At 60.5% G+C, this 56,352-nt stretch carries 54 protein-coding genes and 4 tRNA genes (1 of these 58 only partly in view); 22 read left to right on the top strand and 36 right to left on the bottom strand.

The genetic code is table 11. The features are described from left to right. On the bottom strand, positions 1 to 766 hold the 5' portion of the coding sequence (locus HU770_RS24460) for a DUF2971 domain-containing protein (RefSeq protein WP_186666023.1). It extends 104 nt beyond the left edge of the window; the window shows 766 of its 870 coding nt (coding positions 1–766); the start codon lies at positions 764 to 766; its stop codon lies off the left edge, out of view. Between the two features lie 275 nt (positions 767 to 1,041). Further along, positions 1,042 to 2,025 carry an ATPase gene (locus HU770_RS24455; RefSeq protein WP_186666021.1) on the bottom strand — a complete coding sequence of 328 codons (984 nt, stop codon included), beginning with the start codon at positions 2,023 to 2,025 and terminating at the stop codon, positions 1,042 to 1,044. 1,045 nt (positions 2,026 to 3,070) lie between these two features. On the opposite strand from HU770_RS24455, the gene HU770_RS24450 reads away from it, so the two are divergent. Further along, positions 3,071 to 4,801: an ATP-binding protein gene (locus HU770_RS24450; protein ID WP_186666019.1), complete on the top strand. Its 1,731-nt coding sequence runs from the start codon at positions 3,071 to 3,073 to the stop codon at positions 4,799 to 4,801. After that, entirely contained in the window at positions 4,794 to 6,215 is a 1,422-nt protein-coding gene (locus HU770_RS24445) for a UvrD-helicase domain-containing protein (RefSeq protein WP_186666017.1), read from the top strand. Before HU770_RS24450 ends, HU770_RS24445 begins: the two co-directional genes overlap by 8 nt. A 217-nt stretch (positions 6,216 to 6,432) precedes the next feature. On the opposite strand, the gene HU770_RS24440 is transcribed toward HU770_RS24445, so the two are convergent. From HU770_RS24440 to HU770_RS24385, 12 genes are all read right to left on the bottom strand, one after another. Then, entirely contained in the window at positions 6,433 to 7,713 is a 1,281-nt protein-coding gene (locus tag HU770_RS24440; RefSeq protein WP_186666015.1) for a hypothetical protein, read from the bottom strand. Positions 7,714 to 7,719: 6 nt separating this feature from the next. After that, complete coding sequence (locus HU770_RS24435) at positions 7,720 to 8,838, bottom strand: nucleoid-associated protein (protein WP_186666007.1); 1,119 nt, start codon at positions 8,836 to 8,838, stop codon at positions 7,720 to 7,722. Between the two features lie 465 nt (positions 8,839 to 9,303). Beyond that, the gene (locus HU770_RS24430) at positions 9,304 to 10,161 is read right to left on the bottom strand and encodes a hypothetical protein (RefSeq protein WP_186666005.1); all 858 of its coding nucleotides are present in this window, start codon (positions 10,159 to 10,161) and stop codon (positions 9,304 to 9,306) included. Between the two features lie 90 nt (positions 10,162 to 10,251). Next, the gene (locus HU770_RS24425; RefSeq protein ID WP_186666003.1) at positions 10,252 to 13,140 is read right to left on the bottom strand and encodes a DUF927 domain-containing protein; all 2,889 of its coding nucleotides are present in this window, start codon (positions 13,138 to 13,140) and stop codon (positions 10,252 to 10,254) included. Beyond that, the gene (locus HU770_RS24420; RefSeq protein WP_186665995.1) at positions 13,137 to 13,421 is read right to left on the bottom strand and encodes a DUF3077 domain-containing protein; all 285 of its coding nucleotides are present in this window, start codon (positions 13,419 to 13,421) and stop codon (positions 13,137 to 13,139) included. Before HU770_RS24420 ends, HU770_RS24425 begins: the two co-directional genes overlap by 4 nt. After that, entirely contained in the window at positions 13,418 to 13,705 is a 288-nt protein-coding gene (locus tag HU770_RS24415) for a hypothetical protein (RefSeq protein ID WP_186665993.1), read from the bottom strand. The genes HU770_RS24420 and HU770_RS24415 overlap by 4 nt, the downstream gene beginning before the upstream one ends. A 541-nt stretch (positions 13,706 to 14,246) precedes the next feature. Further along, a complete protein-coding gene (locus tag HU770_RS24410; RefSeq protein ID WP_186665991.1) occupies positions 14,247 to 14,579 on the bottom strand; it encodes a hypothetical protein in 333 nt (110 codons plus the stop codon). Further along, positions 14,576 to 14,836 (bottom strand): AlpA family phage regulatory protein, encoded by a 261-nt coding sequence (locus HU770_RS24405; protein WP_186665989.1) that lies wholly within the window; start codon positions 14,834 to 14,836, stop codon positions 14,576 to 14,578. Before HU770_RS24405 ends, HU770_RS24410 begins: the two co-directional genes overlap by 4 nt. A 69-nt stretch (positions 14,837 to 14,905) precedes the next feature. After that, complete coding sequence (locus tag HU770_RS24400) at positions 14,906 to 15,685, bottom strand: hypothetical protein (RefSeq protein WP_186665987.1); 780 nt, start codon at positions 15,683 to 15,685, stop codon at positions 14,906 to 14,908. Between the two features lie 277 nt (positions 15,686 to 15,962). Further along, positions 15,963 to 17,252, bottom strand: a complete 1,290-nt coding sequence (locus tag HU770_RS24395) for an integrase arm-type DNA-binding domain-containing protein (protein WP_186665985.1) — start codon at positions 17,250 to 17,252, stop codon at positions 15,963 to 15,965. Between the two features lie 161 nt (positions 17,253 to 17,413). Next, positions 17,414 to 17,489 (bottom strand) — tRNA-Thr (locus tag HU770_RS24390). Positions 17,490 to 17,559: 70 nt separating this feature from the next. Further along, positions 17,560 to 17,970 carry a pilin gene (locus HU770_RS24385; RefSeq protein ID WP_033701422.1) on the bottom strand — a complete coding sequence of 137 codons (411 nt, stop codon included), beginning with the start codon at positions 17,968 to 17,970 and terminating at the stop codon, positions 17,560 to 17,562. Between the two features lie 217 nt (positions 17,971 to 18,187). Between HU770_RS24385 and HU770_RS24380 the strand changes: the two genes are divergently transcribed. From HU770_RS24380 to yacG, 4 genes are read left to right on the top strand one after another with little or no spacing between them, the layout of a single operon-like run. Then, positions 18,188 to 19,396: a type II secretion system F family protein gene (locus HU770_RS24380; protein ID WP_186665983.1), complete on the top strand. Its 1,209-nt coding sequence runs from the start codon at positions 18,188 to 18,190 to the stop codon at positions 19,394 to 19,396. Positions 19,397 to 19,398: 2 nt separating this feature from the next. Beyond that, on the top strand, positions 19,399 to 20,265 hold the full coding sequence (locus HU770_RS24375; RefSeq protein ID WP_186660597.1) for an A24 family peptidase: 867 nt from the start codon (positions 19,399 to 19,401) through the stop codon (positions 20,263 to 20,265). Then, positions 20,265 to 20,888 carry a dephospho-CoA kinase gene (coaE, locus tag HU770_RS24370; RefSeq protein WP_047582819.1) on the top strand — a complete coding sequence of 208 codons (624 nt, stop codon included), beginning with the start codon at positions 20,265 to 20,267 and terminating at the stop codon, positions 20,886 to 20,888. The genes HU770_RS24375 and coaE overlap by 1 nt, the downstream gene beginning before the upstream one ends. Then, the gene (gene yacG, locus HU770_RS24365) at positions 20,885 to 21,085 is read left to right on the top strand and encodes a DNA gyrase inhibitor YacG (protein WP_047582821.1); all 201 of its coding nucleotides are present in this window, start codon (positions 20,885 to 20,887) and stop codon (positions 21,083 to 21,085) included. Before coaE ends, yacG begins: the two co-directional genes overlap by 4 nt. Before the next feature lie 172 nt (positions 21,086 to 21,257). On the opposite strand, the gene HU770_RS24360 is transcribed toward yacG, so the two are convergent. Continuing rightward, positions 21,258 to 21,941 carry an energy-coupling factor ABC transporter permease gene (locus HU770_RS24360; protein WP_033701431.1) on the bottom strand — a complete coding sequence of 228 codons (684 nt, stop codon included), beginning with the start codon at positions 21,939 to 21,941 and terminating at the stop codon, positions 21,258 to 21,260. Between the two features lie 109 nt (positions 21,942 to 22,050). On the opposite strand from HU770_RS24360, the gene HU770_RS24355 reads away from it, so the two are divergent. The 4 genes from HU770_RS24355 to HU770_RS24340 all read left to right on the top strand — a co-directional run bounded on the left by HU770_RS24355 (position 22,051) and on the right by HU770_RS24340 (position 24,583). After that, a complete protein-coding gene (locus HU770_RS24355; protein ID WP_167334466.1) occupies positions 22,051 to 22,212 on the top strand; it encodes a hypothetical protein in 162 nt (53 codons plus the stop codon). Between the two features lie 55 nt (positions 22,213 to 22,267). Further along, entirely contained in the window at positions 22,268 to 22,897 is a 630-nt protein-coding gene (locus tag HU770_RS24350; RefSeq protein ID WP_013970766.1) for a DUF1780 domain-containing protein, read from the top strand. A gap of 132 nt (positions 22,898 to 23,029) precedes the next feature. Next, positions 23,030 to 23,203 carry a DUF3094 family protein gene (locus HU770_RS24345; protein ID WP_013970765.1) on the top strand — a complete coding sequence of 58 codons (174 nt, stop codon included), beginning with the start codon at positions 23,030 to 23,032 and terminating at the stop codon, positions 23,201 to 23,203. Positions 23,204 to 23,287: 84 nt separating this feature from the next. Next, on the top strand, positions 23,288 to 24,583 hold the full coding sequence (locus tag HU770_RS24340) for an NAD(P)/FAD-dependent oxidoreductase (RefSeq protein ID WP_033701435.1): 1,296 nt from the start codon (positions 23,288 to 23,290) through the stop codon (positions 24,581 to 24,583). A 318-nt stretch (positions 24,584 to 24,901) separates the two neighbouring features. Here the strand turns inward: HU770_RS24340 and HU770_RS24335 are convergent, their stop codons facing one another. From HU770_RS24335 to rluD, 7 genes are all read right to left on the bottom strand, one after another. After that, entirely contained in the window at positions 24,902 to 25,960 is a 1,059-nt protein-coding gene (locus HU770_RS24335) for an IS110 family transposase (protein ID WP_186666031.1), read from the bottom strand. 203 nt (positions 25,961 to 26,163) lie between these two features. Next, a tRNA-Lys gene (locus HU770_RS24330) sits at positions 26,164 to 26,239 on the bottom strand. Positions 26,240 to 26,245: 6 nt separating this feature from the next. After that, positions 26,246 to 26,322, bottom strand: a tRNA-Pro gene (locus HU770_RS24325). Positions 26,323 to 26,326: 4 nt separating this feature from the next. Next, positions 26,327 to 26,402: transfer RNA gene (locus HU770_RS24320), tRNA-Asn, on the bottom strand. A 422-nt stretch (positions 26,403 to 26,824) separates the two neighbouring features. Further along, positions 26,825 to 29,389 carry an ATP-dependent chaperone ClpB gene (gene clpB, locus HU770_RS24315; RefSeq protein ID WP_186665980.1) on the bottom strand — a complete coding sequence of 855 codons (2,565 nt, stop codon included), beginning with the start codon at positions 29,387 to 29,389 and terminating at the stop codon, positions 26,825 to 26,827. Between the two features lie 160 nt (positions 29,390 to 29,549). After that, positions 29,550 to 30,290: a peptidoglycan editing factor PgeF gene (gene pgeF / locus HU770_RS24310; RefSeq protein WP_186660604.1), complete on the bottom strand. Its 741-nt coding sequence runs from the start codon at positions 30,288 to 30,290 to the stop codon at positions 29,550 to 29,552. Then, complete coding sequence (gene rluD / locus HU770_RS24305) at positions 30,287 to 31,249, bottom strand: 23S rRNA pseudouridine(1911/1915/1917) synthase RluD (protein WP_033701534.1); 963 nt, start codon at positions 31,247 to 31,249, stop codon at positions 30,287 to 30,289. The genes pgeF and rluD overlap by 4 nt, the downstream gene beginning before the upstream one ends. Positions 31,250 to 31,396: 147 nt before the next feature. Between rluD and HU770_RS24300 the strand changes: the two genes are divergently transcribed. The 10 genes from HU770_RS24300 (at position 31,397) to HU770_RS24255 (ending at position 41,071) form a co-directional block, all read left to right on the top strand. Beyond that, positions 31,397 to 32,416, top strand: coding sequence for an outer membrane protein assembly factor BamD (locus HU770_RS24300; protein ID WP_033701439.1), 1,020 nt, complete (start codon positions 31,397 to 31,399; stop codon positions 32,414 to 32,416). A 94-nt stretch (positions 32,417 to 32,510) separates the two neighbouring features. Next, positions 32,511 to 32,741 carry a PP0621 family protein gene (locus tag HU770_RS24295; protein WP_186660607.1) on the top strand — a complete coding sequence of 77 codons (231 nt, stop codon included), beginning with the start codon at positions 32,511 to 32,513 and terminating at the stop codon, positions 32,739 to 32,741. Between the two features lie 175 nt (positions 32,742 to 32,916). Further along, the gene (locus HU770_RS24290) at positions 32,917 to 33,681 is read left to right on the top strand and encodes an FCD domain-containing protein (RefSeq protein WP_186665978.1); all 765 of its coding nucleotides are present in this window, start codon (positions 32,917 to 32,919) and stop codon (positions 33,679 to 33,681) included. A gap of 90 nt (positions 33,682 to 33,771) precedes the next feature. Then, positions 33,772 to 34,974 carry an ABC transporter substrate-binding protein gene (locus tag HU770_RS24285; protein WP_186660611.1) on the top strand — a complete coding sequence of 401 codons (1,203 nt, stop codon included), beginning with the start codon at positions 33,772 to 33,774 and terminating at the stop codon, positions 34,972 to 34,974. A gap of 65 nt (positions 34,975 to 35,039) precedes the next feature. Further along, complete coding sequence (locus HU770_RS24280; protein WP_033701444.1) at positions 35,040 to 35,900, top strand: branched-chain amino acid ABC transporter permease; 861 nt, start codon at positions 35,040 to 35,042, stop codon at positions 35,898 to 35,900. A gap of 2 nt (positions 35,901 to 35,902) precedes the next feature. Further along, complete coding sequence (locus HU770_RS24275; protein ID WP_186660613.1) at positions 35,903 to 36,922, top strand: branched-chain amino acid ABC transporter permease; 1,020 nt, start codon at positions 35,903 to 35,905, stop codon at positions 36,920 to 36,922. Beyond that, positions 36,922 to 37,674: an ABC transporter ATP-binding protein gene (locus HU770_RS24270; protein WP_186665976.1), complete on the top strand. Its 753-nt coding sequence runs from the start codon at positions 36,922 to 36,924 to the stop codon at positions 37,672 to 37,674. The genes HU770_RS24275 and HU770_RS24270 overlap by 1 nt, the downstream gene beginning before the upstream one ends. Further along, positions 37,674 to 38,369 carry an ABC transporter ATP-binding protein gene (locus HU770_RS24265; RefSeq protein WP_186660615.1) on the top strand — a complete coding sequence of 232 codons (696 nt, stop codon included), beginning with the start codon at positions 37,674 to 37,676 and terminating at the stop codon, positions 38,367 to 38,369. The genes HU770_RS24270 and HU770_RS24265 overlap by 1 nt, the downstream gene beginning before the upstream one ends. A gap of 25 nt (positions 38,370 to 38,394) precedes the next feature. Further along, a complete protein-coding gene (locus HU770_RS24260; protein WP_162525087.1) occupies positions 38,395 to 39,660 on the top strand; it encodes a Zn-dependent hydrolase in 1,266 nt (421 codons plus the stop codon). Between the two features lies 1 nt (position 39,661). Continuing rightward, positions 39,662 to 41,071, top strand: coding sequence for an amidase (locus tag HU770_RS24255; RefSeq protein ID WP_186665974.1), 1,410 nt, complete (start codon positions 39,662 to 39,664; stop codon positions 41,069 to 41,071). Between the two features lie 71 nt (positions 41,072 to 41,142). Here HU770_RS24255 and thiO read toward each other — a convergent pair whose 3' ends face one another. Genes thiO through HU770_RS24230 form a run of 5 tightly spaced genes read right to left on the bottom strand, consistent with a single transcriptional unit; the run spans position 41,143 to position 43,998 of the window. Continuing rightward, entirely contained in the window at positions 41,143 to 42,240 is a 1,098-nt protein-coding gene (gene thiO / locus HU770_RS24250) for a glycine oxidase ThiO (protein ID WP_033701452.1), read from the bottom strand. Between the two features lie 55 nt (positions 42,241 to 42,295). Next, the gene (locus HU770_RS24245) at positions 42,296 to 42,685 is read right to left on the bottom strand and encodes a type IV pilin protein (RefSeq protein ID WP_033701454.1); all 390 of its coding nucleotides are present in this window, start codon (positions 42,683 to 42,685) and stop codon (positions 42,296 to 42,298) included. A gap of 1 nt (position 42,686) precedes the next feature. Beyond that, on the bottom strand, positions 42,687 to 43,151 hold the full coding sequence (locus HU770_RS24240; protein WP_186660621.1) for a hypothetical protein: 465 nt from the start codon (positions 43,149 to 43,151) through the stop codon (positions 42,687 to 42,689). Continuing rightward, positions 43,148 to 43,795 (bottom strand): pilus assembly protein PilW, encoded by a 648-nt coding sequence (locus tag HU770_RS24235; RefSeq protein ID WP_186660623.1) that lies wholly within the window; start codon positions 43,793 to 43,795, stop codon positions 43,148 to 43,150. Before HU770_RS24235 ends, HU770_RS24240 begins: the two co-directional genes overlap by 4 nt. Beyond that, the gene (locus tag HU770_RS24230; RefSeq protein WP_186660625.1) at positions 43,792 to 43,998 is read right to left on the bottom strand and encodes a prepilin-type N-terminal cleavage/methylation domain-containing protein; all 207 of its coding nucleotides are present in this window, start codon (positions 43,996 to 43,998) and stop codon (positions 43,792 to 43,794) included. Before HU770_RS24230 ends, HU770_RS24235 begins: the two co-directional genes overlap by 4 nt. Positions 43,999 to 44,107: 109 nt before the next feature. Here HU770_RS24230 and HU770_RS24225 point away from each other — a divergent pair, with 109 nt between their 5' ends. Next, positions 44,108 to 44,599: a GspH/FimT family pseudopilin gene (locus HU770_RS24225; RefSeq protein ID WP_186660627.1), complete on the top strand. Its 492-nt coding sequence runs from the start codon at positions 44,108 to 44,110 to the stop codon at positions 44,597 to 44,599. Here the strand turns inward: HU770_RS24225 and ispH are convergent, their stop codons facing one another. The 6 genes from ispH to murJ all read right to left on the bottom strand — a co-directional run bounded on the left by ispH (position 44,600) and on the right by murJ (position 51,935). Continuing rightward, positions 44,600 to 45,547, bottom strand: a complete 948-nt coding sequence (ispH, locus tag HU770_RS24220) for a 4-hydroxy-3-methylbut-2-enyl diphosphate reductase (RefSeq protein WP_186660629.1) — start codon at positions 45,545 to 45,547, stop codon at positions 44,600 to 44,602. A gap of 14 nt (positions 45,548 to 45,561) precedes the next feature. Continuing rightward, entirely contained in the window at positions 45,562 to 45,999 is a 438-nt protein-coding gene (gene fkpB, locus HU770_RS24215; protein WP_033701461.1) for an FKBP-type peptidyl-prolyl cis-trans isomerase, read from the bottom strand. Continuing rightward, a complete protein-coding gene (gene lspA, locus HU770_RS24210; protein ID WP_033701462.1) occupies positions 45,992 to 46,507 on the bottom strand; it encodes a signal peptidase II in 516 nt (171 codons plus the stop codon). Before lspA ends, fkpB begins: the two co-directional genes overlap by 8 nt. Continuing rightward, positions 46,500 to 49,331 (bottom strand): isoleucine--tRNA ligase, encoded by a 2,832-nt coding sequence (gene ileS / locus HU770_RS24205; RefSeq protein ID WP_186665972.1) that lies wholly within the window; start codon positions 49,329 to 49,331, stop codon positions 46,500 to 46,502. The genes lspA and ileS overlap by 8 nt, the downstream gene beginning before the upstream one ends. Then, entirely contained in the window at positions 49,328 to 50,278 is a 951-nt protein-coding gene (gene ribF / locus HU770_RS24200) for a bifunctional riboflavin kinase/FAD synthetase (protein ID WP_186660639.1), read from the bottom strand. Before ribF ends, ileS begins: the two co-directional genes overlap by 4 nt. A gap of 118 nt (positions 50,279 to 50,396) precedes the next feature. Then, positions 50,397 to 51,935, bottom strand: coding sequence for a murein biosynthesis integral membrane protein MurJ (gene murJ, locus HU770_RS24195; RefSeq protein ID WP_047582844.1), 1,539 nt, complete (start codon positions 51,933 to 51,935; stop codon positions 50,397 to 50,399). A gap of 248 nt (positions 51,936 to 52,183) precedes the next feature. On the opposite strand from murJ, the gene rpsT reads away from it, so the two are divergent. Further along, on the top strand, positions 52,184 to 52,462 hold the full coding sequence (rpsT, locus tag HU770_RS24190; RefSeq protein WP_003247625.1) for a 30S ribosomal protein S20: 279 nt from the start codon (positions 52,184 to 52,186) through the stop codon (positions 52,460 to 52,462). Positions 52,463 to 52,578: 116 nt separating this feature from the next. Here rpsT and HU770_RS24185 read toward each other — a convergent pair whose 3' ends face one another. The 3 genes from HU770_RS24185 to HU770_RS24175 are packed head-to-tail and all read right to left on the bottom strand — an operon-like array spanning position 52,579 to position 56,141. Beyond that, entirely contained in the window at positions 52,579 to 54,879 is a 2,301-nt protein-coding gene (locus HU770_RS24185) for an MlaD family protein (RefSeq protein WP_186665963.1), read from the bottom strand. After that, entirely contained in the window at positions 54,872 to 55,495 is a 624-nt protein-coding gene (locus HU770_RS24180; RefSeq protein ID WP_033701470.1) for a paraquat-inducible protein A, read from the bottom strand. Before HU770_RS24180 ends, HU770_RS24185 begins: the two co-directional genes overlap by 8 nt. Then, complete coding sequence (locus HU770_RS24175; protein ID WP_033701471.1) at positions 55,482 to 56,141, bottom strand: paraquat-inducible protein A; 660 nt, start codon at positions 56,139 to 56,141, stop codon at positions 55,482 to 55,484. The genes HU770_RS24180 and HU770_RS24175 overlap by 14 nt, the downstream gene beginning before the upstream one ends. Between the last annotated feature and the right edge of the window lie 211 nt (positions 56,142 to 56,352).

Raw genomic sequence — 56,352 nt, 5'->3', positions numbered from 1 at the left:
GATTTGGGCCAACGATCACCTTTTTGAGCGCACCTGGTTTCTCTTTCAGCAAATCCAGGCACACATAAGGGATGATGTAGGAGGGCCCCGGTCGGAAACGCACCTGTTCAACAGGGTGGTTGGTAATGATCCGCCATTCGGCCTCTTCGTGAAAACCCTCATGCTTGAACAGCGGAGCGATCTCTAGGAGCGACTCGCCAATCACATCCAGCGCCAGATCAGCTTTCATTTTCAGATCACCACTGAGTCGCTCGTTGAACTCGACCATGCATTCAACCTTCGCCCTGGTGTCGAGCGCATGAAACTGCTCCAGACTCATGGGAATGGTGGGGAACAAGGCCATACAGGATGTGATGATCTCGGTGACCTTGAGCTGCTGTTCATCATGACCGTACAGACATGGCTCAAGCTGCAGCTCGCGTTCTTCGCAGTACTCAGCCATTGCGGCCCGGTCGATCCCAATGCAGTAGCCGCTACCTCCAGGACAGTAGCCACGCCACTGGCTGAGCAGATCCGGCTTTTCGCTGAAGGAAGAGACGTAAAGGTCATTTCCCCTAATGCTTTTTAGGTGGCGGTGAAGAGCCGAGCCAAACGACTCCCAGTAGTCGTTATCAAAAAAATAATTGGCTAGCGAAGCGGCGAATGAAAGGGCGTGGACGAACTCTGTCGGATCGTTCAGGAAGTGGGTATTGGTGGCCCAAACGGATTTGCTTTCTAGGATACCCAGCAATCCGTGCTGACTGGTGTAATGGTAGAGAACGCTCAAGAGCACCAATCCTGTCGCCAAAAAAAGCGGATTTTTGCTGTCATGCTGCTGTCAGGAGAAAGAGACCGGACGGACTGGAATCGCTGAAAGCCTTGATTTTAATGGTGCGGAGACAGGAATCGAATACCTGGCATAGATCATCGTGAATACTGGTATTTTAGCTCGGACCCGCACAAACGTATCCCTAAACGTATCCCTAAATCACGAGCTTCCTAGATTGCGCACCTGCGGCGCACCCCGCCATCAGGTGGCACGGCCGCTAACTCCTGATTGGCTCAAGCTGGTTCCACAGCGTCCTTCGGTGGGCCGAGTACAAAAGCCAACTGCCTAAGATCCTCGACTTTCAGATCAAGCCCTTTGCCTTTGGGGCTTTCCTCGAGTATCCCAAGCGTAAACAAGGTGACGTATCTCACCTCTTCGCTCTGAACGATTAGCTCCTTCAGGTATCGTCGATAGCGGTAGGAGCTCATTTGCGCTGGTGGCACGTAAAGGGAAACCCGCTGATCCGAAAGGGTGTCGTAAAAGGTGAAGCTGAACCCTTCTCCGTACCGTTTTACGGTGCCTCCACCGAACAAGACGCAACCGTTGTCACCCAGGCTCTGTGCTGCGCTAATGTGGCGAAAGTACGAACGGAGAGGTACTACTCCGTATCCCGATACATGGAGGGAAAGGAGGTTAAATTCTTCCTTCGACAGTTCCGCTTTGGCGTTCCTGTAACTCTCCACCAGCCTCTCGAGATCAGTCGTTTTCGTGGGGCCTCGACGCCTGTCATTTGAATCGGTGCCAGTCCTACGGCGACCCTCGCGTTGGCCATCACCGTCTGCTTCCTCATCGCCGCTAACGGGGCGTTCGCCGCCACGTGTTTTCTCTTTCAGAGTTGGGTCGAAGATATCGATGTAGTCGTCTAGCTTCCGTTTGGCCCTGCGGACTTTCGCCTGATCCTCCGTCTCGCCAGGGCGACTTTTGCCACCGTCTCCATCGGCGCCGTGCTCGATCCACTCACAGTTAGAACTATGCTCATCTTTCGGGTTAGCACGAAAATGCGCGGCCTGGAGCTGTGTGGACTCCTGCGGGTTAACGTAATAGTTCACCCCAGTAATCTTGGCTTTGAGCTCCCTGCACTCCTCATTCGTGCATAGAAATGTAAAACGATTACGTGGTGGCTCAAGAGATAAGTACTCCCGCCGGGCAGCAGCAATCGAGACTTCCTTGTTCAGCTCCACGCAGAAAGCGCGCGTAATTCGTTTGTTCGTTTTCATCCGATCCACATCCTTGGACAGCCTTATCGCTATGTCGGCCGTTAGCCATGATCGAGGCTAACGCAGGCCGTCTCGAAGAGCCAGTGCCTGGAACACTTCAAGTAGACGGGATTTTGCGACCCCATGCCCCCTATTCAATCGTGCCTTCAGCGGCAGAAGCATTACCCGTCCACCCGATTCTGGAGGCCGCCGGGGACCCTGAGAGATGCGGCTAGATACGGGGCTGGAAACCCGCGCCATCGTGTTAGCGGACTGGCCGCCAGGTTACTGAAATTTCAATCATTGAAGTCAACTGAACAGCTGCGTGAAAAGTTGATTTTTGCGGGTACGGTAACGATAAGGCTTGGTGTTCAAGAAGCTGCACAATTCACCCCGGTTCACCTGATTCACCAGTTCACTAAGCTGGGCGCCCTGCCGCTAACAAAGAGCCGCGGGTTTCCTGCCCCGTATCTTGCCCAGCCTCTCAGGGTCCCCTAGGCATCCAGAAGACATGTAGGAAAGAGGCACTTGCTCCGCTGATGGCAGGATTCGATAGGGGGCGTGGGGTCGCTAATCCTCTACAAGCCAAAGTGGTGTAACAGGTGTAAACCGTGTAACTAAAACCTGTAACTAACTGATTTACAAGACCTTTATGTTGGTTACATAGTATCCAGAGCGCGATGCTGTGGTTGTGTAACATATGGGTCGGTGTAACGTCTCCAAAGCCCACAGCTCACTCAACGCTGGCGACTCCTGCCATAAGCACGAAACTTCTCGTGCTACGACATCCATCTAGCTAGGAACAAACGTTGCTCAAGTCACGCAGCATGCCGACCGCTGAGGAGGCTTGAACGCAGTATTCATCGGCGCCTCGCATTCACCCGAATGCTGACGATAGCCCTTCGCACTTATCAATCTCCGGCAGTGGCAGGCTTGCGCATTCGGTAGAGACGATCAGGCCTCCTCGCAATGGCAATTTGACTATAGTAACTAGCCATCGTGCTTCCATTCGGTTCGCATAGCGCTGGATCTTTGCAGGGATCGTTTGAATAGAAGGAGGAAGACCTTGGTACGAATTCGCAAGATCGAGATCCAGAATTTTAGATCCATTCGCACACTGAGCTGGCAGCCTTCCCCTGGTCTAAATTGTCTGATAGGTCCGGGAGACAGCGGCAAAAGTACGATTTTGGACGCCATCGACATCTGCCTTGGAGCTCGGAGAAACGTATCCTTTGGGGACACTGATTTCTATCGACTGGATGTCACTCAACCAATTCAAATCACCATGACGCTTGGGTCGCTCCCCGACGCATTGAAGGACCTGGATGCTTATGGACATTATTTGCGTGCGTACGATCCAGTGACAGGCTTATTAGAGGAAGAACCACGACAAGGAGCGGAGACTGTCCTGGTCCTTCGACTCACTGTTCAAAGTGATCTTGAGCCTGCTTGGACACTGATCTCAGCTCGAGCCAAGGTACTTGGCCTTGAGCGAAATATCGCCTGGAAGGACAGGGTAGCTATCGCACCAGCCAAGCTAGGAACGTATGCCAGCTCCAATCTATCGTGGAATCGCAATTCGGTCCTAAATCGTCTATCAGAAGAACGTCCGGAACTGACGGCTGAACTCGCCCGCGCCGCGCGCGAAGCAAGGCTCAGCTTTGGCGACCAAGCCGGAGCGCAGTTGCGTAGCACATTACAGACAGTAACCCGAACGGCGACAAATTTAGGTGTTCCGGTCGGCGGTGCAGTCCAGGCGCTGCTCGATGCCCAGGCGGTTTCAATCGGCGACGGCGCAATAACGGCGCATGACGCTGCTGGAGTACCTTTGCGTGCCCTTGGTACCGGTTCATCCCGGCTGCTGGTAGCCGGTCTGCAACGCGAAGCCGCACAGCGTTCGTCTATCGTGCTGGTTGATGAGGTGGAGTACGGACTGGAACCTCACCGGCTCACTCGGCTACTAAATTCGCTTGGCGCAAAGGACAATCCTGCGTCGCTACAGGTCTTCATGACCACTCATTCCCCAGTTGCAATACGAGAGCTCAGCGGCAATCAGATTTTCGTCGTCCGAAAGAGTAACGACGAAGCTACCCATGTGCTGCAGGTGGGCATACACGACGACGTGCAAAGCACGGTCCGCGCCGACCCGGAGGCATTTCTAGCCCGCAACGTCATAGTTTGCGAAGGGGCGAGCGAGGTTGGTTTTATACGCGGACTGGACCACTTCTGGACCTCTATAAACGGCGCTTCGATGCTTGCGGCCGGCACAGCCTATGTGAATGTTGGCGGTGGTGAACCCGACCGGTGCTTCGTTCGGGGGCTGGCCCTGCGACGCCTAGGGTATCGAGTGCTAGTCCTCGTCGACGCAGACAAGCCACCAACTGATACGGTCGTCCAGGCTTATGCCGCAGCCGGAGGGGAAACCATGACTTGGCGAGCGGGACGCGCCTTGGAAGACGAACTTTTCCTCAGCTTGCCAGATTCCGCTATCGATGCATTGCTCGAGAGGGCAGTTGAACTGGTCGAAGAAGATTTAGTGGCCGCCCACATCCAATCGCATTCTCAAGGAGCCATCACGCTTGCAAACATTCGCGCGCAACGCCTCACCGGCACTCCGTACACAATGGAAGTGCGCCAAGCACTCGGCTTAACCTCGCGCCTTCGCAAAAACGGCTGGTTCAAGTCCGTCACCAGATTTGAAGACGTGGCCAAGGATATTGTCGGTCCACATTTGTACGGGGTAGAAGCAGGATTTGCTACGTTGGTCAATCAGTTGTACGGGTGGGCCCATGCCTGAGTTCGATTTGTTGGCCAACCGTTTGGGCGCCATTACGGCACCTGCAGGCTGTGGCAAAACACAGATTATCGCCGACACTCTGGCTCACCATGTGGGCCCCAAGCCCATACTCATCCTCACGCATACTAATGCAGGGATAACCACACTGCGTCTACGGATGCAGCGCAAAAATGTACCTTCATCGGCGTACCGCATCGCCACGCTGGACGGCTTTGCCATGCGCCTGGTGAGCTTCTTTCCTGCGCGCAGCGGCTTACCACCTACTGTTCTGGAATTGAGAAACCCAGGTGGCGACTATCCCGCGATCCGCCTTGCAGCGCTCAATCTGTTACAAGGTGGGCATCTCAGTGACACGCTAGCTGCCACGTACTCCCATCTTATTGTTGACGAATACCAGGACTGCAACCTGGTACAGCACTCTCTGGTCACTGCGCTGGCAACAGTGTTACCAACCTGCATCCTTGGCGATCCGATGCAGGCGATCTTTGGCTTTGGCGGTAACCAGTTAGTCGACTGGAATGCGGATGTGCTACAGCAGTTTCCTCTGATCGGCGAACTCAACCGACCTTGGCGATGGATTAACGCCGGGACACCTCATTTCGGCCAATGGCTGCTGGACTGCCGAGGCGTCCTATATGCTGGCGGCAGCATCGATCTGCGCCAAACCCCTGCCGAGGTGACATGGGTTCAACTGCAACCAGCCACCGCAGAACGCCAGCGACTGGCTGCAGCGTTGACGCGCTCGGTGACCCCGGACGGTCAAGTTTTGGTTATCGGCGATAGTCGTAATTCCCGAGGGCGTCGGCAAATGGCGAGCCAAACCCCAGGGGCCGTCGCTGTTGAGCCCGTAGATCTTGCGGATCTCACCAATTTCGGCCTCACGTTCACCCTGGAAGCTACCGATGCCGTCACGCGGCTCGTTCACTTCGCTGCTGAGACAATGACACAGGTCGGCGTCTCTGCCCTTTTGCCGAGATTAGATTGCCTACGCAGAGGCACCGCGCGAACACCAGCGACGCTCCCCGAAACAGCGCTTCTGGCCTTCGCGGCCACGCCTACTTATGCATTGGCTGCAGACGCCCTCCGTACCTTAATGCGTCAGGACAATGCACGTGTTTATAGACCCGACGTTCTGTATGGATGCCTGCGAGCTTTACAGATGGCTGCCAGTGGGAACTGCACGTTCTCGACTGCCACGGTTCGCGAGCGGGAGCGTAATCGCCACGAGAGTCGACAGTTGTCTCGCCGCGCAATTGGCAGCACCCTCTTACTCAAAGGCTTGGAAGCCGAGGTGGCCGTCATTCCTTCACCTGAAAACATGGATGCCCGGCATCTCTACGTCGCGCTGACGCGCGGTTCGAGTAAGCTTGTAGTGTGCTCAGCAACGCCAGAGTTGGTACCGCTGCGGAGTTGAACGAAGCTTCAGACCACTTTCTTCAAACGGCCAAGCGAATGACGACCTCGATCACCTACACTTTTTCATAAAATAATCCATCCACTTGTGCCCAAAGGTTACACACAGCGTCTGGTAAATTTCAAAACCAGATGACAGTAAAAAATGCAAAAACAAAAAGCTGCGGCTAGTCGAATGGTCAGTTGCGAACAGCTTAACCATAGTGAATTTTCTGCTCCTAACACACCGCAAGCAACAGAGATTTCAGTATTTTTTTTGCCCCCTGAATTAGAGCATCTTGGTAGATAAATGAATGCAGCGCTGTTGCTGCGACAGCCGGAACCCAACAGACAACCCTCAAGGTGAGCAACGATCGCTTAAGCTTTCTCTCGTTATCGTTAAGAGCAGATACTGCATCATCAAGACATTTCCTTAAGTCTGCGGGGTATTGGCGAGAAACACTAAAATGATCGGAAAACATCATGCCTCGCGAATGACTGATCCGATCATACTGAAGCCGCTGCGCGGAAAGAGTTTCGGCCAACAATGCCGATGTTATAGTGAGCCCTGCGACTAGTATCGTGCTTTCCAGAGCACTCTCAGCTTTAACTATAGCAATAACAGCCACAAGCGAAATTGGCACACTAAGAATCTTACCACTTATATCACCAACGACCTTAGACATCTGATCGGCGATAGTTATCTGCGTGGTGGCGATTTCTTGCTTTACCTTATGAAAAGAAAAACCACTTAGATAGGTCGAAAGATTATTCTCATATAGCTCTATAAACGCGCGCCAATTAGCCACCAAGAACTTGAAGCGTTCTTTTCCATCGTGACACCCAACAAGATGTTCAATTAGACTAGCGCGAAAGATTGCCCTCTCCTTTACCAAGTGAGGATTCACATCCATATTACTACTCTGCAAGCTATCAATGAGAGTGACGCCTAGCTCGCATGAAAGTAGGCTAGCATCGAGGTAAGGGTAGAGAGTTACAGCGCGCTCCCCTTTACCAAGATCATCAGCTACAAAAACCAGCTTGTACTCATCGCTTGAGTCTTTTTCATCATGAAAATGCGCCAAATCGGCTAAACATACAATTAATCGACAGATATCCTGCAGAGATTTAACCTGAGGATGAGTAGGTGTATCTGAGGATAGGATATCGTCCTCTAAGAGATAAAAATGTGGTGGCAACGACTGACGCACATAGCTTTTCGATCGTGCCATCAGTTGTTCAATATTCTTAAAAACTGGCACCGCGCCCGAAGCATCGATCACATAAGATAATTCAATAGTCGACCAAGACTTGGCCAACGCCAAATCTTGCGGCTTGGCCTCTTCTCCATCGATCAACAGCTCATCAAATCGACCTGTTTTCGATTCCGCCAATCGAAGTACGGCATCGGCTAGCTCATCACGATACACGCTGGACTGAAAACAAAACGAGTTCCCAGTCTTCAGAGACGGACACCCAAATAAGCGATAGATACGGACAAACTCAAGAACGTCGGCCATGTTGACTTACTCGGCTAAGGGAGCATCCACTTTATCGGCAAGAGCCTGGCGAATAACGTCCACAGCCTGATCAGATAGATTGTTAATGATAAGCTTGCGGTCTTGTTCGACAAAACGAATTTCAGCATCAACACCTTCACCTAATGAATTGCGGTCAAATTTAAGCTGCCAATTATCCGCCTTATATAGCACATGAGTATATTTATCGAGGGTAACTTTACTAATCGGAAACTCAACAGGCACACCAACTGCTTCGCTGTTGAGATGGCCTGTAAACTCACTTGCTAAATCATCAGCTTGACCTTCCATTTCAGCTGGAAAAAACTGACGTGCGATTGCTTCTACTTCAGACAGTTTCACGGATAAACCAGTGTCACGCTGCTGCTCTAGGTATCGCAAAACTTCATCTTTGAAACGGATCCGATGTGGGTGAAGGTTCGGTCGCTCACGGAAAAACCTAACGCTTTCAATTATCAGATTTTTTGTGGCTGCCGCTGATGCTGTGCCCACCGCACAGCCCAGAGCGGTAACGAAATAACCTGCCGCAGAACGGCCAGCACTCTGACTCAAAAAGCTGAGATAATTCAACTCCTGCTTTGCTTCGTCATCAGCTTTTAGGTATTCCCCAAATTTACTGAAATTGATTCGCGCCGCATGATAAAGGCTGTTCAAGTCAAGTTCAATCAACTCCTCCGGCTCCAGTTCATCATTCAGCCTAAGACCGTCACGCTTCTTCAGCATTGCAACCAGCAAAAACCGAGCATTACCGCTTTCGTAATCCACAAAAAGAATGTATCCACCAGATGAAGCGACGGTTTTCTTGGCTGCTTCGTAAAGCTCCGCCATCGCCGAACCTGTAATTTCCAGAAAAGATTGCTCAGAAATTACAATTTTGGTGTAGTTATTGAAATCGCTTGGAAACTCACTTGCAGTCTTTTTTGCAAAAATACCATAGTGGGCAGCATTGTTTTTTTTGCCGTAGATCGATGTAGCGCCGACAATCAATTTGTTGACGGCCGGTTTTCCAGAATCAAGAACTTTGGTGCGTATGAAGGATGGCTGTATGTCTTTAAACTGCTCCTTCTTCAATTCATGGACTACCGAAAAGTTGACCTTGATATCCATTATTACATCCTTGTTAAGCACTATTTGGATACCCAATCTACTCCAAGATGGCAAATCGCCACAACCGGGCATGCCTCGAACGCGCAACGAGGGTGACAAGATTACTGTATATACATACAGCAATAAGTGCAAGGCAGCCCGTTGGTGTCCGACGAAAGGCCACCCCCGACTACGTCATTGCTCGGACCATCGAGGTGATGATTTGCAGCTGCGGTGACAGCTCGACGCGACATGTAAATGCAATTACCTTTCAGGCTTAACCAGAACGCGTCCCCACCTGATGGGGCAGGCGGAGTGTTTTCTTAGGGTCCAATCAGCCTAGCGGTCCCCACCGATAGCAGTGCACATCTTCAAGGTCTTCGTGATGAGCTCTGATCACTCGATTGCTACACACGACGCCCATGAGTAGAAAGGTCGAGGCCATCGCAATATCAAACAGCCCGCATCTGCGGGCTGTTTCAGGGGCTACGCTTCGATCAAGTCTGCTAGGGCGATGCCTCTAGCGCTGTCAAGTACATCGTCGCGGTCGAGCCTTCTAGACGAAGGGCCAAAGAGAGGGATCGACAGGTCTGACAACACCATGCTTCCGCTACCTCGTTGATGATCCACGGCGAGAATTCGAGAGCCCACAGAGATTAGTTGCTTGGCCAAGCGATTCCATTCATCACCAAGGGCCAAGGCAGTTGCTATCAGAGCGCTGTCCTGAGCTTGGCTACGTTGCTGCTGAGCAGTGGAAATCTGAATATCGAGCGCATCAATTTCTGCCTGTAACGCCGCAACTATCAGTTCTTGCCGCCTTGCATGTTCATCAGACTCACTCAGCAAGGTGCTGGCTTTCTCCATCTCGTTGCTTGCGGACTTCTCACCTTCACTGTCACCAGTTGCTACGCTGCGGGCGTATAGGTTCGCTGCATCACGCTCGGCTTGCTGTGCCCTTTCGATGGCTAGATCCGTTTCTTTCTGAATTGCTTGCAGGCGCTCCAGCACAAGCCTGCGAGTACTCTCCAATGCCATCACAGTTTTGGAAGAATCCGACATGACCTGGCAGGCCTTTGCCCTGGTTTGTTTCGCATTCGCCAAGCTCTCCTGATAGCTGATTTCTCGATCAACCCGCTCCAGCGCCCCCGAGATACTGCGTACGCGAGCTTCAGCGCTAGAGAGCTTATCCATGGCCGCTCTTGACTCCGGACTACCTATGCAGTTTCCCCGGTGATCCCAATTGCTGGGCATTTTTTGCCAAGTATCCCGAAGGTCTGGAATGCTGGCCTCAAGAGCATCACGCTCGGCAATCAATTCATCGCGCTGTTTCTTCAGTTCTTTCATGGTTAATACCTAATGATTGGGAATAGTCGTGTACGAGGCTGGCAAGACCGTATATTGCCGTCGCTACCTCCCGGTCTTAGAGGTAGTGACTCAAGCGGCCTGTGCTTTGTTCTCAGCCGGTTCAGGGATCGTGACGACAACATAACAGCGCTGTAGCCCGAGCCCAGGTAGACGCACGGAGGTGGAGGCCTTGCCATCTTTGCCTGGCTCCAGTACTCGACGCCGCAATAGCTCTTTGTTTACTGCATTGAGGTTCATGCCGCGGAATATCTCAGAGCGCCAAGCTTCGGGGAGTACGTAATAGGTCGTCGTCGTGTGCGCCGTGTCACCCATGCCGTGCTCCATCGACTTCCGAAAGCCAAGACGATCAAGCGTGCGTGGACCATGTTCATCGACCTTGGCAGCAGCAGATTCCCAGCGCGTAAAGCGGCTTTCTCCGAACCTCTCGATCACTTGGCGGAGGCGGGCAAGAACTGCATCGCCTTCCATGTTCCCGATACCTCCTCTCTCGGCCAACCAAGCCTTCAGGCATACGCGGGCGGATTCGAGAGCCAACCCATCCGGCCACCCGGTAACGCCAAGGGCGGTAGCCAGCTCTCCAGCTGCTGCTGCCAATCCAAAGCGAGTAGCAGCGCGCTGAGCCTGTCCGCTTGCACTGATTGGTAATGACTCGGCGGTGAAGCGCTCCACGGTGCTGCGGACCATGGCTATGTAGGCACGCAGTTTGACCGGGTCACACAGCGCCGACAGGAATGCCAGGGCGGGAGATCCGTAGGATTTGGCCACTCGAGCTTTCAGCGCATCCGAAAGCGCAGCAGCATCTTCGAAACCATGCAGCTCCTCGAACAACCCCAGTCCTTTTCCGGCATCAGCCGGTACGGCTAGTAGCCGTACTTCCATACCCGCTTTTAAATCCTTGTTTGCTTCGGCCATGTGTTGCGCAAGGGTCTTTTCTCCCGTGGAAAGGAACAGCAATCGCCATTCTTGTACCTGACGTCCGCTCAACCCACGGTCATTCGCCCGGGCTTTGCCTGTGCCGTTGCCAAGCATGTAGACCGTTTCCCCGATGATCCGTGGATCGCACATCCCGATTTCATCAAGCACCAGAAGGCCGTCGGAGTGTGCCGCCGCGATACTCTCCAGCGCGTTATCTGTAGAGCGCCAGGAACGCACCAGGCGTGGCCCACCCCAAACCGAAGCGGCCACCTGCAAATGGGTAGTCTTCCCGCCCGAGCTATCGCCGTAGAGGTGGAATCCGCCTGATTCATGGCCAAGCAAGTGCAACACCGCTCCAGCAAAAGCTACACACACGACGAACGTCAGACGGTTATTCCCCACGCACAACGTGCCGATTTGCTGTTGCCATTGCTCTAGTGTTCCAGCTTGGGTAATGGGCGGGAGCTGGGTGCCAGCTTCGTAGAAGTGCAGGTATTCCGTGCTGGCACCGATCTGTCGATCCGGCACCAGGTAAGCATCCCCATGCCAGCCCAGACGAGTGACCAAACGGGCGCGCTCGGAGCCGTCATAGCCTTGCAGGTAGCTCTGCAGGTCGTTACGCGAATTACGAGCAGTACGCACGGGCGCCAGGCGCAGCCCCATATCGACTAGTGGCGCGAGCACCTCCTTGCCAAAGTCGCCGGCCATCGCCCTGGCCGGAATATTGAGGCGCTTGCTGGCCCCGTCCGGATCATCGAACTCCACCAGTAGCCCCCAGCCGTGGCCCTTCTCGTCACGGGTGCGAGCCAAAATCTCTAGCCGTGAACAAACCAGTCGTGCTTCGCCATCCTCAGCTGAATAGAACACCCCATCCTTTGTGACACGAAAGCCGCTCGGGGCGCGGGCGGTTTTCTCCTCGGGTTGTGGCTTGGTCCGGCCAGTGCTCTGCTTGGTTGGGGTGGGTGTGGCGGCAGGTGCGAGGGCGAACAGCTCTCCGGTGTGTTGCAGCTCTGCCAAGTGTCGGGCAGTCCAGCCTCTGGATTTGGCATCTGCCGCATCGTCTCCTTCGCTCCACTCACCGCCCGGGGCAAAGGTGGGGTGATCACCGTGCATCCCGGGGCGTTGCTCGAACACCGCCAAAGCTACCGTTTGTACCGTGGCTGCTCCGATCTTTCGCAAGTGCTCGACCAAGGCATCCATGCACTTCATGCCTGGGGTGTCGTTGTCTGGCCACAGCAGCACGTCACGCCCGACTAGCGCCGCGAAATCAGCCTTCTGCCAAGAGTTCGTACCGTTAGGCCAGCAGGTAGCAACATGCTCGGGCAATAGCTCGGCAGCGGCATCGGCAGCCTTCTCACCTTCGCACAGTACGACTGGTGCCAAGGGATGTTTAGCCAGTTCATCAAGGCGCAGCAGCGGGCGAGGCGCCGATAAGCCCTGCCAGCGCCAGGCCAGCGAGCCGTTAGCAGAGTGTTTGCACCAGGTGAGGGGCGCGAAGACTTTGCGGGACGTGCCGTTCTCATCCGGCCCGAGGTCGAAGCGGCACAGCACCATTAGTGGCTGACCGTTGGCATCCCGGTAAATCCAAACCTTGGAAGGTTTACCGTGCTGCCGGTGCGCTTGCAGCACCTTCTGCATTGCCTGCTCAGGAATGGGCAACACGGGCACCCACTCTGGCTTTTTGGCCTGGCCAGTGGGTGGTGTGACGTTGGTGCTATTCGTTGCCTCGACACCGAGGAAAGCCGCCAGTTTGTTGCAAGCCTCCACATCGGTGCCACGATCAAGGTAGCGCACCAGGTCGATCAAATCACCGCCTTTGTCGCCGGTGGCGAAGTCGCACCAGGTGGCTTTGGCCAGGTTCACCTTGAGCGAACCTGCGTGCTTGTCCGCTCGTGTTGGGTTGGGGGCGGTGTACTCCTTGCCACCGTCTACGCGCTTGCCATTGGGAAGCCAGTGGGCTAGCACACGGTCAATCGCTGCGAGGGAGGCCGCTTTGACCTGCGCAAAGGTCGGATGCCGGGAGTTGGGGGTAGTCCTGCTCATGCTTGGCCACCCTCGGCAATCTGAATCCCAGTGGTCACATCATCGACAAGCGCTTTAGCCTGCTCGCCCAGATAATGTGCCGCCCAAACCAGTGCATTGTTGTCGTCGCTCTCGCCAGCCAACTGGGTCAGTTTGTTTACGCAGCTCATGAGCACCGACGCATGCTCCAAAGCTTCCTCACCGGATACACTAGGGCACACTTTGAAGAACGGTTGATTCAACGAGTTGTGCTTAGAGAAGGTGACTCCACCTACGGTATTGATCTGAAAGTGCCCACTCATTTCTGCACCCTCTCCGCCACATGGCGGGTTGAGTCATCGGCATGCACGACCAGGGTACGAATCTGCTCCAGTGTTCCGCGCACGTCCCAAAGGGCGCCGAGGATCACACGGTTAGCCAAACGTTGGTTCTGTTCCGCCTCGAACTGATCCTCCAGTAAGCACAACACTGCCTGGGCTCGCTCAACGGCACAGGTAATTGCATCGATAGGTACACCAGCGGGCGCGTTTGCAGTAATGCAAAGCAAATCCTCAGGTTGAGAGCAATAGTGGACTGGAGTAGTCATTGAGCACCCCCGTTTGCTTCTAGGGCGCGAGCACGGGCCATAGCGGCGTTGTAACGCGCCAAGCGGACGGAGAGGGATGAGTTGGCGTGCAGTGCCGCAATGGCACGGGCCTTCAGGGCAGCAATGTGGTTCTGGAGGGCGGACGGATTGAGGGCGTGCATGGGCGGAGCTCCTTCTTAAATGGGAGCTGCCACGGTCCGTCGCCAAACGAATTAGGGTGGCAGCTGTGCGCAGGTTGGCGAACCGGGTAAGAAGGAACCCGGCAGACCCGAAGGTCTCCCACGCACAGCCGCCATAACACGAGAATGCGGGCACAAAAAAAGCGCCTGAAAACGTGATGGGGGCGCCTGTGCGCCTTCTTAAGCTCGGGTCGCCAAACCCGGTCACTGAATTTGCAGCGACAGGCGCAGAGTAACGTGTGAGCCGACGAAGCGCAAGCCGAGAGGCGCGGGCAGGTTGCATGGCTCTGGGCCATGGCATAGAGTAGGCGGGCACAGTGAAGATCCTCAGACGCCCTCGGTTGCAGCCGGGGGCGTTTTCGTTAGTGAGTGGCGGCGGGACGGCGCTCAAGCTTGAGCCAGGTGAGATTGCGGCCTTGCCGCGCCTTCTCATACATCTGCCCTAGTGCATCGGGATTGGCGAGCACGTTGGGAACCAACTGCGCCGCATCTCGAATCGTCACGTCGCCAGGCGTCTCGATAGCCAGTAGCCCCCAATCGAGAGTCGGCCAAATCAGCAGCAGAACGTGGGCCCCTTTGGCCAGCGCTTCGTCGCGCAGTTTTTGCAAGCGCGCCAACCGCCCATGTGTTGGAGCCTTTTGACCCAGTTCGTCGATTGCATCGAGCGCTGCATGGGGGAGGAAAATGGGCGTCATGCGGCCACCTTGTCTCGCGCAGCGATGCGAGCGCGCGTCCAGGCCTGAACTTCAGATAGAACCCAAGCCACGGGAGCGCCGCGGGCGGTGCTGTCAGTGAGCTTCACAGGCTGAGGGAAGGTGCTTTCAGGTTGACTCATCAGTTTGTAGATCGTTGGGCGTGCAAGCCCCACGAGCTCTACAACTTCTTTCATGCGAATGAGCCTGGCCGACCGGTCGATTGCAGAACCGCCCAGCGGTGCGGGTTGGAGTGTCATAGCTGTATCCCTGTATTGGTTTTACAGGGCGCAGAATATGGAGTAGCTACTTAACGGTTAAGGTTCACTTTACTTTTTTGTTACTGAAATGGGCGGGTTGTAACCCAGCCAAGGAATGCGTTTTAGGATCTTTCCCATCTGAACTTTCGTCAGCGACGCTCCTGTTTCGCGCTCCTGCCAGGCACGTAGCTTGCTGTTCAGATTGTGCCTGGCTGTTCCTGTATGGACGAGTTCCAGTGCTTTCAGTTCGATGGCTCGATCACGGCTGGCGATTTCCTTGCGCCGAGCAATCCCACTCAACACTCCGTCGATTTTGGTGTCTGCATATCTCGACGCGGCGTGGGCCAAGTCGCCTATCTCGCAGCATGCTGCGTTTTCATCAGGATCTAGCCAGGCGCTAGCACCAGGCACGTAGTCCTCGATGCAGCAAAGGTGCATCTGGTAGTACTCAAGGGCGGGTATTTCTTGACCTTGTGTAATCAAGTGCTCGGCCAAGCCGCATAATGCATGGATAGCATTTGCCAGCGCGAAAGCAGCAATAACCTGCACGTCTGTCGCCGTTTCGAGGCCGGTATAGTTCCGGAACTGGGCGACAAGTTGCCTGGCCCCGTAGTGAGAAATCACCTGGTAGATCGCGTCATTGTATTGCAGTGCAGCATTGCTCAGCTCTGCGCCGATTTCCTCCGGGAGCCAGTGGCGGCAGTGCTCCATGATGTTCAGTACGGCATCCACCTCTGAAGCGTAACCACTGAAGATTGGAAGGCGCTTTAGATGCTCCCTTATGGTGCTGGATTCGGTCCGGGTCGGATGGATGGCCAGCCCATCAATGGACAACGAGTCAGGCTGCATCAACATTCCCCCACGCCCCGGCAGTTTGCGCCCAGCCCGCGATTTGTATTGACCTGAGTGAGCATGCGCATAGGCCAGCAGGCGGACGAGGGGCTTTTCGCGTTACACGGGACGGCGAGGTTACACCGGGTGTACGACAATATTTTGGTCGGTGTTACGTGCCTAATCCCCAATGATTTCAGCGTCTTGGTCTGATCCGTTACACGGGTTACACCTGGTACACTGGCTTTTGATGGGACAGGCATTGTCATGCCCTCTACCATCATCTCAATCTGTTTCATGGATGGAGGGACCTCCCATGGGCAAAATCATAGGGAGTAATTGCATCCCTGCGATTGGCATCCAGATAGTCGGCCCACCACTGCACCATAAGTCTCCGCTCTTGTAAGTGCTCAGCCTTGTGGATGTAGGCGGCACGCACCGCGTTTCTCTCCTGGTGGCTCATTTGCCGTTCGACAGCGTCCTTACTCCACAGCCCAGACTCAACCAGTGCGGAGCAGGCCATAGTCCGAAAACCATGGCCGCATACCTCTGCTTTGGTGTCATACCCCATTCGTCGCAGCGCTTTGTTCACGGTATTCTCGCTCATGGGTTTCCAGTGATTGTGATCACCCGCAAACACCAGATCGAAACGACCAGTGAGGTTACGAATTTTCTCCAGCACCTCTACAGCCTGTCGGCTGAGCGGCACCAAGTGTGGAGTGCTCATCTTGGAGCCTCGATGGGAGTTTTTCACACCCTCAATAGCCACCCTTTCACCAGGGATTTCCCACATCAGCCTCCCCATGTCTATCTCTCCCCAGCGAGCGAAGCGGAGCTCGCTGGAGCGGATGAACACCAACATGGTCAGCTCCACCGCGAGCTTGGTCAGGCCGCGCCCGCTGTCGGCATCTATCCGCTGAAGAAGCTCAGGTAAGCGTTCGAATGGCAAAGCTGGCCGGTGCGCTGTTTTGCGGGTGGCCGTGGCGCCTTGCAGATCGATCGCCGGGTTGAAATCCAGATGTCCATGCTGAACCGCCATGCGGAGGATACCCGTCATGTACTGGCGTAGGCGTGCAGCCGTATCCAAGGTATCCCGCTTTTCTGCCGCTTTCAGCGGAACAAGTAGATCCCGTGTTTTCAGCTCCGCGACCGGACGATCACCGAGAGTGGGCAACAGATGGGACTCGATACGTCGCCAAACGGTGGAGGCATGACCAGGTGTCCATTTACGAGCGCAGGCCGCGTGCCATTCCTGAGCCAGCAAACGGAATGTATTCGCCCGAGCGTTCGCCGCTTCCTGTTTGTCCAAGCGCGCCTGCTCGATAGGGTCTTTCCCAGCGGCAAGAAGCTCAAGCGCTTGAGCGCGTCGCTCCCTGGCCGCTTTCAAGCCGAGCGCCGGATAGTTGCCAAACGTAGCTAAGCCATCACGGCCATCAGGTTTGGTGTACTTCATACGCCAGGTCTTGACCCCTGACGGCTTCACCAGAAGGTAGAGGCCTTTGCCATCGAACAGCTTGTAATCCTTCTCCCGAGGCTTGGCTGCATCACATTTGGGATCGGTGAGAGGCACCACTGTGCGCGCCATAGGGATACGTTTCCTTGTCGAACCGAGATATCCCTAACCATATCCCTAAATCGTGTAGATGCCCAGAGACAAAACGAGACGGATAGAAACAACAAAGCCCGCACTAGGCGGGCTTTGCGGGGCGTTTCGTAGACAGTCATAGACTTCTGGAAACTGGTCTCTGGTGCCGGAGACAGGAATCGAACCTGCGACCTTCGCGTTACGAGTGCGCTGCTCTACCGACTGAGCTACACCGGCGTGTAGCGCAACGTACCACTGCCGCACCCGTTACGCAAACCCCTGTTTCCCCTCGTTTATTGCCCTGCCCTCAAGCCCCTTTGCAACCACTCGGCGCGAGGTCTTCCTCGATGTTGGTGGTGCAGCCCCACCCAGTAGCCGAGCGGGTCAGGGTCAGGGCTTTGCCAACCACGGTGGCCGGTGCATCCACCAGTGTGCACACAATGCTCCCGGTGCCGGCAGCTGCGTTGCCGCTGGCGGTAATCGCGCAATGCGCTGTCGCCGGTTGCCCACCCAGCGCACCGACATCCGCCACATCCTTGCCTTCGTTCAAGCGCAGGTCCATGGCTGTCTTCAGCGCTGAAATCTCCAGCAACCCGGCTGCGGCCTTGGTGCGGGACTGGTGGTTGGTGTACATCGGTATGGCGATGGTCGCCAGAATGCCGATGATCGCGACGACGATCATCAGTTCGATCAGGGTGATACCGCGTTGCCCTTTCATGAACGTTTTCCTTGTTTGATACGCATACACATTGGGGTCACTCTCGGCCCCAGGCTGGCAGCGGCGCAGTAGGCCTGAACAGACACCTTTTGTCACCCCTGCCCGCCTGGGCGTCATCTTCGCTGAACTACTCTAGTGAGCATCAGGGAAGCACGCCCTCTCATGGACGCGGCAAGCTGTTTCGAGGCTTGTCGTGCGGGCAAAAAAGGACCTTTGCATGAACCCTTCGATACGTCTTTACGCCTGGCAGGGCACCAACGCTGATGGCCTGGCCGTCAGTGGGCAAATGGCTGGGCGCAGCCCGGCTTATGTGCGCGCCGGGTTGCTGCGCCAGGGCATTCTGGTGGCGCGTTTGCGGCCTGCTGGCGGGCGGGCGTGGCGTTGGCCGAAGCGGCGGGAGAAAACCGACCCGGCGGGTTTCAGCCGGCAGCTGGCGACTTTGCTTAAAGCCGGGGTGCCGCTGCTGCAGGCGTTCGAGGTGATGGGGCGCAGTGGCTGTGATGCGGCGCAGGCGGCGTTGCTGGTTCGATTGAAACAGGATGTGGCGTCGGGGCTGGGGCTGGCGGATGCGTTGCAGCGCCACCCGGGGTGGTTCGATACGTTGTACTGCAACCTGGTGCGGGTGGGTGAGCAGTCCGGCACGCTCGACCGGCAGCTGGAGCAGTTGGCGGGCATGCTGGAACAGCGCTTGGCCCTGCACAAGAAGTTGCGCAAGGCGATGATCTACCCGCTGCTGTTGTTGCTGACCGGGTTGGGTGTTTCGGCGGTTTTGTTACTGGAGGTGATCCCGCAGTTTCAGAGCCTGTTCGCGGGGTTTGATGCGGCACTGCCGGCCTTTACCCAGTGGGTGATCGACTTGTCCACAGGGCTGGGGCGTCATGCACCGGTGTTGCTGGTAAGTGCGGTGCTGTTGGCGGTGGCTGCGCGCGAGCTTTACCGCAAGCACAGGCCGGCGCGCTTGTGGATAACTCAGCGGGTGCTGGGCCTGCCGGTGTTCGGCAAGCTGCTGGGGCAGGCGGCGCTGGCGCGTTTTGCGCGCAGCCTGGCAACGTCTTATGCCGCTGGGGTGCCGCTGCTGGATGCCTTGGGGACGGTGGCCAAGGCCAGTGGTGGCGAGCTGCATCAACAGGCGATCCAGCGCTTGCGCCAAGGCATGGCCAATGGGCAGGGGCTGAACCAGGCGATGGCGGCCGAACCGCTGTTCCCGCCGCTGCTGGTGCAGCTGGTGGCCATCGGTGAGTCCAGTGGCACGCTGGACCAGATGCTGGAAAAAGCCGCCAGCCACTACGAGGAACAGGTCAGCCAGGCGCTGGACCAGTTGACCAGCCTGCTGGAGCCGGCCATCGTGCTGGTCCTGGGCCTGCTGGTTGGCGGCCTGGTGGTGGCGATGTACCTGCCGATCTTCCAGCTGGGTAGCTTGATCTGAACATGACTTTATGGACCTTCCTGGCGATGGAGCCGGTTTACTTCATCACCCTGGCGACCGTGCTCGGCCTGTTGGTGGGCAGTTTTCTCAACGTTGTGGTGTACCGCCTGCCGATCATGCTGGAGCGCCAATGGCAGCGTGAGGCACACGAAGTGCTGGGGCTGCCGGTGACCGAGCACGAGCGTTTCGACCTGTGCCTGCCGGCCTCGCAGTGCACACAATGCGGGCACCGGATACGGGCGTGGGAAAACATCCCGGTGCTCAGCTACCTGGCGTTGCGTGGGCGCTGCTCGGCCTGCAAACAGCGCATCAGCGTGCGTTACCCGTTGGTTGAGGTGGGTTGTGCGCTGCTGTCGATGGTGGTGGCCTGGCGCTACGGGGCCAGCGTCGAGGCACTGGTGCTGCTGCCGCTGACCTGGAGCTTGCTGGCCCTGAGCTTGATCGACCATGACCAACAACTGCTGCCCGATGCCATCGTGCTGCCAGGGCTGTGGCTTGGGCTGATCGTCAATTACTTCGGGGTATGGGTGCCCTTGCCCGATGCCGTGTGCGGCGCGGTGGTCGGGTACCTCAGCCTGTGGACGGTGTACTGGTTGTTCAAGCTGGTTACCGGCAAGGAAGGCATGGGCTATGGCGACTTCAAGCTGTTGGCGCTGCTCGGCGCCTGGGGTGGCTGGCAGGTGCTGCCGCTGACCTTGTTGCTGTCGTCGGTGCTTGGGGCGCTGGTTGGGGTGTACCTGCTGCGGGTGCGCAAGCATTCCATGGGTACGGCCATGCCATTTGGGCCCTATCTGGCAATTGCGGGGTGGATTGCCGTGCTCTGGGGTGATGAAATATACGCCTCTTACATGCAACTGCTTGGATTCTGATGACCACTGCAGCTTTCACCCCTTGGATTCTGGGCCTGACCGGCGGAATCGGCAGCGGCAAGAGTGCCGCCGCCGAGCGCTTCGTCGAGCTTGGCGTGCACCTGGTCGATGCCGACCAGGCGGCGCGCTGGGTGGTCGAGCCTGGGCGACCGGCGCTGGCCAGCATTGTCGAGCGCTTCGGCCCTGGCGTGCTGCTGGACGATGGCCAACTCGACCGCGCGGCCTTGCGCCAGCTGATTTTCGCCGACCCGGCGCAGCGCCAGTGGCTGGAGGCGTTGCTGCACCCGCTGATCGGGCAGGAGATTTTCAGCTACCTGGCCAAGGCCGAATCGCCTTATGCCGTGTATGTGTCACCCTTGCTGATCGAGTCTGGCCAGTATCGCAAGACCCAGCGCGTGCTGGTGATCGATGCGCCGCAGGCGTTGCAGGTGGAACGTACGCTGCAGCGGGACAACACCAGCCCGGAGCAGGTGCAGGCCATCCTCAATGCGCAACTGGCCCGCGAAGAGCGGCTGCGCCATGCCGACGATGTGGTGGTCAATGACCGCGACCTTGCCGCGTTGCACGAGCAGATCGACCGTCTGCATCATTTTTACCTGACTTTACGAGGAGGCCAGCCATGAGCCAGCCATTGACCGTCGACTGCCCTACCTGTGGCGCACCTGTGGAATGGAACGAGAAAAGCACGTGCCGGCCGTTTTGCTCTGATCGCTGCAAGCTGATCGACCTGGGGGCCTGGGCGGCGGAAGAACACAAGATCGCGGGGTCGGAAGAGTCCGAGGATGAGCTGTATTCGGGGGACCTGGAGCCGCGGCACTAAGCCTCTGTATTGGCCATCTGTATTGGCCTCTGTAGGAGCGGCCTTGCGTCGCGAAAGGGCTGCGCAGCGGCCCCGGCAATATTTGTGGTGGCGCTGAAACCGGGGGCCGCTACGCGGCCCTTTCGCGACGCAAGGCCGCTCCTACAGGGGTCGTGCAGCGGGACGGGGCCGGTCAATGTTCGTCTTCTTTCCACGGCGCCTGCAGGTACCGCGTGCGGTTGAACGTTTCCAGCCACTCCGGGCAAAACACCACCAAAGCACTGATCACCATGCCGTTGATGAACGCCTCGGGGAACATCATCAGCCACAGGTAGCCGACAAAGTCACTCAGCCACTCTGGCATGGCAAAGCGCCCGTCCAGCCACAAAATCCCCAACCCGGCCAACACACACACCAGCACCGTCAACGCTGCCGGAAAAAACCCTGAACAAAAGATATAAACAAACAGGTTTCGCGGTTGCGCACGTTCGACCGCCATGGCGCACAGTTCGGTAATCAGTACCGGCAGGCCAATCAACAGCAGGCCGTTGACGCCCAGCGCCGCCAGGTCCTGACGCCCCAGCGCCAGCAACCCCAACTGCGCAAGAAAGCCGCCCAGCACCGCCAGCGGCCAGTCCAGCAACAAGGTGACGGCCGTCATGCCGATGAAGTGATACGACACGCCCGTATCAAAATCGCGCCTGACCAACCACAGGGCAAACAGGCAGAACACCGTACCAAACAGAAGGTGCTGGCGGCGCCGGTCGGTGAACAGCTCTACCCAGCGGGCGCGGCTGGCCGCCCAGAGCAACAGCGGCACGTAACCCAGCCAGCCCAGCGTGAGGCTGGTGCCTGACAACACCTGTGCACTGATCACCTGGTAAATACCCCTTTCAGCCTTGTGGATAAAGTGAGTCTACACCCATTCTCCCGTTCATCCGGCTGCGGTAGGCTGGCGCCTCCCCGCGATGCAGGACGCATTCAAAATGCCGGAAGGGACCAACCTCGCACTGCTGCTGGCAGCGCTGCTCAACGCTGTGATCGGCCTGTTGCACCTGGCCATTATCGTGGTCAGCTCGCTGGTCTGCCTGGGGTTTGGCCTGGTGCACTTGCTGGGGGTTGTTCAGCAATGGCCGGTGTTGAGCTGATTTCTACGCACAAACAGCATCTTACCGTCATCGATTAGCGTCTAAGCTTGTCTGCATGGATGACTCAGACTACCTGCGCCTGCTTACCATCCAGGCCGAACAAGCCAATGCGTTTCTGTCCAATGCACGCAAATGGGAGCGTGAGCGTTGGGTATGCCAACGCCTGCTGCAAGGGTTGAACATCCCCTACCGCAGCGAAGACTTCACCCCGGCCGGCCAGGAGCCGCCGGATGTGCTGTTCCGCGATGCGGCATTTGAGGTGTTCTTCGTGCTGGACGAGGGCCGCCGCCTGAACGATGAGTGGCGCGAAGAGCTGCAGCGCCGGCGCAGTGCGTTTTCCCTGGCGCAACTGGTGCGCCGCGAAGCACGCCCGCGGCGGATCAGTGCTACGGAACTGCTCGGGCGCCTGGCGCCGACCTTGCGCAAAAAAGCGCACAACTACCGCGAACGCGGGCTGGAGCTGAACGAGCTGGACATCATCGCCTTCGCCAGCCTCAAGCGCGAAGTGCTCGACCTCAACACCCACTTCCCGCCCCCTACCGAATACCTGCGCCAAGGTTGGCGCTCGTTGTCGCTGGTCGGGCCGACTTTCGCCCGGGTGTTGTTCGCCCACCCCGATGCGCCTGACTTTTTACGCGGCAACCTGGGGCGCAGCATCGTCTTCGATGTGGGCATCAGTCTTTGATCCAGTGCAGCGACTCTTTGCGATGGCGTACACTCGGCGCCAGCGATAGAACGCATTATCATTTGTTCCAAGCGCTTGCACGAACGCTGTAGCGTTTGTGCAGTCACATACGTCTATCTGACGAGGCCCACCATGACCAGCCGACTGAACCCGGAAGATCAGCGTCGTGTCGATGAGTATCTACGAGCCCCCCAGCACCAAGTCGAGCGCAGGCCCTTCCGGCCATGGCTGCTCCTGGTGCTGGTGGTGGCCGTGACCATTGGTCTGGGCCTCATTAGCCGCCTGTTGAGTGGACTGGTGCTATGAGCTGCCTTGCGCTCGCCCTCTCCTCATGCAGTTTGCGGCCGGCCCCCAGGGCCAAGAATTCCGTAAACCTTATGAGATATCCCCATGACTCATCGCATCGTGATTGTCGGCGGCGGCGCCGGCGGCCTGGAACTGGCGACCCGCCTGGGTAAAAGCCTGGGCAAGCGCAAGCAAGCCGACATCACCCTGGTCGACGCCAACCTGACGCACATCTGGAAGCCACTGCTGCACGAAGTGGCAGCTGGCTCGCTGAACTCCTCGGAAGATGAACTGAACTACGTGGCCCAGGCCAAGTGGAACCACTTCAACTTCCAGCTGGGGCGTATGAGCGGCCTGGACCGTGAAGGCAAGCAGATCCAGCTGGCCGCCACCCTCGACGAAGAGGGCCGCGAGCTGGTGCCTGCGCGCACGTTGAGCTACGACACCCTGGTGATTGCCGTGGGCAGCAACACCAACGACTTCGGCACCCTGGGCGCGGCGCAGCATTGCCTGTTCCTGGACACCCGCAAGCAGGCCGAGCGCTTCCACCAGCAACTGCTCAACCACTACCTGCGTGCCCACGCCGGTGACGTGGCCAGCGAACAGATCAGCGTGGCCATCGTCGGCGCCGGTGCTACCGGTGTGGAGCTGGCCGCCGAGCTGCACCACGCCGCCCACGAACTGGCCGCCTATGGCCTGGATCGCATCCAGCCCAAGGACATGCACATCACCCTGATCGAGGCTGGCCCGCGGGTATTGCCTGCGCTGCCTGAGCGCATCAGCGTGCCAGTGCACAAGACCCTGGAAAAACTCGGGGTGAAGGTGATGACCAATGCGGCGGTCAGCGAAGTGACCGAGGATGGGCTGAAAACCAAGGACGGCGAAGTGATCCAGGCCAGCCTCAAGGTGTGGGCGGCTGGTATTCGTGCACCGGGCTTCCTCAAGGACATCGATGGCCTGGAAACCAACCGCATCAATCAGCTGGTGGTGCGCCCTACCCTGCAGACCACCCGCGACGACAACATCTTCGCCTTTGGTGACTGCGCCGCGTGCCCGCAACCGGGTACCGACCGCAACGTGCCGCCACGGGCACAGGCTGCACACCAGCAGGCTTCGATGCTGGCGCAAAGCCTGAAGGCACGGCTGGAGAACAAGGCGCTGCCAACGTATGCGTACAAGGACTACGGGTCGCTGGTATCGCTGTCGCGCTTCTCGGCGGTGGGTAACCTGATGGGCAACTTGATGGGGAGCGTGAAGCTGGAAGGCTGGCTGGCGCGGATGTTTTATGTGTCGTTGTACCGCATGCACCAGATGGCGCTGTACGGGTTCTTCCGCACGGCGATGATGATGCTGGGTAGCAAGATTGGGCGCGGTACTGAGCCGCGGTTGAAGCTGCACTGACAGAATGCTGGGGGCGCCTTGCGCCCCTTTCCGACCGGTCCGGCGCCCCGGCAAGGCCGCTCCTATGTATGGACTCGCCCACATTGTCTAGCTGCTTTTGAGCATTGGAACCCGGTTGCATCTATGTATCAGGCCTATTCGAGGAAGCTTTTCGCTTCTGGCCAACATCGTGGTGAGCTCGCAGCGTGCCGTTTACATTAAGGCCATTACATTAGGCCTGTAGGAGCGGAGGCATCTGTCTGCGACGGTCTTACCAAGGGTCAATGTTCACTAGCAGGGGTTGGAGCGCTCGGCGCCCCGGTGGCATTGCTCGGTTGGTCAGAGGCTCATAGCAGCCTCCGAGTTGTTGTTCGGTTTGCGTTGGTAAACCTGATTGCTCTGTAACAGAGCCCAGATAATGCGCAGATTTCGATTAGCCAGCCTGATAGCCGCCTCCTTGCGCCCAAGGCGGGACAGCCAGCGCAAGAGGCGGCGATCGTCTGGCTGATCGGAATCAGGCCTTAGCTGACTCAAGACAGCATGCGCGCCTTGGATCATCAGGCTGCGTATGTAGCCGTCACCTCGCTTGCTCATCCTGCCCAGCCTGATTTTGTTTCCGCTGCTGTGCTGGTCGGGCACGATACCGAAGAAGGCAGAATACATTCGGCCACTGGCGAATCGACTGGGCTCGGTCTGTTTCGCCACGATTGCCGTGGCGATGATTGGACCGACGCCACGAATGGTGATCAGCCGCTGTGCGACCTCGTCTTCTTGGGCTGTCGCTTCGAGCCGTTTACTCAGCACCGCAATGCGCTCACCTAGATAGAGCCAGTCAGCCAACAGCTCATCGAGCAACTCGCGCAACAAATCAGGCAGGGGCAAGGTGGCATCCTCAAGGGCTCGCGGTATGTGCGTACTCATCGCGGCATCGCCTTGGGGCATCGACACGCCATGCTCAAGCAGCAAGCCACGCATCTGATTGCCCAGTGCCGTATGCCGCTTGATGTTGCCGCGCCGGACACGGTGCAGTGCTTGAATAGCCAGTGCTGTGGTGCTCTTGATCGGTATTGAGGCAATGCTGGTATCGCGACCGGCACGCAAAATGGCATGGGCGTCGTTTCGGTCGTTCTTCGCGCCGCTGCGGTGTTCGGCCACCCGTTGCGCAGGCAGGATACGAACTGGATTACCTTGGGTCTGCAGCAGCCTGGCCCAGGCTTGTGCACCTGGACCGCACTCCATCAAGACGGTCACTGTCGCTGGCAGTTTGAGCAGGAAATCATGGAAGGCCTGACGGGACTTGATGCGATCTTCGTAGATCACCCGACCGGTAGCATCCTCGCCTGCTAACTGGAAGACCTGTTTGGCCAGGTCTACGCAGATGGTTGTGCAAAGCTCCACATCAGTGGAAGACAGAGGATCGTGCTTCGAACTATGCTTTTTCATGGTCTCGCCCTCGCTGCCGTTGGCTTCTATGAACGCCACCGTGGCACTGTGATGCCTCGGCGGGGGCGAGTCCATCGATTACAACAGATGCCGGAGCGGCCCTTGTAGAATTCGAGGCAAAAGAAAAAGGGCATCTCTGTCGAGATGCCCTCTTTACATGGTGGGTCGTGTAGGATTCGAACCTACGACCAATTGGTTAAAAGCCAACTGCTCTACCAACTGAGCTAACGACCCTGAAAATGGTCGGGGTGAGGGGATTCGAACTCCTGACATCCTGCTCCCAAAGCAGGCGCGCTACCGGACTGCGCTACACCCCGAGATTGGCTCCGCGACCTGGACTCGAACCAGGGACCCAATGATTAACAGTCATTTGCTCTACCGACTGAGCTATCGCGGAACTGAACTTCGGTACATCTTTACTGCCTCGAAGTCTGTGTTAGCTTCGATCTCTTTGGCTATCCGCTTTCGCGTTGTCGCTGCTGAGGCCGGCTATTCTACATTCTTCGTTTTGCTTGTCAACCCCTTTTTTTCATTCAACTTACTGATTTGTAAGTTGTTTTGCTAACACCGATGTTGCTGGTGATTCGCTTAGTGCCTGACAGCGGGGCGTATATTAGGTGCACTCGATTTTTGATGCAAGCAATTTTTTCAAAATTTTCAGCAAGTTATCAAAAAAAGTTGGAAGGCCCCGGTTTTAAGGGGTCCAGGCCGGCCTATACACGGGCAAACCCGCCCCCACAGGGGCTGCGGCAGGCTGTAAAAAACCTTTAGCCATAAAAAAGCCCCGCATGTGCGGGGCTATTTTTTTCGCCAGCGGGATCAGGCAAACACGATTTCTTCGCCTTCCACCCGCGCAGTAATCGCTGTACCTGGCAAGAATTTGCCAGAAAGGATCAACTGCGCCAGTGGGTTTTCGATCCAGCGCTGGATCGCACGCTTCAGTGGCCGTGCGCCATACACCGGGTCGTAACCGACTGCGATCAGCTTGTCCAACGCCTCAGGGCTCAGGCTGAGCGACAGCTCACGCTCCAGCAGGCGGCTACGCAGGCGGCCCAACTGGATCTCGGTGATGCCGGCGATCTGCTCGCGGCCCAGGGGCTCGAACACGACCACTTCGTCGATCCGGTTGATGAACTCCGGACGGAAGTGCGCACCCACCGCATCCATCACCGCCGCACGCTGTGCTTCGCGATCACCCACCAGCTCCTGGATCTGCGCCGAGCCCAGGTTGGAGGTCATCACGATCACGGTGTTGCGGAAGTCCACCGTACGGCCGTGGCTGTCGGTCAGGCGGCCATCTTCAAGCACCTGCAGCAACACGTTGAACACGTCCGGGTGTGCCTTCTCCACCTCGTCCAGCAGCACCACCGAGTAAGGCTTGCGCCGTACCGCTTCGGTCAGGTAACCGCCCTCTTCGTACCCCACATAACCGGGTGGTGCACCGATCAGGCGAGCCACGGAGTGCTTCTCCATGAACTCGGACATATCGATGCGCACCATGGCCTCTTCGGTGTCGAACAGGAACTCGGCCAGCGCCTTGCACAGCTCGGTCTTGCCCACACCGGTCGGGCCAAGGAACAGGAACGAACCACTGGGCCGGTTCGGGTCGGACAACCCGGCGCGGGAACGGCGCACGGCGTTGGCCACGGCAGTCACGGCTTCGTGCTGGCCGATCACGCGCTGGTGCAGCAGGTCTTCCATCTTCAACAGTTTCTCGCGCTCGCCTTCGAGCATCTTGGCAACCGGGATGCCGGTCCACTTGGACACCACTTCGGCAATCTCTTCCTCGGTGACCTTGTTGCGCAGCAGCTGGTTTTCCGACTTGCCGTGCTGGTCGACCATCTGCAGGCTGCGCTCCAGGTCCGGGATCACCCCGTACTGCAGCTCGGCCATGCGGCTCAGGTCGCCTTTACGACGGGCGGCTTCGAGCTCTTGGCGAGCCTGCTCAATCTTCTGCTGGATCTGCGCCGAGCCTTGCACTTCGGCTTTCTCGGACGCCCAGATCTCTTCCAGGTCGGAATATTCACGCTCCAGCCGCTCGATTTCCTCGTGGAGCTTTTCCAAGCGCTTCTTCGCGGCTTCGTCTTCTTCCTTCTTCAGCGCCTGGGACTCGACCTTCAGCTGAATCAGGCGACGGTCCAGGCGGTCGAGCACTTCCGGCTTGGAGTCGATCTCCATGCGGATGCGGCTGGCCGCTTCGTCGATCAGGTCGATGGCCTTGTCAGGCAACTGACGGTCGGTGATGTAGCGGTGGCTGAGCTTGGCCGCAGCAATGATTGCGCCGTCGGTGATGGCCACCTTGTGGTGCACTTCATAGCGTTCTTTCAGGCCACGCAGGATGGCGATGGTGTCTTCTTCGCTTGGCTCTTCCACCAGCACTTTCTGGAAGCGCCGCTCCAGGGCCGCGTCCTTCTCGATGAACTGGCGGTACTCGTTGAGCGTGGTGGCGCCTACGCAGTGCAGCTCGCCACGGGCCAGGGCCGGCTTGAGCATGTTGCCCGCGTCCATGGCGCCCTCGCCTTTACCGGCGCCGACCATGGTGTGCAGTTCGTCGATGAACAGGATGATCTGGCCTTCCTGCTTGGACAGCTCGTTAAGCAGCGACTTCAGGCGCTCTTCGAACTCGCCGCGGTACTTGGCGCCGGCGATCAGTGCCCCCATGTCCAGCGCCAGCAGGCGCTTGCCCTTGAGGCCATCGGGCACTTCACCATTGATGATGCGCTGGGCCAGGCCTTCGGCGATGGCGGTTTTACCCACGCCAGGCTCACCGATCAGCACCGGGTTGTTCTTGGTACGGCGTTGCAGCACCTGCACGGTACGGCGGATTTCGTCGTCACGGCCGATCACCGGGTCAAGCTTGCCTTCTTCGGCACGCTTGGTCAGGTCGACGGTGTACTTGTCCAGGGCCTGGCGCGACTCTTCGGCGTTGGCGTCGTTGACTGCCGCGCCGCCACGCAGGTTGATGATGGCGTTTTCCAAGGCTTTTTTGGTTACGCCCTGGCTCAGCAGCAGCTTGCCAAGCTTGCTGTTCTCGTCCATGGCGGCGAGCAGCACCAGCTCGCTGGAGATGAACTGGTCGCCCTTCTGCTGGGCCAGGCGGTCGGCCTGGTTGAGCAGGCGCGCCAGGTCCTGCGACATGTTCACGTCGCCCGTCGGGTTCTGGATTTTCGGCAGTTGGTCGAGTTCTTTCACCAGCGCCTGGCGCAGGCTGTTGATGTCGAAGCCGACTTGCATCAGCAGCGGCTTGATCGACCCGCCCTGCTGTTCAATCAGCGCCTGCACCAGGTGCAGGGGCTCGATGGCAGGGTGGTCCATGCCAACCGCCAGGGACTGGGCATCGGATATTGCTAATTGAAGCTTGCTGGTTAAACGGTCTATTCGCATGGGGATACCTTCCTGTAAGGGCAGGTCGGAGCGATGGACAGCGCCTTAAATGAAGAAACCTGCCTGAGATGACCTTATAGATAAGGCTTATTCTGGAAGTTTCAAGCGTAGCGGGGTTGACCTATATCAACCTGATGGATTAGCCGCGTGGCCGGAGCAGTCAGCGGGGGGCTAACCAGACCAGTGAGGCAAACCGCCCACCTTGCGGGGTACGGCGATACGAGAAGAACCGCTGATCGCTGACCGTGCACAAGCCACCGCCATACACAGCCGTCACCCCGCGCGCCGCCAGGCGAATACGCGCCAGCGCATAGATGTCGGCCATCAGCTTGCCCGGCCGCGCACCCGCAACAAAGGCAGCCGCTGCCTCCGGGTGCACCGCGGTAAAGGCATCACGCACTTCCAGGCCCACTTCGAACGCCTGCGGGCCAATCGCCGGGCCCAGCCACACCAGCACGTCTTCAGCCGGCACGGCCAAACGGTCGAGGGTCGCTTCCAGCACCCCGCCCGCCAACCCGCGCCAGCCGGCATGGGCCGCTGCCACACGGGTGCCTGCACGGTCGCAGAACAGCGCAGGCAGGCAATCGGCAGTCATCACGGTGCAGGCGATGCCAGGCTGGTCAGTCCAGCTGGCGTCGGCCTCGGCCACCACGGCCGGGTCGGCATCCGCCACTGCCAGGCCATGCACTTGCTTGAGCCAGGCAGGCTGGATGGCGAACGCATCGCTCAGGCGGCGGCGGTTTTCGGCGACGGCGGCAGGGTCATCACCGACGTGATCACCCAGGTTGAAGGTGTCAAAGGGCGGCAGGCTGACGCCGCCCTGACGCGTGGTGACACAAGCGCGAACCGAGGCCGGGGCCGGCCAGTCGGGCAATAGCAGCGCCTGCGTCAGACCACTCATCCGATAAAGCTCTCGCGGTCTTCGTTCAGCAGCGTCAGCAACCAGAGGAAGTCATCCGGCAAGGGCGATTCCCACTTCATGACTTCACCGGTAATCGGGTGGGCCAATGCCAGGAAACGCGCATGCAGCGCCTGGCGCGGGAAGGTCTTGACCGCCTCGACCATGGTTGGGCTGGCAGCCGGCGGAATGCGGAAGCGCCCACCGTACGTCTGGTCGCCGACCAGCGGGAAGCCAACGTGGGCCATGTGCACACGGATCTGGTGGGTACGGCCGGTTTCCAGCTTGACCCGCACGTGGGTGTGCGAACGGAAGCGCTTGAGCACACGGTAGTGGCTGACCGCCGGCTTGCCGCCGTCGGTTACCGCCATGCGCTGGCGCATACCGCCATGGCGACCGATCGGGGCGTCGATCTTGCCGCCGGCGGTCACCACACCAATCACGATGCACTCATAGATGCGGCTGACCTTGCGGCTTTGCATCTGCTCGACCAGGCGGGTCTGCGCTTGCAGGGTCTTGGCCACCACCATCAGACCGGTGGTGTCCTTGTCCAGGCGGTGCACGATACCGGCGCGTGGTACGTTGATGATGTCTGGCACGTGGTGCAGCAAGGCATTGAGCAGGGTACCGCTGGCATGGCCGGCGGCCGGGTGCACAACCAGCCCGGCAGGCTTGTTGATCACCATGATGTGGTCGTCTTCGTAGACGATGTCCAGCTCGATGTCTTCTGCGATCCACTCGCCCTGGGCCTCTTGTTCGGCCTCCAGAACAAGCACAGAGCCACCATAGACGGTGTCTCGAGGGCGCACGACGGCGCCATCGACCGTCAGGCGGCCCTCTTTGATCCACGTAGTAAGCCGCGAACGCGAGTACTCGGCGAACAATTGGGCGGCGACCTGGTCGAGGCGTTGACCGCCCAGATCGGACGGTACCTCTGCGCTAAGTTGAATGATCTCGGACATGCTCGATTCGGCGGGCGCACAGCCTTTGGTTTCGGCTGCGAGCTTGTGGTTAAATACGGCTTCTTTTGTCCCGGGGTTGGCCGGGGCGCTCATCATAACAGGACGGCACCGCCCAAGACAGCGGCCGTCAAAGGGACGCAAGCCGCCATGCAAGTGAAACACCTGCTGCTGATCGCCATCCTCGGGCTTACCGCGGCCTGTTCCTCTAACAAGGAAGTCATTGACGAGAACCTCAGCGAAGCCGAGCTGTACCAGCAGGCCCAGGCTGACCTGGATAATTCCAGCTACACCAGCGCGGTGAACAAGCTCAAGGCCCTGGAGTCGCGTTACCCGTTCGGCCGTTATGCCGACCAGGCGCAGCTCGAGCTGATCTACGCCAACTACAAGAACACCGAGCCGGAGGCCGCCAAGTCCGCCGCCGAGCGTTTCATCCGCCTGCACCCGCAGCACCCGAACGTCGACTACGCCTACTACCTCAAGGGCCTGACCTCGTTCGACCAGGACCGCGGCCTGCTGGCGCGCTTCCTGCCGCTGGACATGACCAAGCGTGACCCGGGCGCCGCGCGCGACTCGTACAACGAGTTCGCCCAGCTGACCAGCCGCTTCCCCAACAGCCGCTACGCGCCAGACGCCAAGCAGCGCATGATCTACCTGCGCAACCTGCTGGCTTCGTACGAGATCCACGTGGCCGACTACTACCTGGGCCGCCAGGCTTATGTGGCCGCCGCCAACCGTGGCCGCTACGTGGTCGAGAACTTCCAGGAAACGCCGTCGGTCGGCGACGGCCTCGCGATCATGGTCGAGGCCTACCAGAAGATGCACCTGGACGAACTGGCCGCTACCAGCCTGGAAACCCTCAAGCTCAACTACCCCGACCACCCGAGCCTGGCTGACGGTGAGTTCCAGCCCAAGCAGACCGAGTCTGACGGCCGTGGCTGGTTGTCCAAGGCAACCCTGGGCCTGATCGAGACCGACACCCCGCTGCCGCCGGGCGAAACCCGCGCCAACCAGGACGTGGTCAAGCAGTTCCAGGATGCTCGCGCCGAGATGCCGCAAGAGCTGCTGCCGAAGGACGAAAACGGCGACGTGATCCTGCCGGAAGGCCCGAAAGAAGCCGAACAGGACCGTTCGTGGTTTAGCTACATGACCTTTGGTCTGTTTGACTGAGTGTGTCGAAACGTAGAAAGGGAGGCCTGAGGCCTCCCTTTTTTATTGGCTGCGTCCTAGACTGTGGCCTTCTTCATTCGACAAGCTGGACACCATGGTTCGCCTACTTTTCTGGATCGCCCTGATCGCCGCCGCGTTCTGGCTGTGGCGCAAGTTCAAGATCAGCCAGCAATCGCAACCGGAGCACAAACTCGACGACCCGCTGAAGATGGTGCGCTGCGCCCATTGCGGCGTGCACCTGCCCAATGACCGGGCGCTGCAGCAGGGCAAAGAGTGGTATTGCAGCCAGGCACACCTGCAACAGGGCCCTGGCCGGCAAGACTGACCCCAAAACCTTGTGGGGGCGGGTTCACCTGCCTCTACAGGGTATGCACTACCCGCACATATCCCTCCCCGACCCTTTCGCACCGTTTACGACCCCTCCCCCTCCGCCAGCATTGACCCACCCGGGCAAAATTCGCTAAATCCTATTTATCCGCATAAATATGAAAAATAGCGAAATGCTCAAACCCAAACGCAAGCGCCAGAAGCTGTCCGATGTCATCGTCGAATCGGTCAAGCGCTCGATCGTCACCGAAGCCCTGCACCCCGGCGACCGGTTGCCCACCGAGCGCGAGCTGATGGAGCATTTCGAGTGTTCCAAAGGCACTGCCCGCGAAGCGCTCAAGGCCCTGGAAGTCGAGGGCCTGGTCAGCACCCGCACCGGCCCCAGCGGCGGCGCCTACCTCAACGAGGTCGGCACCGAGCCGGCCAGCCGCGCCCTGCGCAACCACCTGCACTTCCAGCACCTGGATGGCGAGCAGGTGTACCAGTTGCGCAAGGTCATCGAGGTGGAGCTGGCCGTGTCGGTCATGGGCCAGCTGAGCGAAGCCGACTACGCCGCGCTGCAAGCCAACATCGATTTTTGCAGCACCCCGGAAGACAGCGAAGAGGGCCAGCGCGAGCAACGCCTGGCCGAACTGGAATTCCACACCTTGCTGGCGCATCGCTGCCCCAACCCGCTGCTGCGCTTCATGGCGGTATTCCTCAACGACCTGCTGCGCGACCTGGTGGTGCTGAAAAAGGCCTACCTGCCCAAGCGCCAGCAGTTTGCTGCGGCCAACATCGGCTACCACAAGCAACTGTTGCTGGCCCTGCGCGCCAGCGACGAACCCGCTGTACGCCGGTTGATGCACGAACACATGTGCGACGCCGAGCACCACATGACCGCGCTGGAAGGCGAGGTTGCCCGCAACTTCCTGCTGGAGTTCGACCACCGCCACTGACCCGCCTGGACAGAGGCCTGCGCACAGGCCCGGCCGCACCCGCTTTGTCATTGCCACTCCTGCCTAATAACCACAACCAAGGAGTTACTCATGCAAAGACGTACCCTGCTCAAGGCAGGCCTTGCCCTGGGTGCCCTAGGTAGCCTCCCGTTGGGAGCGCACCGGGCATTCGCCGACGAACCGCTGACCTTCTACGGGCTCAAGTCCATGTCTGGCCCCTTCGCCAGTTACGGCAAGTACGCCGACATGGGGTCGCGCCTGGCCATCGCCGAGTACCCGCAGCTACTCGGGCGCCCGCTCAAGTACAAAGTCATCGACACCGAAGGCAACGCCGGCAAGGCGGTGCGCAAGGTACAGGAAGCCATCGGCCAGGATGGCGCGCGCTTTTTCCAGGGCTGCACGCTGTCGTCCTCGGCGTTGGCAGTATCGAAGGAAATCCACAAGGCCGGCGGCGTGTTCATGACGCCGGTCGGCGCCGACGAAATCACCGGCAAGGACTGCAACGCGTCGACCTTCCGCTGGTCAGTACCCACCTATGGCGCCATCCGCGAAACGCTGGTGCCGATGATCCGTCAACTGCCGCAGGCCAAGCGCTGGTACACCATCACCCCGCAATACGTGTTCGGTGATGCGTTGCTGGAAAACGCCCGCAAGGTGTTCGCCGAGTTGGGCGTGGAGCACATCGGCAACAGCTACCACTCGCTGCAAGAGCAGGAGTTTTCCGGTTACCTGACCAACGCCATCGCCGCCAAACCCGACGTGCTGGTGCTGCTGAACTTTGGCAGCCAGTCGTCCAACGCGCTGCGCCAGGCGGTGAACTTTGGCATCAAGGACCGCATGAAGGTGCTGCTGGTGTGGTCGGCCGGGCTCGACCAGTTCCAGGAGCTGGGCAGCGACGTGCTCGAAGGTGTGTACCTGGGCGCGCAGTACTGGCACCAGGTCGACACGCCACTCAACAAACAGCTGGTCGCCGCCACCCGCAAGGCCTACGGCATCAACCCCAACTACCCGTTGGCGGCCGACTACATCGGCACCAAGGTGATGCTCGATGCCATTACCAAAGCCGGCAGCCTGGACGGCGCCAGCGTCAGTGCCGCCTTGCAGGGCATGCGCTTCCAGGGCCCGACCGGCGAAGAGCTGATCCGCCCGGGCGACCACCAGGTGCTCAAGGACTACTACCTGTTGCGCGGCAAGCCCCAGGCGCAGATGCGCGACGAGGACGACCTGGCCGAAATCATCAGCGCCGGCCGCTCGTTCATCGAAGTCGACCACACCGGTTGCGCCCTGGCCTGAAGCCGCGGCGTTAGTCAAAACCACTCGTACAGGCAGCCGCACCACGCGCTGTCGAGGGCACACTCATGCTCGATTTGTACCTGTTCCAACTGCTCAACGGCCTGGGCCTGGGGATGATCTACTTCCTCATCGCCGTGGGCCTGACGATCATTTTCGGCCTGCTCAACTTCGTCAACTTCGCCCACGGCGCGTTCTTCTTGCTGGGCGCCTACTTGTGCTACACCGCCGTGGCGATTACCGGCAACTTCTGGCTGGCGCTGCTGATTGCCCCACTGGCGGTGGCGGCGCTGGCCTGGGCGGTCGAGCGCCTGCTGATCAAACGCATCTACCACTTGCCGCACACCTTCCAGATCCTCGTCACCCTGGGCATCGCGCTGATCATCCAGGAGGCCTCGGTGCTGATCTGGGGCCCGGTGGGCAAGAACATCGCCGTGCCACCGGAGCTGCGCGGGGTGCTGATCCTCGGTGATTTCATCTACCCGTACTACCGCCTGTTCCTCATCGGCTTCGCCGCGCTGATCGGCCTGGGCCTGTGGCTGCTGCTGGAGCGCACCCGCTTCGGCGCGCTGGTCCGCGCGGGTAGCGAAAGTACCGAAACCGTTTCGCTGCTGGGCACCAATATCTTCCGCCTGTTCTCCCTGACCTTCGCCCTGGGCGTGGGCCTGGCCGGCGTGGCGGGCGTGCTGTTTGCACCGCTGCGTGGCGCGCAGCCCTTCGTCGGCCCGGAAATCCTCGGCATCGCCTTCGTGGTGGTGGTGATCGGCGGCATGGGCTCGTTCGGCGGTGCGCTGGTCGGCGGGCTGCTGGTGGGGGTGGTGCAAAGCATGATGAGCAGCCTCTGGCCGCAAGGCGCCAGCCTGATGATCTACGGCGCCATGGCGGCGGTGATCCTGGTTCGTCCCTATGGCCTGTTCGGGAGAGCATGACGATGAGCAATAAAACTGCATTGCCCATGGGCCTTGGCCGCACGCCTGCCCTGCTGTTGCTGGTGCTCGCCAGCCTGGTGGCGTTGCCGCTGATCTTGCCGTCGGCCACCTTGGCCACCGAGATCCTGATCTTTGCCTTGGCGGCGCTGGCCTGCAACCTGCTGCTCGGCTACACCGGCCTGTTGTCGTTCGGCCAGGGCATCTTCTTCGGCGTGGGCGCCTATGGTGCGGCGCTGCTGATGATCCACCTGAAGTGGGGCATGCTCGGTGCCTTGTTCGGCGCAGCGGTGTTCGGTGCCTTCCTCGCGCTGCTGGTGGGCGCCCTGGCCATCCGCCGCACAGGCATCTACTTCGTCATGCTGACCCTGGCGTTCAGCCAGATGGCTTACTTCCTGGCCTACACCCTCAGCGGCTGGACCGGCGGTGACAACGGCCTGCTCGACGTGCCGCGGCCCAACATCGAAATCGCCGGCCATGTACTGGTCGACCTGGCCGACCCTCAGCACTTCTATGTGTTCGTTGCGGTGCTGTTCCTGCTGATATTCGCCGGTGCCCTGCGGGTGATCCGTTCGCCGTTCGGCAGCACCCTGCTGGCGATCCGCGAGAACGAAACCCGCGCCGCCGCCATCGGCTACGACACGCGCCACTTCAAGATCCTGGTGTTCATGCTGTCTGGCGCCATCACCGGCATCGCCGGGGCGCTGTACGCGATGCTGCTGCACTTCGCACCGCTGTCGAACATCGACCTGATGATGAGCGAAAACATCCTGATCATGACCATCGTCGGCGGCACCGGCTCGCTGTTCGGCTCGCTGCTGGGGGCTGGCGCCATCGTGGTGCTGGGCGATGTGCTGTCGGAGCTGTGGCCACGCTGGCTGATGCTGCTGGGGGCGATCCTGATCCTGGTGGTGGTGTTCATGCGCGGTGGTTTGTGGGGCGGGCTGGCGGCACTCGGCAAGCGCTTGCTGGCGTCGCGTACGGCCGATGACAAGGCCCCAGCCAAGACCAAGGAGACCTTGTGATGAGCGATTACCTGCTGGAAACCCGTAACCTGGAGCTGGCCTACGGGCCGTTCAAGGCGGTCGCAGGCGTCGACCTGAAAGTTCGCACCGGCACCATCCACACCGTCATCGGCCCCAACGGCGCCGGCAAGACCAGCCTGTTCCACTGCCTGACCGGCGAGCGCCAGGCCACCGCCGGCAAGATCCTCTTCAACGACCGCGACATCATCCGCAAGCCGTCCCACGGCCGGGTGGCACTGGGCATGGCACGCTCGTTCCAGCTCACCAGCCTGTTCCAGAACCTGTCGGTGCGCGAAAACCTGCGCCTGGCCGCCCAGGGCCGCGACGGCCTGGGCGCGCTGAACTTCTGGCGCAGCGTGGAGCACAAGCGCAGCCACTGGAACACCGCCGACCAGGTGCTCGAACGCCTGAAGCTCACGGCCCGCGCCGAGACCCTGGCCGGCGAGCTGTCGCACGGCCAGCAGCGGGTACTGGAAGTGGGCATGTCGATCTGTGCCAAACCGACCCTGCTGATGCTCGATGAGCCCACCTCGGGCATGGGCATCGACGATATCCCGGTGATGACCGACCTGATCAGCGACCTGGGCCGCGACCATACCGTGCTACTGATCGAGCACAACATGAGCATCGTCATGTCGATCAGCCAGCGCATCACCGTCATGAGCCACGGCCAGATCCTGGTCGAGGGCACCCCTGAACAGGTGCGCAACGACGAGCGCGTGCGCACCGCCTACCTTGGAGAGGCCGCCTGATGCTCAACGTCGAATCGATCCATTCGTACTACGACAAAAGCCACGTGCTCGAAGGGGTTTCGCTGCAGGTCGGGGACGGCGAGCTGGTGACCTTGCTGGGCCGTAACGGCGCCGGCAAGACCACCACCTTGCGCAGCATCCTCGGCATCGTGCGCCCTCGTCAGGGGCAGATCAGTTTCGACGGCCAGCAACTGGTCGGCCGCGAAATCTTCGACATTGCCCGCCAGGGCATCGCCCTGGTACCCGAGCATCGCGGCATCTTCCGCCAGCTCAGCGTCGAAGAGAACCTGAAGATCGCCGTGCGCAAGGGCAGCCGTTGGCAGCTCGAAGACGTCTACAGCATGTTCCCGCGCCTTAAAGAGCGGCGGCGCAACGGCGGCTTCGCCCTCTCTGGCGGTGAGCAGCAGATGCTGGCCATCGCCCGCGCCCTGCTCAACGGCCCCAAGCTGCTGATTCTCGATGAACCCACCGAAGGCCTGGCCCCGGTGATTGTCGACGAGTTGGTGAAGATCCTGCGGCGGATCAAGGGTGAAGGCCTGTCGATCTTGCTGGTGGAGCAGAACCTGATGGTCTGCGACGCCCTCGCCGACCGCCACTACGTACTCGAACAAGGCCGTGTGGCCTACCAGGGCAGCGCCGCGCAGTTCCGCGACGACCCAAGCATCAAGAACCGCTACCTGGCCCTGAGCGCCTGAAAGGAGAATGCCCATGAATACCCGCATCGACCCCTCGCAGCACCTGCTCGGCCAAGGCGCACAGGTCAGCCGTGAGCGCCTCTGGCAATCATTGATGGACCTGGCCCAACTCGGCGCCACCGCCAAGGGTGGCGTGTGCCGCCTGGCGCTGACCGACCTCGACCGCCAGGCCCGCGACCTGTTCGTGCGCTGGTGCACCGAGGCCGGCTGCACCGTCAGCATCGACGCCATCGGCAACATCTTTGCCCGCCGCCCAGGGCGAAACCCGGCCTTGCCGCCGGTCATGACCGGCAGCCATATCGACACTCAGCCTACCGGCGGCAAGTTCGACGGTTGCTACGGGGTAATGGCCGGGCTGGAGGTGATCCGCACCCTCAACGACCTGCAACTGACCACCGAAGCGCCCCTGGAAGTGGTGGTGTGGACCAACGAGGAAGGTTCGCGCTTCCCGCCGTGCATGATGGGCTCGGGGGTGTTCGCCGGTAAGTTCGGCCTGCAGGACACCCTGGACAAGGTCGATGACCAGGGCCTGTCGGTAGGTGCCGAGCTGGCCCGTATCGGCTATGCCGGCCCGCGCGTGCCCACCGGGCATGCCGTGGGCGCCTATTTCGAAGCGCACATCGAACAGGGCCCGGTGCTGGAAGACCAGCGCACCACCATCGGCGTGGTCCAGGGCTGCCTGGGGCAGAAATGGTTCGACCTGGTGCTGACGGGCGTCGAAGCCCACGCCGGCCCCACCCCGATGCACCTGCGCAAGGACGCGCTGGTTGGCGCCGCTGAAGTGGTCGCGGCGGTCAACCGTGTGGCCCACGCCCATCAGCCGCATGCCTGCGGCACGGTGGGCTGCCTGACCCTGCACCCGGGGTCGCGCAATGTGATCCCGGGCCAGGTGCACATGACCCTCGACCTGCGCCACCTCGACCCCACCCACCTGGCCGCCATGGTCGCCGAGGTACGGGAGGTGATCGAAGCCAGCTCGGCACGGCACGGGCTGCGTTTCGAACTGACGCCGACGGCCGACTTCCCGCCCCTGTACTTCGCCGAGCAGTGCGTCGATGCCGTGCGCCAGGGTGCACGCGAGCTGGGCCTGAGCCATATGGACATCGTCAGCGGCGCCGGCCACGACGCCATCTTCCTGGCCGAGTTGGGCCCGGCCGGGATGATTTTCGTGCCGTGCGAAGGCGGCATCAGCCACAACGAAATCGAAAACGCCGCGCCCCAGGACCTGGCCGACGGCTGCGACGTATTGCTGCGCGCCATGTTCCAGGCCGCCAATCAGGGGGCGCATTGAGATGACCAGCAAGACTGCCATCGGCGAATTCACCGCCGTCGAACTGCTTGAACTGTACCAGCGCCGGCAGCTGTCGCCGGTCGAGGTGATCGACGATGTACTGGCGCGCATCGACCAGCACAACCCAGCGGTCAACGCCTACTGCCACGTGGACGGTGAAGGCGCCCGCGCCGCCGCCCGCGCCAGCGAACAACGCTGGCAACGCGGCGAGCCCTGTGGCCGCCTGGACGGTGTGCCCGCGTCGATCAAGGACCTGACCCTGACCCGTGGCATGCCCACGCGCAAGGGTTCCCGCACCACCAGCGGCGCAGGCCCTTGGGACGTCGATGCGCCCTTCACTGCATTCATGCGCGATGCCGGCGCGGTGCTGGTCGGCAAGACCACGACACCGGAGTTTGGCTGGAAGGGGGTAACCGACAACCCGCTTTACGGCATCACCCGCAACCCCTGGGATACCCGCCTGACGGCAGGTGGCTCCTCCGGTGGCGCGGCGGCGGCGGCCGCGCTGAACCTGGGCGTGCTGCACCAGGGCAGTGATGCCGGTGGCTCGATCCGTATTCCTTGTGCCTTTACCGGCACCTTCGGCATCAAGCCCACTTTCGGCTACGTGCCGCAATGGCCGGCCAGCGCCATGACCGTGCTGTCGCACCTCGGGCCAATGGCCCGGACTGTCGACGACGCAGTGCTGATGCTCGACTGCGTAGCCCGCCCGGATGCCCGCGACGGGCTGGCCGGGGCACCGCGGCAGGCACCATGGCTGGGCGAGGGCCAGGACCTCAGCGGTTTGCGCATCGCCTACAGCGCCGACTTCGGCTACGTGCAGGTCGACCCGCAAGTTCAGGCGCTGGTCGCGCAAGCGGTGCAACGCCTGGCCCGGCTGGGGGCGCAAGTGGAGGAAGTCGACCCGGGCTTTGCTGACCCGTTGGAGACCTTCAACACCCTGTGGTTCGCCGGCGCGGCGCGGCTGGCCAGTGCCTTTGGCGATGAACAGCGGGCACTGCTCGACCCAGGGCTGCGCGGGATAGCCGAGCAAGGGGCGCAGGTTGGCCTGAGCGAGTACACCCAAGCGCTGGAAGCACGGGCTGAGCTGATTGCGCGGATGAATGCCTTTCACCAGCGCTACGATGTGCTGGTGTCACCGATGCTGCCACGGGTAGCGTTCGAGGCGGGGCATGACGTGCCGCCCGGTTCGGGGATGGCGCAGTGGATGGAATGGACGCCGTTCAGCTACCCGTTCAACTTGACCCAGCAACCGGCGGCTTCGGTGCCGTGCGGATTTACCCGCGAAGGGTTGCCAGTGGGGTTGCAGGTGGTCGCCGGGCGGTTTGCCGATGAGCAGGTGCTGCGGGTGTGCAAGGTGTATGAGCAGCACTATCCGAGCCGGCATTTGCAGGCGCCGATAGTGGCGTGAAAGCTGAATGATCCCGCCCCTGCAGGAGCGGCCTTGCGTCGCGAAAGGCCCGCCAAGCGGGCCCGGCAATCTCAGCCCAAACGCCCCGCCGGCGCATACGGCGCCGGATCAATGATCGGCGCCCCCCCCGTCAGCAAGTCAGTAAACAACTGGCACGAAGCCGGCGCCAGCACCAACCCATTACGGTAATGCCCGCAGTTCAACCACAACCCGTCATGCCCCGGCACCGGCCCAATATACGGGATACCTTCAGGCGACCCCGGCCGCAGCCCCGCCCAATGCCCGACCACCGCGGCATCCTTGAGCTGCGGCAACAGCTCTAGCGCCGAAGCCTTGAGGCTCGCCAGCGCATCCTCGGTCGGGGTCTTGTCGTAGCCGGCATGCTCCAGCGTGCTGCCCACCAGAATGTGCCCGTCACGGCGCGGGATCGCATAGCGCCCCTTGGCCAGCACCATGCTCGGCAAGAAGTCCTCGGCGCACTTGAACAGAATCATCTGCCCCTTCACCGGCGCCACCGGCAGCTCAAGGCCAAGCGTGCGCAGCAGGTCGCCACTCCAGGCGCCAGCACTGAGCACCACGTCATCGGCCTGCAGCACACCGTCCGCTGTCTGCACGCCAGTCACGCGCCCAGCGTCCTGAACAAAGCCGGTGATCTGGCAGTGCTCGCGCAAGGTCACGTTGGGCAATGCCAGCAATGCAGCCTTCAGCGACTTGACCAGCCGCGGGTTACGCACGTTGGCCACGCCCGCCATGTAGATGGCGTGCTTGAAGCCCGGGCCCAGTATCGGCACCGCGTCATAGGCCGCCGAGATATCCACGGCACTCAGTGGCCGCCCCTCGCGTGCCGCCCAGGCCAGCGCTTCGGCCTCGTCGTCCAGGTCGAGCCAGTACAAGCCGGTGGTGTGGACTTCTGGGTCAATACCCGTGCTGGCGAACAGGTGCTCGCCCAGCTGTGGGTAGAAGTCCTGCGACCAATGCGCGAGGGCGGTCACTGCCGGGCTGTAGCGCCAAGGGTACAACGGCGAGACGATGCCGCCGCCCGCCCAGGACGACTCTCGCCCGACCTCGCCCTGGTCACACACCACCACCTGCCCGACGTGCGCCGCCAGGTTGAACGCCGTCAGCAGGCCGATAACCCCGCCGCCGACCACCACTACTTGCTTGCTCATCTGTCGATCCAAACACCTGAAGTAAAACCGCGATGCACCGGGCACCATTCATGCTTCAGCTTCCCCAGCACTGCTCGCTGCTGTCCAGGCTGCCCAGGTTGCTGTGCACGCCTGCATGATCGAGCTGAAAATCACCGCAGCGGTCCTGCGCCATCAGCCCATGCGGCAGCCTGCGGGCGAGCAACAAGAAGGTGTCGCTGTCGCGCTGGGCGTGCAGGCTGTAGTAACGGTTGCCGCTGGGCAGTGCCGGGTCGCCTTCGGCGTATTGGCCGGTGCGAACGCGATGGCGCTCCAGGCGTAGGGCGGCATCCTGCAGCAGACCGACCACTTCGCTGCGTGCGGCGCGCCGAAGCTGCTCGCTGTAACTGGGGTAGGCAATGGCTGCCAGAATGCCGGTCACGGCCACGACAATCAACAACTCGATAAGGCTCAGGCCTTGCTGCATGTCAGGGTTCCCTCAATCGCTGCCGCCAAAGGATGCGCCGCACCTCATCACCTGACAGCGCATACACCGCTTCCAGTACATGCCGCGACCGGGCTTGCCGGCTGACGGCGGTGACCCTGAACAAGGTAGCCTGCTGGCCCTCGGGCAGGTGCGCGGCACGGTCACTTCGGCCAAGGTTCTGCACCTGGAAGAAGCCGCTTGCGGTGCCCTGCCAGTTGCCCTGCAAGTCATGCGGCCGCGGTGGTGGTTGGCAGGGCTGGCACGCTGGGGGCGGTGACAGTTGTAGCTGGGCGGCACCTGCCAGCAATGCCTGCTCGGCTTGCTCGAGTGCCTCGAAACCGTCACGCCACAAGCCAGCCATGCGGGTCTCCACCAGCGCATCGCGCAAGGCCGAGGCCGCGAGCAAGCCAAGCAGCAAGCTCAGCACGAGTGCCAACAGCAACACCACACCGCGCTGGCGCTTCATGGGCCGGCCAGCGGATTGCGCAGCGCCACGCTCAAGGCGTGCTGCTGCTCTATGCCCAGGGTGGGCTCGAACAGCGTCAGGTGCACATCCACCCGCCCACCTTGCGGTGCCTCGACAAACGCCACACGCATCTCACGCACATGGTCGACCAGCGGCTGGCTAGCCCCTCGTCGGCGGAACCGCAAGGTCGTGCCATCCAGCACATAGAGGTGCTGGCTTATGGGGATTGCCAAGGGGTGCTGGCTGCCATCAACTCGCCCGCTGTGCACGTGAGCCTCGTCGATGCAGTTGGTCAGCAGCGTCCAGTCCGGGGCACCGGTGTGCCCGGGCAGCTCGGCCACTACCAGGCTCAGGCTGTTCGCGCCCACCTGCAGGGGCTGGGCGAAGGCTTGAAGCGCTAGCGGGTCGGTGAAGTCGTCGGGCTGCAGGCGCAGGCAGCCGAACATGCCGGCCATGCGAATGTCCTGGGCCATGCGTTGCAACGCCAGGCGGGCATCAGCCTGCAAGCGTGCGGCCGCGCCCTGCAGGCGCCAAGTGTCATGGGCAGACACGAACAATTGGCTGGCCGCTGCCAGCAGCAGCAAACCGATGGCGAGCGCCAGCACCCCCTCGATCAAACCGAAGCCGACTTGTGTGCGGCTCATGGCTGCGCCTTCGGCTCGCCTGCGGCCCTGGCCCGTTCCTGCCGGGTGTGCGCCCACAAGGCGGCCTGTGCATCGTGCCGCGCACTGTCGGTTGCCTGCAGTGCGCGCACCTGCAAGGCGCCAGCGGCAAACATGCCCACCGCCACCACCACCATGGCCAGTAATACCTCGAGGAGCGTCATGCCCCCTTCCATCGCTCGCATCCCTGCGCCCCCTGCGACTTTTCCTGCAACTGATTACTCACTGGGCGACTGGATCAATTGCCCGGCGACCTTGAAGCTGAAGCGAAGCACTTCCAGGGAGAAATGCACGGTGCGGCAACAGGGTGCAACACTGATACAAATGATGTTGGCGCTGGCCATGGCGGCCGTTCTGATACAGCTGGGGATGCCGGCCTACAACGACCTCTCTGAAGGCTTACACAGGGCAACCGCAGCGCGCGACCTGGCACAAGCACTGCGCAGCGCGCGCAGCCACGCGTTGCTGCAAGGCCAGGCGGTGCTGGTGCTGCCGTTGGAAAGTGATTGGGGCAAGGGCTGGCGCGTGATGCTAGGGCACAATCAGCAGGTTCTGCGCGAGCAGCGCCTGGTAAGGCCTCTGAGGATTGTCGCGAATACCGGACAACAGGTGAAGTTCAGCGCACTGGGCGTGCCACAGGGGCGCAACGCCAACTTGCTGGGTGGCACATTGCACATTTGCCAGGCTGGCGCAGCGGCCAGCCAGTACCGGGTGGTACTGGCGACCAGCGGCAGGGTCAGCCTGCGCACAGATGAACTGAGTGAGCCCTTGTGCGCAGGTGCCTGATCAGATCAGCGAGCGAACCCGCAGCTCTTTGGGCATGGAGAAGGTGATGTTCTCCTCGCGCCCATCCAGCTCTTCTGCGCCGGTGGCGCCCCAAGCCCTGAGCTGCTCGATCACGCCGCGCACCAGCACTTCGGGGGCCGAAGCACCCGCTGTGATGCCGATGCGAGCTGCGTCATCGAACCAGGCACGTTGCAGGTCCTCGGCACCGTCGATCAGATAGGCCGGGGTGCTCATGCGCTCGGCCAGCTCACGCAGGCGGTTGGAGTTGGAGCTGTTCGGGCTACCGACCACCAGCACCACGTCACACTCACCGGCCAGTTGCTTGACCGCATCCTGGCGGTTCTGGGTGGCGTAGCAGATGTCGTCCTTGCGCGGGCCACCGATGTTCGGGAAGCGCGCACGCAGGGCATCGATGACACGGCTGGTGTCATCCATCGACAGCGTGGTCTGGGTGACGAAGGCCAGGTGGTCCGGGTCGCGCACCTGCAGCTTGGCGACATCGTCCTCGTCTTCGACAAGGTAGATGGCGCCGCCGTTGCTGGCGTCGTATTGCCCCATGGTGCCTTCGACTTCCGGGTGCCCCTCGTGGCCGATGAGAATGCACTCACGGCCGTCGCGGCTGTACTTGGCGACTTCGATGTGCACCTTGGTCACCAACGGGCAGGTGGCGTCGAACACCTTCAGGCCACGCCCAGCGGCTTCCTGGCGCACGGCCTGGGAAACACCATGGGCACTGAAGATGACGATGACGTCATCCGGCACCTGGTCCAGCTCTTCGACGAAGATGGCACCGCGGTTGCGCAGGTCTTCGACCACGAACTTGTTGTGCACCACTTCATGGCGCACGTAGATCGGCGGGCCGAAGACTTCCAGGGCACGGTTGACGATCTCGATCGCCCGGTCGACCCCCGCGCAAAAACCGCGAGGGTTGGCGAGTTTGATTTGCATGCTCGGCTCCAGGCTTACAAGGCCTTCACGTCGAGGATCTGCACCTCGAAGCTCAGGGTCTTGCCAGCCAGTGGGTGATTGAAGTCGATGGTCACCTGCGCGTCATCGAAGGCTTTGACCACGCCCGGCAGCTCGGCGTTTGCGGCGTCGTTGAAGATCACCAGCAGGCCTTCGGACAACTCCATGTCGGTGAACTGCGAACGCGGCATGATTTGCACGTTCTGCGGGTTCGGCTGGCCGAAGGCGTTTTCCGGGGCCACGGTGACGGTGCGCTTGTCGCCGGCCTTGAAGCCGAACAGCGCGGCTTCGAAACCTGGCAGCAGGTTGCCGTCACCTACCTTGAACACGGCAGGCGACTTGTCGAACGTGCTGTCGACGGTGTCGCCGTTTTCCAGGTGCAGTGCGAAGTGCAGGGTGACTTCGGTGTTCTGGCCGATACGGGTGTCAGTCATGGACCGGATCCTCGGACTTCTTGCTCTTGAACATATCCAGCGCCAGCATCACCGCGCCAACGGTGATGGCGCTGTCGGCCACGTTGAAGGCCGGGAAGTAATGGCGGTTTTGCCAGTGCACCAGGATGAAGTCGACCACATGGCCCAGCACGACGCGGTCGTACAGGTTGCCAATGGCGCCACCCAGCACCAGCGCCAGCGCCACGGCCAGCCAGGTTTCGTTGCGCCCCAGGCGCTTGAGCCACACCACCAGTACGGCACTGACCACCACGGCGATCAGGGCGAACAGCCAGCGCTGCCAGCCAGCGCCATCAGCGAGGAAGCTGAAAGCGGCGCCGGTGTTGTAGGCCAAGGTCCAGCTGAAGTAGTCAGGGATGACCACAATCTGCTGGTACATGCTCAAGGCGTTGTTGAAATACAGCTTGGTGGCCTGGTCGAGGACCAGGACCAGCAAGCTCAGCCAAAGCCATGCAAGGCGCCCGAAGCGCCCCACTGCCGGGTTAGGCATAGTGACGCACCTCGCCCGAGCCGCTCAGGTTATCGACGCAACGGCTGCAGATTTCCGGGTGCTCCGGGTGGCTGCCGACGTCGGCGCGGAAGTGCCAGCAACGGCCGCACTTGGCATGGCCGGACTTCACCACTTTCAGCTTGAGGCCTTCGACTTCGGTAGCCACGGCGTCAGCCGGTGCCTGCACGAACGGCACCACGCTCGCAGCCGAGGTGATCAGCACGAAGCGCAGCTCGTCGCCCAGCTTGCTCAGGTCGGCGCTCAGGCCTTCGTCAGCGTACAGGGTGACTTCGGCCTGCAGGTTGCCGCCGATGACCTTGGCAGTACGCTGGTTTTCCAGCTCCTTGTTGACCGACGCCTTGACCGCCATGACGCGATCCCAGTAGGCACGGTCCAGCTCGGTGCCTTCCGGCAGCTCGCTCAGGCCCTGGTACCAGCCGTTGAGCATCACCGACTCGTTGCGCTCGCCCGGCAGGTACTGCCAGATTTCGTCAGCGGTGAAGGCCAGGATCGGTGCGATCCAGCGCACCAGCGCCTCGCTGATGTGGTACAGCGCCGACTGGCACGAACGACGGGCAACACTGTTGGCGCCGGTGGTGTACTGGCGGTCCTTGATGATGTCGAGGTAGAAGCCACCCAGCTCCTGCACGCAGAAGTTGTGGATCTTCGAGTAGACGTTCCAGAAACGGTACTCGCTGTAGTGCTCTTCCAGCTCGCGCTGCAGCAGCAGCGTGCGGTCCACAGCCCAACGGTCCAGGGCCAGCATGTCCTCGGGGGCCAGCAGGTCGCGGGCCGGGTCGAAGCCCGACAGGTTGGAAAGCAGGAAGCGCGCGGTGTTGCGAATACGCCGGTAGGCATCGGCACTGCGCTGCAGGATCTGCTCGGAAACCGCCATCTCACCCGAGTAGTCGGTGGCCGAAACCCACAGGCGCAGGATGTCGGCACCCAGGGTGTTGTTGACCTTCTCCGGCTCGATGGTGTTGCCCAGCGACTTGGACATCTTGCGGCCGTTTTCGTCCACGGTGAAGCCGTGGGTCAACAGCTCGCGGTACGGCGCGTGGTTGTCGATGGCGCAACCGGTCAGCAACGACGAGTGGAACCAGCCACGGTGCTGGTCGGAACCTTCCAGGTACAGGTCGGCGACCGGGCCGGTGGCGTGGCCGATGTCGTGCGAACCCCGCAGCACGTGCCAGTGGGTGGTGCCGGAGTCGAACCACACGTCCAGGGTGTCGGTGATCTTGTCGTACTGGCCGGCTTCGTCACCGAGCAGTTCGGCGGCGTCCAGCTTGAACCAGGCCTCGATGCCCTCTTGCTCGACGCGCTTGGCCACGGCTTCCATCAGTTCGACAGTGCGCGGGTGCAGTTCGCCGGTCTGCTTGTGCAGGAAGAACGGGATCGGCACACCCCAGTTGCGCTGACGCGAGATGCACCAGTCCGGGCGGTTGGCGATCATCGAGTGCAGGCGCGCCTGGCCCCAGGCCGGGACGAACTTGGTTTCTTCGATGGCCTTGAGCGCGCGCTCACGCAGCGGCTCGCCGGTGCTTGGCTGCTTGTCCATGCCGACGAACCACTGCGCGGTGGCGCGGTAGATCAGCGGGGTCTTGTGGCGCCAGCAGTGCATGTAGCTGTGGCTGATGGTTTCGGTGTGCATCAGCGCGCCGACTTCGCTCAGCTTCTCGACGATGGCGGGGTTGGCCTTCCAGATGAACTGGCCGCCGAAGAAGTCCAGCGACTCGACGTACACGCCATTGCTCTGCACCGGCGTGAGGATGTCGTCGTTGACCATGCCGTAGCGCTTGCAGGTGACGAAGTCGTCTTCACCGTAGGCTGGCGCGGAGTGAACCACACCGGTACCGGCGCCCAGCTCGACGTAGTCGGCCAGGTAGATCGGCGACAGGCGGTCGTAGAACGGGTGGCGGAAGTTGACCAGCTCCAGGGCCGAACCCTGGGCGGTGGCGATGACCGAACCTTCCAGGTTGTAACGCTTGAGGCACGCCTCGACCAGCTCTTCGGCCAGTACCAGCAGGCGCTCGCCGGTGTCGACCAGGGCGTACTTGAACTCCGGGTGGATGTTCAGCGCCTGGTTGGCCGGGATGGTCCACGGGGTGGTGGTCCAGATCACGATGGCGGCGGGCTTGGCCAGCGCGGCCAGGCCAAAGGCGGCGGCCAGCTTGTCGGCATCGGCGGCCGGGAAGGCCACGTCGATGGTCTGGGATTTCTTGTCGGCGTATTCGACCTCGGCTTCGGCCAGTGCCGAACCGCAATCGAAGCACCAGTTCACAGGCTTGAGGCCCTTGAACACGAAGCCTTGCTTGACCATCTCGGCCAGGGCACGGATTTCACCGGCCTCGTTGGCGAAGTTCATGGTCTTGTAGGGGTTGTCCCAGTCGCCCAGCACACCCAGGCGGATGAACTCGGTCTTCTGCCCTTCGATCTGCTCGGCGGCGTACTCACGGCACAGTTCACGGGTGCGGTCGGCAGACAGGTGCTTGCCGTGGGTGACTTCGACCTTGTGTTCGATCGGCAGGCCATGGCAGTCCCAGCCCGGCACGTACGGGGCATCAAAGCCCGCCAGGGTCTTGGAACGGACGATCATGTCCTTGAGGATCTTGTTCAGCGCATGACCGATGTGGATCTTGCCGTTGGCATAGGGCGGGCCGTCGTGCAGGACGAACTTCGGACGATCCTTGCCAATTTCGCGCAGCTTCTGGTACAGGCCAATGCTGTCCCAGCGCTGCAGAATCTGCGGTTCGCGCTGAGGCAGGCCGGCCTTCATCGGGAAGGCGGTGTCCGGAAGGTTTAGCGTGGCTTTGTAGTCGGTCATTTCAGGCTCTTCGTTAGCGGTTGAGCGTGCCAATGTGCACGTGCGGCGGCGATGTCCGCGTCGATCGCCGACTTCAGCGCCTCAAGGGAGGCGAATCGCTGCTCTTCACGCAGCTTGTGGTGGAACTCCACCGTCAGACGCCGGCCATACAGGTCGCCGGCATAATCCAGAAGATGAATCTCCAGGTGCGGGCGCCCATCACCGGCAACGGTGGGGCGCACGCCGATATTGCCGACACCCGGCCAGGCCTTGCCGTCGATTACGATGCTGGCCAGGTAAACCCCGGACAGCGGCACGCGGCGGCGCTTGAGCTGAATGTTGGCGGTGGGCGTGCCGAGTTGGCGCGCCAGTTTCTGGCCGTGCAAGACCCGGCCAGTGATGCGGTACGGGCGGCCCAGCAAGTGCTCGGCCAACTCGAAGTTACCTTCGGCCAGAGCCTTGCGCACTTCGGTGCTGCTGACCCGCAGGCCGTCCTGGATTACGGTGTTGGCGGCTTCGACGGTAAACCCATACTTGTCGCCCGCCTCGACCAGGAAGGCGAAATCGCCCGCGCGGTCGCAGCCGAAGCGGAAGTCGTCGCCCACTTCGAGGTGACGCACGCCCAGGCCGTCGACCAGGATGGCTTTGACGAATTCATCGGCGCTGAGTTTGCTCAGGCGCTGATTGAACGCCAGGCACAACACCCGGTCGATGCCTTCGGCAGCCAGCAGCTCGATTTTGTCGCGCAGCCGCGCCAAGCGTGCCGGCGCGGTATCGGGGGCAAAGTATTCGCGCGGCTGTGGCTCGAAGATCACCACGCAGGTCGGCAGGCCAAGTGCTTGGCCACGCTCGCGCAAACGCGCCAGGATTGCCTGGTGGCCGCGGTGAACCCCGTCGAAGTTGCCAATGGTGGCGACACAGCCCCGGTGCTCGGGGCGCAGGTTGTGAAGACCTCGAACCAGCTGCATAACGCGCTTCTTGCTCATAAAGTGGCCGATTATAACCACACCCGGGCGCCGGTGACAGGCAGCAGCGCCCGGGGGTGGCGTGGAATGCGAAAAACCGACGCCTGACGTGCGCTTGGCTTCAGTGCAGGGCCTTGCGGGCGAAATGCCGAGGCCGGAAGCCGCACAGGTACAGGCAGCCGAAATACGTGACGATACCTGCCAGGATCAACGCCCCGAGACGCACGAAGCGCTCGAGCATGCCACCCTGCTCCCAGGCCGGCATATAGTGCATGCCCGCCAGCAATACCGCCGACATCAATGTCACTGCCAACACCAGTTTGAACAGGAACCTGGTCCATCCGGGTTGCGGTTCGAACAGCCCTTGGCTGCGCAGCTTCCAGAACAGCAGGCCGGCATTCAGGCAGGCCCCGAGGCTGATCGCCAGGGCCAGCCCGGCATGTGCCAGCGGGCCGACCAGGGCCAGGTTCAACAATTGGGTGCAGACCAGCGTGAACACCGCGATCTTCACCGGCGTGCGGATATTCTGCTGCGCATAGAAGCCGGGTGCCAGTACCTTGACCAGAATGATCGCCAACAGGCCCACAGAATAGGCAACCAGTGCGCGCTGGGTCATGGCCGCATCGAACGCGCTGAACTTGCCGTACTGGAACAGCGCCACGGTCAGCGGCTCGGCGAGGATGGCCATTGCCAGGGTGCAGGGCAACACCAGCAAAAAGCACAGACGCAGGCCCCAGTCGAGGATACGTGAGTACTCTTCGCGGTCTTTATTAGCGTAAGTCTTGGCCAGGGTAGGCAGCAGGATGGTGCCCAACGCCACGCCCAGCACGCCGGACGGCAGCTCCATGAGCCGATCGGCGTAGTACATCCACGACACCGAGCCGGCCACCAGGAACGAGGCGAAGATGGTGTTGATGATCAGCGATATCTGGCTGACCGAGACCCCGAGAATCGCCGGCAGCATCTGCTTGAGCACGCGCCATACACCCGTGTCGCGCAGGTTCAGGCGGGGCAGCACGAGCATGCCGATCTTCTTCAGCGCTGGCAGTTGATACAGCAGCTGGGCCAGGCCGCCCGCCAGTACACCCCAGCCCAACGCCATGATCGGCGGGTCGAAATACGGCGTGAGCACCACGGCGAAAAAGATCATCGCCACGTTCAGCAAGGTCGGGGTGAACGCAGGGACCGAGAAGCGGTTCCAGGTATTGAGGATCGCCCCCGCCAGGGACGACAGCGATATCAGCAATATATAAGGAAACGTCACCCGCAACAGGTCGGTGGTGAGTGCGTATTTTTCGGCACTGTTGACGAACCCTGGCGCGGTCGCCCACACCACCCAAGGCGCGGCAAGGATGCCAACGACGGTGACCAGGGCCAGGACCAGGGTCAGCAGACCGCTGACATAGGCAATGAAGGTACGGGTGGCCTCATCGCCCTGCTGGGTCTTGTACTCGGCCAGGATGGGCACAAAAGCCTGCGAGAACGCACCTTCGGCGAAGATCCGTCGCAGCAGGTTGGGCAACTTGAAGGCGATGAAAAAGGCATCAGTGGCGATGCCGGCACCAAAGACACGCGCCAGGATGGTGTCGCGCACAAAGCCCAACACCCTGGAAATCATGGTGATCGAGCTGACCGCGGCCAGAGATTTCAGCAAATTCATCGAAAAGATTCACGTCAGAGACAGAGGACGCTGCAGAGAGCGTTCGAATGTGCGATACTCCCGCGCCTTCGCAGGGGAGCCAAAATTCCCGAGTTTACAGGTCGCGCAGCAGAAAGGAATCTTTCCCTCTTGTTGGCGCACCGCTCGGCGGAACCTTGCAGGTGGCCTTGACATCCGTTCGACTGATCGGCATGATTCGCGGCCTATTTTGTTTGCTATTTACCTAAAGTCTTTCGAGGAGCTCGACGGTGGCCAACACACCTTCCGCCAAGAAACGTGCAAAACAGGCTGAGAAGCGTCGCAGCCACAACGCCAGCCTGCGTTCCATGGTCCGCACCTACATCAAGAATGTAGTTAAAGCCATCGACGCAAAAGACGCTGAAAAAGCGCAAGCCGCTTACGTTCTGGCTGTACCAGTAATCGACCGCATGGCCGATAAAGGTATCATCCACAAGAACAAAGCTGCTCGCCACAAAGGCCGTCTGAATGGCCACATCAAGGCGCTGAAAGAAGCTGCAGCTGCCTAAGCGACATGCTTGTCAAAAAACCGACCCTAGGGTCGGTTTTTTGTTGCCTGCGATTTAACTGTTTACCCGCGCGCTGCTAGCAGGAGCGCCCTTGCCGGGGCGCCCCTCCTGTTGAATCACTTGGCGATCGGGATCTTCGGCGCCCACTGCAGCCACTGATCCTCTGCCTTGTCGAACAGGGCAAAGGTCTGCTGCGGCCGCGCGGGGTTGCCCATCTGCTCGCCATCCGGCGTGGCAAAGGCAATACCGCCATCGATGAGCGTCTCCAGCGATTCGGTACGCACCGTGGCTCCCTTGAACAGCCCCCAATCGAAACCAAACCCGCTGCTGTTCCAGAAGCGGCTGCCACTGCGCACCAATGCTGCGTAGCGCGGCTCGATAAGGATATGAATCAGCACGCGGTCGGCACTCTGGCCCAGTTCGAAGCCTGTCACCTTGCCTACCGCGACCTCACGGTAAGTAACCGGCACACCCGGCTTGATCGAGCCGCGCCGCGGGGCGCTGAGCGTCAACGGCAGGCCGACTTCCGGCCCTGCAACCTGCGGGGCATCGGCCAGGGCAATAAAGTCGCGCTGGGTGCCCTTGTCCTTGGCCGCCGGCTGCACTTCCAGGTACTGCCCACCAATCAAGGTGTCGAGGTTTTCGGTGCGCACCAGGCCCAACGCAGGCTTGACCACCCAGAATTGCGTACCGACGCGTGCAATACGCTCCGGCGCTTCGGTAATGCGTGCCCGCAACATCACGGCCTGCAAGTCTGCAGTCAGGTCGACACTTTCGATGCTGCCGACGTCCAGGCCACGGAAGCGAATCGGCGTACCCGGCTTCAAACCGTCGGCTCGGTCCACACGAATGGTGATCAATGTACCCGCCCGGTTAACCGCCTCCTGGCTCTCATGCAGCCGGAAGCGTGGAATATGGCGTTTGAGCACCACATTGGGCCTTGGCGTGTCGAAGGCGATACCGCCCGCCATGAGCGTCTGCAGGGATTCGCTCTTGATCTTGATGCCCGACAGCCCACCGGTCAGGGTAATGCCACTGACATTCCAGAAGCGCGATGAGCCGTTCACCAGCTTCTCGTACTCCTTCTCGATATGCACACCGATCAGGATCCGGTTGCTGTTGCGCGCAAACTGGTAGCTCTGCACGCTGCCCACCTTCACCTGGCGGTACATCACCGGGCTACCGATTTCCAGCGAGCCCAGGGTATCGGCGAACAGCACCATGTGCAGGCCCGGCGCCTTCAGGTCAAGCGGCGGCGCCTTGGGCCGTGCCTCGAACTCCCGCAGCGGCTTGTCGCCCTTCTCCCCGGGGCGAATGGCAATGTAGTTACCTTTTACCAAGGCCTCCAGGCCGGTAATGCCCGCCAGCGAGATGGACGGCTTGACCACCCAGAACTGCGTACCTTCGACCAGGTAGTCCTCGGTGAGTGGGTCGAGGGTCAGCTCGGCCATGGCGCTGCCCAGGTTGTCTTCCATCTTCAGCGCTTTCAGCGAGCCGACCTGGATGCCCTTGTACATCACCGGCGTGCGACCCGCCTGCAGGCCTTCGTAGTCACTCAGCTTGACCTTGATGCGGATCCCGGCCTGGGCTGCATCGAAGTCTTCATACAGGCGAAACGGCAGGCTGGGGTCGGTTGGCGGGCTGTCCTTGCGGTATTCCGGCGTCGCGAAGGCGATGCCACCGGCGACGATGCTCGACAGCGACTCGCTGCGCACCTTCACACCCGACAGGCTGGCATCGATGCTGATACCGCTGGCGTTCCAGAAACGCGTGTGTTTGCGCACCAGGCTGGCGTAGGCCGGCTGGATGAACACTTTGATCTCGACAGTGTCCTGGTCATCGGAAAGCCGGTAACTCTTCACCCGGCCGACCTGGATCTGCTTGTAGAACACCGGGCTGTCGCGATTGAGCGAACCCAGCCGCTCAGCCTTGAGTGTCAGGTGCAAGCCCGGCTCACTGTCAGACAAGGGCGGCGCCGTAGACAAGGCCTTGAAGCGCTTGGCCTTCTCCCCTTCGCCAGGGCTGACGGCGATGTAGTTACCCGAGACCAAGGTTTCCAGGCCGGAAATACCCGCCAGGCTGACGCTTGGCTTGACCAGCCAGAAGCGCGTCCCGGTAGTCAGGTGCGGCTCGGCTGCCTTGTTCATTTCAATGGTGGCAATCACACCCTGGTTGGCACCCTTGGCATCCAGCACCAACGCCGTCACCTTGCCGACCGGCATGCCCTTGTAGATGACTTCGGTCTTGTTGGCGACGATCCCTTCACCCGTGGTAAAGCGAACCTCGATTTCCACGCCCGCATCACGGTAGGCCTGCCATGCCAGCCAGCCCCCGATCATCAACGCGATCAGCGGCAGGATCCAGATGGCCGACCAGTTCGAAGCTGGGCGGGTTTTTGCCGTAGGCAGGTCACTCATGGTCGTCATCCGACTCCGTGTTATCCCAAATCAGTCGGGGATCGAAAGTTAAAGCAGCAAGCATCGTCAGAATCACCACACTGGCGAAGGCGACAGCGCCCAGGTTGGCTTCGACACTGGCAATTCGCCCGAAATTCACCACCGCTACCAGGATGGCGATGACGAAGATATCGAGCATGGACCAGCGCCCAATGAATTCGATAAAGCGGTACATCAGGATCCGTTGGCGCGCCGAAAGCGGCTGGCGGCGCTGAACCGAGTACAGCAGCAAGCCAATACCCACCAGTTTGAAGGTAGGTACCAGAATACTGGCGATGAACACCACGGCAGCGATGGGCACCATGCCGTGCTTGAGCAGGGTAATGACGCCGGACATGATGGTATCGGGGCTACCCTGGCCAAGGGTGCTGACGGTCATGATCGGCAACAGATTGGCAGGGATGTACAGAATGGAAGCCGCAATCAGCAACGCCCAGGTACGCACGATACTGTTCGGTCGACGGCCATGCACAATGGCCCCACAGCGCGTGCACGTCTGCGAGGCGCTGTCGGCCTCCTGCCTGTTCAATTGGTGACACTCATTGCAGACCAGGATGCCTGCATCAATCGCCCGCATGGAGATCCTCCCCCGAAAGCGCACTCCAGATCTGATGCGGTGACATCACCACTTCGAGCCATACCTGAATCAACAGCAGACTGATGAAACAGAACAGCCCCAACCCCACGGTCAGTTCAGCCAGGTCCACCAGTTTGACGATCGCAACCAGCACGCCCATGAAGTAGACCTCGAGCATGCCCCAGTCGCGCAAGTGGTGATAGATGCGGTAGAACAACAGGCCATAGCTGCGCCCCACATCCAGCCGAATGCTCAGCAGTACCGCCAACTGGCACAGCAACTTTGCCAAAGGAATGGCCATGCTGCACAGGAAGACCACCACGGCCACGCCGCGCATTTGTGAATTGTACAGGCCCACCACCCCGCTCCAGACCGTGTCGTCCGAAGTCTGGCCAAGCAGGTGCAGCTGCATGATCGGCAAAAAATTGGCCGGCACAAAAAGCAGTAATGCCGTCAGTACCAGGGCCAGGCTGCGGTTGACCACATTGTGCCGGTGGGCGTAAAGCTCATAGCCGCAGCGCGGGCACAGGGCTTTTTCATCGTGCTGCAGCACTGGCTTGCGCAGCAACAGGTCGCATTCGTGACAAGCAACGAGTTCGTCCAGCGGCAAGTGGGCCAGTGCTTCGGGTTCGACAGGGTTGGGCATATCGAGCTTCTGAAAGGGTGCGTGGGCTCTATTCTAGTGATCTGGCTCGAAATGTGGGAGGCGACTATTGACCGGTTTGAGCCCGGTGTTTGTGCGAGACAAAGACAAAACCCCTACCTGCTTGCGCAGATAGGGGTTTTGCGAAATGAATCTTGACGATGACCTACTCTCACATGGGGAGACCCCACACTACCATCGGCGATGCATCGTT

It is taken from the genome of Pseudomonas sp. SWRI68 (assembly GCF_014269165.1).
In the GTDB taxonomy this organism is placed as follows: Bacteria; Pseudomonadota; Gammaproteobacteria; order Pseudomonadales; family Pseudomonadaceae; genus Aquipseudomonas; species Aquipseudomonas capeferrum.
The sequence above is the reverse complement of the archived record's forward strand: the minus strand, read 5'-3'. Positions and strand labels throughout refer to the sequence as shown.

Coding starts and splice junctions, on each gene's coding strand:
- HU770_RS24455 (WP_186666021.1), bottom strand. CDS start 2,025: ATGAAAACGAACAAACGAATTACGCGCGCTTTCTGCGTGGAGCTGAAC.
- HU770_RS24445 (WP_186666017.1), top strand. CDS start 4,794: ATGCCTGAGTTCGATTTGTTGGCCAACCGTTTGGGCGCCATTACGGCA.
- HU770_RS24440 (WP_186666015.1), bottom strand. CDS start 7,713: ATGGCCGACGTTCTTGAGTTTGTCCGTATCTATCGCTTATTTGGGTGT.
- HU770_RS24435 (WP_186666007.1), bottom strand. CDS start 8,838: ATGGATATCAAGGTCAACTTTTCGGTAGTCCATGAATTGAAGAAGGAG.
- HU770_RS24430 (WP_186666005.1), bottom strand. CDS start 10,161: ATGAAAGAACTGAAGAAACAGCGCGATGAATTGATTGCCGAGCGTGAT.
- HU770_RS24425 (WP_186666003.1), bottom strand. CDS start 13,140: ATGAGCAGGACTACCCCCAACTCCCGGCATCCGACCTTTGCGCAGGTC.
- HU770_RS24420 (WP_186665995.1), bottom strand. CDS start 13,421: ATGAGTGGGCACTTTCAGATCAATACCGTAGGTGGAGTCACCTTCTCT.
- HU770_RS24415 (WP_186665993.1), bottom strand. CDS start 13,705: ATGACTACTCCAGTCCACTATTGCTCTCAACCTGAGGATTTGCTTTGC.
- HU770_RS24410 (WP_186665991.1), bottom strand. CDS start 14,579: ATGACGCCCATTTTCCTCCCCCATGCAGCGCTCGATGCAATCGACGAA.
- HU770_RS24405 (WP_186665989.1), bottom strand. CDS start 14,836: ATGACACTCCAACCCGCACCGCTGGGCGGTTCTGCAATCGACCGGTCG.
- HU770_RS24400 (WP_186665987.1), bottom strand. CDS start 15,685: ATGCAGCCTGACTCGTTGTCCATTGATGGGCTGGCCATCCATCCGACC.
- HU770_RS24395 (WP_186665985.1), bottom strand. CDS start 17,252: ATGGCGCGCACAGTGGTGCCTCTCACCGATCCCAAATGTGATGCAGCC.
- HU770_RS24385 (WP_033701422.1), bottom strand. CDS start 17,970: ATGAAAGGGCAACGCGGTATCACCCTGATCGAACTGATGATCGTCGTC.
- HU770_RS24380 (WP_186665983.1), top strand. CDS start 18,188: ATGAACCCTTCGATACGTCTTTACGCCTGGCAGGGCACCAACGCTGAT.
- HU770_RS24375 (WP_186660597.1), top strand. CDS start 19,399: ATGACTTTATGGACCTTCCTGGCGATGGAGCCGGTTTACTTCATCACC.
- coaE (WP_047582819.1), top strand. CDS start 20,265: ATGACCACTGCAGCTTTCACCCCTTGGATTCTGGGCCTGACCGGCGGA.
- yacG (WP_047582821.1), top strand. CDS start 20,885: ATGAGCCAGCCATTGACCGTCGACTGCCCTACCTGTGGCGCACCTGTG.
- HU770_RS24355 (WP_167334466.1), top strand. CDS start 22,051: ATGCCGGAAGGGACCAACCTCGCACTGCTGCTGGCAGCGCTGCTCAAC.
- HU770_RS24350 (WP_013970766.1), top strand. CDS start 22,268: ATGGATGACTCAGACTACCTGCGCCTGCTTACCATCCAGGCCGAACAA.
- HU770_RS24345 (WP_013970765.1), top strand. CDS start 23,030: ATGACCAGCCGACTGAACCCGGAAGATCAGCGTCGTGTCGATGAGTAT.
- HU770_RS24340 (WP_033701435.1), top strand. CDS start 23,288: ATGACTCATCGCATCGTGATTGTCGGCGGCGGCGCCGGCGGCCTGGAA.
- clpB (WP_186665980.1), bottom strand. CDS start 29,389: ATGCGAATAGACCGTTTAACCAGCAAGCTTCAATTAGCAATATCCGAT.
- pgeF (WP_186660604.1), bottom strand. CDS start 30,290: ATGAGTGGTCTGACGCAGGCGCTGCTATTGCCCGACTGGCCGGCCCCG.
- rluD (WP_033701534.1), bottom strand. CDS start 31,249: ATGTCCGAGATCATTCAACTTAGCGCAGAGGTACCGTCCGATCTGGGC.
- HU770_RS24300 (WP_033701439.1), top strand. CDS start 31,397: ATGCAAGTGAAACACCTGCTGCTGATCGCCATCCTCGGGCTTACCGCG.
- HU770_RS24295 (WP_186660607.1), top strand. CDS start 32,511: ATGGTTCGCCTACTTTTCTGGATCGCCCTGATCGCCGCCGCGTTCTGG.
- HU770_RS24290 (WP_186665978.1), top strand. CDS start 32,917: ATGCTCAAACCCAAACGCAAGCGCCAGAAGCTGTCCGATGTCATCGTC.
- HU770_RS24285 (WP_186660611.1), top strand. CDS start 33,772: ATGCAAAGACGTACCCTGCTCAAGGCAGGCCTTGCCCTGGGTGCCCTA.
- HU770_RS24280 (WP_033701444.1), top strand. CDS start 35,040: ATGCTCGATTTGTACCTGTTCCAACTGCTCAACGGCCTGGGCCTGGGG.
- HU770_RS24275 (WP_186660613.1), top strand. CDS start 35,903: ATGAGCAATAAAACTGCATTGCCCATGGGCCTTGGCCGCACGCCTGCC.
- HU770_RS24270 (WP_186665976.1), top strand. CDS start 36,922: ATGAGCGATTACCTGCTGGAAACCCGTAACCTGGAGCTGGCCTACGGG.
- HU770_RS24265 (WP_186660615.1), top strand. CDS start 37,674: ATGCTCAACGTCGAATCGATCCATTCGTACTACGACAAAAGCCACGTG.
- HU770_RS24255 (WP_186665974.1), top strand. CDS start 39,662: ATGACCAGCAAGACTGCCATCGGCGAATTCACCGCCGTCGAACTGCTT.
- thiO (WP_033701452.1), bottom strand. CDS start 42,240: ATGAGCAAGCAAGTAGTGGTGGTCGGCGGCGGGGTTATCGGCCTGCTG.
- HU770_RS24245 (WP_033701454.1), bottom strand. CDS start 42,685: ATGCAGCAAGGCCTGAGCCTTATCGAGTTGTTGATTGTCGTGGCCGTG.
- HU770_RS24240 (WP_186660621.1), bottom strand. CDS start 43,151: ATGAAGCGCCAGCGCGGTGTGGTGTTGCTGTTGGCACTCGTGCTGAGC.
- HU770_RS24235 (WP_186660623.1), bottom strand. CDS start 43,795: ATGAGCCGCACACAAGTCGGCTTCGGTTTGATCGAGGGGGTGCTGGCG.
- HU770_RS24230 (WP_186660625.1), bottom strand. CDS start 43,998: ATGCGAGCGATGGAAGGGGGCATGACGCTCCTCGAGGTATTACTGGCC.
- ispH (WP_186660629.1), bottom strand. CDS start 45,547: ATGCAAATCAAACTCGCCAACCCTCGCGGTTTTTGCGCGGGGGTCGAC.
- fkpB (WP_033701461.1), bottom strand. CDS start 45,999: ATGACTGACACCCGTATCGGCCAGAACACCGAAGTCACCCTGCACTTC.
- lspA (WP_033701462.1), bottom strand. CDS start 46,507: ATGCCTAACCCGGCAGTGGGGCGCTTCGGGCGCCTTGCATGGCTTTGG.
- ileS (WP_186665972.1), bottom strand. CDS start 49,331: ATGACCGACTACAAAGCCACGCTAAACCTTCCGGACACCGCCTTCCCG.
- ribF (WP_186660639.1), bottom strand. CDS start 50,278: ATGCAGCTGGTTCGAGGTCTTCACAACCTGCGCCCCGAGCACCGGGGC.
- murJ (WP_047582844.1), bottom strand. CDS start 51,935: ATGAATTTGCTGAAATCTCTGGCCGCGGTCAGCTCGATCACCATGATT.
- HU770_RS24185 (WP_186665963.1), bottom strand. CDS start 54,879: ATGAGTGACCTGCCTACGGCAAAAACCCGCCCAGCTTCGAACTGGTCG.
- HU770_RS24180 (WP_033701470.1), bottom strand. CDS start 55,495: ATGCGGGCGATTGATGCAGGCATCCTGGTCTGCAATGAGTGTCACCAA.
- HU770_RS24175 (WP_033701471.1), bottom strand. CDS start 56,141: ATGCCCAACCCTGTCGAACCCGAAGCACTGGCCCACTTGCCGCTGGAC.